The sequence below is a fragment of the Streptomyces sp. NPDC005808 genome (genome assembly GCF_042871385.1).
Classification (GTDB): Bacteria; Actinomycetota; Actinomycetes; order Streptomycetales; family Streptomycetaceae; genus Streptomyces.
This window is the reverse complement of record NZ_JBIAIK010000025.1, coordinates 1-52430: the sequence shown is the minus strand read 5'-3', so window position 1 is coordinate 52430 and position 52430 is coordinate 1. Positions and strand designations below refer to the sequence as shown.

Sequence of the window (52430 nt, the reverse complement as noted above, 5' to 3'; positions counted from 1 at the left end):
CTCGTGCGTCGTGGTTTCGGCCCGAAAAGTTTTGGGGGGGCGGCCCCCCCCCCCCCCCCCCCCCCCCCCCCCCGCGGCCCCCCCCCCCCCCCACCACCCCCCCCCCCCCCCCCCCCCCCCCCCCCCCCCCCCCCCGCCTCTGTGTGTCGGGCAGGTTTCGTCCCGCCCGTTCCTTTTGCCAAGGGTTAACCCCCGCCTCTTGACGACCTCATGACGGCGTTCTCACTATGTTCCTCATAGCGCAACCCATCGTGCACTGCGCAACAGCAGAGGAGCCCGTCGTGCCACACGAGGTTCGTGCCGTAGTCGCCGCCAAGAAGGGCGCACCCGTCGAGGTGCAGACGATCCTCGTCCCCGATCCCGGCCCGGGCGAGGTACTCGTCGCCGTACAGGCATGCGGGGTCTGCCACACGGATCTGCACTACCGGGAGGGTGCGATCACCGACGACTTCCCCTTCCTGTTGGGCCACGAGGCGGCCGGCACGATCGAGTCGGTCGGCGAGGGTGTCACCGACCTGGTCCCCGGCGACTACGTGGTCCTCGCCTGGCGCGCGCCCTGCGGAAGCTGTCGCTCCTGTCGCCGCGGGCGCCCCTGGTACTGCTTCGACTCCCGCAACGCCACCCAGCCGATGACGCTCCTCGACGGCACCCCGCTCAGCAACGCGCTCGGCATCGGCGCGTTCGCCGAGAAGACCCTGGTCGCCGCCGGACAGGCGGTGAAGATCGACCCGGCCGCCCGTCCCGAGGCTGCGGGCCTCATCGGCTGCGGGGTGATGGCCGGGTACGGCGCCGCCGTCAACACCGGCAACGTCGGCCGGGGTGACACGGTCGCCGTCATCGGCTGCGGCGGTGTCGGCAACGCGGCGATCGCGGGCGCCTGCCTCAACGGCGCCATGAAGGTCATCGCCGTCGACATCGACGACAAGAAACTCGACCAGGCCGAGAAGTTCGGCGCGACGCACACGGTCAACTCCCGCGGCACGGATCCCGTGGAAGCCGTACGCGCACTCACCGACGGTTTCGGGGTCGACATCGCCATCGACGCGGTGGGCCGGCCGGAGACGTACAAACAGGCCTTCTACATGCGCGACCACGCCGGCGTACTCGTCCAGGTCGGCGTCCCGGACCCCGAGATGAAGATCGAGATCCCGCTGATCGACCTGTTCTCGCGCGGCGGCGCCCTGAAGTCGTCCTGGTACGGCGACTGCCTGCCGAGCCGTGACTTCCCCTTCCTCATTGACCAGTACCTCTACGGCCTGCTGGACCTCAACGCCTTCGTCAGCGAGACCATCTCGCTCGATCAGGTCGAGGAGGCGTTCGCGAAGATGCACAGGGGCGAGGTGCTGCGTTCGGTGGTGGTCCTGTGACCACGGCCGGCAGCCGGCGAAGCCGCGGCGACACGGCCACCGACCTCACCGACACGACCGGCGGCTCGTATTCCGACCGGCCCACCGTCGAGACCTCCGTCCACAACCGGCTGCTCACCCTCCCCGGCAACACGGCCGTCCCCACCGGGCACGGCGAAGAGCGGCCCGACGTCCCCACGCCCTGAGCGCGTTCGCTCCCCACCCCGGCAAGGAGGGGCATGTCCAGTACGCCCGAAACCCATCCCCGCGTCGTCATCGTGGGCGCCGGCATCGTCGGCTGTTCACTCGCCGACGAACTGACCGCCCGCGGCTGGACCGACGTCACCGTTCTCGAACAGGGGCCGCTGCCCGCCCCGGGCGGCTCCACCTCGCACGCGCCAGGACTGGTGTTCCAGACGAGTCCGTCCAAGACGCTCACGGCGTTCGCCCGCTACACCGTCGAGAAGTTCAGCTCCCTCCAGGTGGACGGAGTTTCCTGCTTCAACCAGGTCGGTGGTCTGGAACTCGCGACCACTCCGGAGCGCCTGGCCGACCTGCACCGCAAGGCCGGTTACGCCGCCGCCTGGGGCGTGCGCGGCGAGGTCGTCAGCGCGACCCGTTGCAAGGAACTCTGGCCGCTCATCGACGAGTCGATCGTCCTCGGCGGCTTTCACACACCTGACGACGGCCTGGCCCGCGCCGTACTCGCGTCCCGTGCCCAGATGGCACGCGCCACCGAAAGAGGCGCCCGCTTCCTGGACCGCCACACGGTCACCGGCATCGAGCAGGAGGACGGCCACGTCACCGCCGTCGTCACCGACCGCGGCACCTTCCCCGCCGACCATGTCGTCTCCGCCGCAGGTTTCTGGGGCCCGGTCATCGGCCGTATGGCCGGAGTCGAGGTCCCACTGCAACCGCTCGCCCACCAGTACGCGAAGACGAGGCAACTCCCCGAACTGGCCGGCGCGGAGGCGGAAGCCTCCAGGCCCATCCTCCGTTTCCAGGACCGCGACCTCTACTTCCGGGAGCACAAGGACCGTATCGGCATCGGCAGTTACGCCCACAAGCCGCTCCCCGTCGACCCGTTCGCGATCCTCCCGTACGACGAGGCCCGCGCGAACGACATGGAGATGCCGTCGTCGTTCCCCTTCACCGAGGAGGACTGGGCGCCGAGTTGGGACGACTGCCGCCAACTGATGCCCGCCCTGCGCGAGACGGAGATCGAGGAGGGCTTCAACGGCGTCTTCTCCTTCACGCCCGACGGCATGCCCGTCCTCGGAGAGTCGCGAAAACTGCGCGGCTTCTGGCTGGCCGAGGCCGTCTGGGTCACCCACTCCGCGGGGGTGGCGAAGGCGGTCGCCGAGTGGATGGTCGACGGACGCGCCTCCGTCGACCTGCACGAGTGCGACCTCACGCGTTTCGAGGACGCCCAGCGTTCACCGTCGTACATCCGAGAGCGCGGCTCCCAGCAGTTCGTCGAGGTGTACGACGTCCTGCACCCCCTCCAGCCGATGGAGCAGCCCCGCCCACTGCGCGTCAGCCCCTTCTACGCCCGGCAGCAGGAACTCGGCGCCCACTTCCTGGAGGGCGGCGGCTGGGAACGGCCGCACTGGTACGAGGCGAACGCCCCGCTCGTCGACGCACTCGGGCCCCTCCCCGAGCGCGACGCCTGGTCGGCCCGCTACTGGTCGCCGATCGCGGCTGCCGAGGCGAGGGCGACCCGCGAGAAGGTCGCGCTGTACGACATGACCCCGCTGCGCCGTCTCGAAGTCACCGGCCCCGGCGCCCTCGGCTTCCTCCAGCGCATGACCACCAACAACCTCCGTAAGAAGCCCGGCGCGGTCACCTACTCCCTGCTCCTGGACGAGACAGGCGGCGTACGCTCCGACCTCACTGTCGCGCGCCTCGCCGTCGACCGCTTCCAGGTGGGCGCCAACTCCCCCACCGACCTGGACTGGTTGACCCGCCACGCGCCCGCCGACGTACACATCCGCGACATCACCTCCGGCACCTGCTGCATCGGCGTCTGGGGTCCGCTCGCCCGCGACCTCGTCCAGCCGCTGACCCACGACGACTTCTCGCACGAGGGCTTCGGCTACTTCCGCGCGAAGGAGACGCACCTCGGGCATGTCCCGGTGACGGCAATGCGCCTGTCGTATGTCGGCGAGCTGGGCTGGGAGTTGTACACCAGCGCCGACCTCGGGCTCAGGCTCTGGGACACGCTGTGGGAGGCGGGCCGCGAGTACGGCGTCGTCGCGGCCGGGCGCTCGGCCTTCAACTCACTTCGACTGGAGAAGGGTTACCGCGCCTGGGGCGTCGACATGACCGACGAGCACAACCCGTACGAGGCGGGCGTCGGTTTCGCCGTCCGCATGGACAAGGACGCCTTCGTCGGCCAGGAGGCGCTGCAAGGACTCGCACAGACCGAGCCGGCGCGCAGGCTCACACCGCTCCTCCTCGACGACCCGGCCACCGTCGTCCTCGGCAAGGAACCGGTGTATGTCGACGGCAGCCCGGCCGGCTATGTGACCAGCGCGTCGTACGGCTACACGCTGGGCCGCTGCGTCGCATACGCCTGGCTGCCGGCGCTCCCGAGCGGCACGGGTGTGCACATCGAGTACTTCGGCGAGAAGGTCCCCGCGACCGTCGCCGACGAGCCGCTCTTCGACCCGAAGATGACCCGCATCCGGCGCTGACGCACCTGCCGTTGACACACCCTCAGGAGGCTTACTGTGTCCCCGACTTACGACGTGATCGTGATCGGTCTCGGTGGGATGGGCAGCGCCGCCGCCCACCACCTCTCCGCGCGCGGCGCCCGTGTGCTCGGCCTGGAGAAGTTCGGCCCGGTCCACAACCGCGGTTCCAGTCACGGCGGTTCGCGGATCACGCGCCAGTCCTACTTCGAGGACCCGGCGTACGTCCCCCTGCTGCTGCGCGCGTACGAGCTGTACGACGAGGTGGAGCGGGCCACCGGCCGGGACATCGCGACGCTCTGCGGCGGAGTGATGATCGGCCCGCCCGACTCGCTGACCTTCTCCGGCTCGCTGCGCTCAGCCAAGGAGTGGGACCTGCCGCACGAGATCCTGGACGCGGCCGAGATCCGCCGCCGCTTCCCGACCCTCAACCCGCACGACGACGAGGTCGCGCTCTACGAAGCCCGCGCCGGGTTCGTCCGCCCGGAGAACACCGTCGCCGCGCACCTCCAGCTCGCCACCCGTCAGGGCGCCGACCTGCACTTCGAGGAGCCGATGACGCGCTGGGAGCCGTACAAGGGCGGTGTACGGGTTCACACGGCCGAAAATACGTACACGGCAGGCCAGTTGGTGATCTGTCCGGGGGCGTGGGCGCCGCAGCTGCTCACCGATCTGGGGGTGCCGTTCACGATCGAGCGGCAGGTCATGTACTGGTTCCAGCCGAAGACCGGCGTCCAGCCGTTCCTCCCCGCCGACCATCCCATCTACATCTGGGAGGACGCGGCCGGAGTACAGGTCTACGGCTTCCCCTCGATCGACGGGCCGGATCTCGGCGCCAAGGTCGCCTTCTTCCGCAAGGGCGTCGAGTGCACCCCCGAGAACATCGACCGGACCGTGCACGAGGACGAGATCCGGGCCATGGCGGACCACATGTCCCGCTGCATCCCCGATCTCCCCGACGCCTTCCTCAAGGCCGCCACCTGCATGTACTCCAACACCCCCGACGAGCACTTCGTCATCGCACGGCACCCCGCGCACCCGGAGTCCGTCACCGTGGCCTGCGGGTTCTCCGGCCACGGCTTCAAGTTCGTGCCGGTCGTCGGCGAGATTCTCGCCGATCTGGCCCTGAACGGCAGCACCGAACACCCGATCGACCTCTTCGACCCCCACCGCCTCGCCGCCGCGCCCGCCTGAGGAGTACGCACGTGACGACGACCCCCCTCTCCCCCAGCCTGATCGCCACCCTCCCCGGGAAGTACTACACCGATCCCGAGATCTTCCGCGCGGAACAGGAGCGACTCTTCGAGTCGATGTGGTTCTGTGCCGTCCGCTCCGCCGATCTCGCAAAGCCCGGCGCCTTCCGCACGGTCCAGGTCGGCCGCGAGAGTGTGCTGATCACCCGTTCGCGCACCGGTGAGCTGCGCGCGTTCCTCAACATCTGCCGCCACCGCGGGGCCCGGCTGTGCACGGAGGAGGCGGGCGAGGTCCGTCGCAATCTCCAGTGCCCGTACCACGCCTGGACGTACGACCTCGACGGAAAGCTGATCGCCGCGCCGAATCTGATCAAGATGCCGGACGTCGACCGCGTGGAATACGGCCTGGTCAAGGTCGCCCTGCGGGAATGGCTCGGTTACGCCTGGGTATGCGTGGCCGAAGAGCCGCCTTCCTTCGAGGAGACGGTGATGGGCGCGGCCGTGGAGCGGCTCGGCAACGCGGCGGCCATCGAGCACTACGGAACGGAGAACCTCGCCCTCGGCAAACGCATCACCTACGACGTGAAGGCGAACTGGAAGCTGATCGTCGAGAACTTCATGGAGTGCTACCACTGCGCCACGATCCACCCCGAGCTCACCGACGTACTGCCGGAGTTCGCGGAGGGATATGCCGCGCAGTACTACGTCGGGCACGGCGCCGAGTTCGGCGAGGAGATCAAGGGATTCACGGTCGACGGCAGCGAGGGATTCGCCAAGCTACCCGCGGTAGCGGAGGAACAGGACCGTCGTTACTATGCGATAACTGTCAAACCGACCGTATTCATCAATCTCGTACCGGACCATGTCATCCTGCACCGCATGTTCCCCCTCGCCGAGGACCGCACGGTCGTGGAGTGCGACTGGCTCTACGCTCCAGAGGTGGTCGCGTCGGGCGCCGACGTGTCGAAGTCCGTGGAACTCTTCCACCGGGTCAACGCCCAGGACTTCGAGGCCTGCGAACGTACGCAGCCAGCGATGGCGTCCCGCGCCTACCGGCGGGGTGGGGTACTGGTGCCCACCGAGCACCACATCGGGATCTTCCACGAGTGGCTCATAGGCATGCTGGGAGGCATGGATGGCTGATCTTTATATCGACGGCACATGGACGAGTGCCCGGGAGAAACGGACCCGCGAGATCCGTTGTCCGGCGGACGGCTCGCTGGTGGCCGAGGTGGACGAGGCGGGCGGCCAGGACACGGTCGACGCGATCGCGGCCGCACGCCGCGCCTTCGACGAGGGCCCCTGGCCCCACACGTCCGCGAACGAGCGCGGCGACCTGCTGCTGCGGGTCGCCGACCTCCTCGTACGCGACAAGGACGTACTCGCCCGCGCGGAGTCGCTCGACACCGGCAAACGCCTGGTGGAGAGCGAGTACGACATCGACGACATCGTGAACTGCTTCCGCTACTTCGGGAAGCTCGTGGCGAGCGAGTCCGGCCGGGTCGTGGAGACGGGTTCGGCGGGTGTCGACAGCCGGGTCGTATACGAACCGGTCGGTGTCTGCGCGCTGATCACCCCGTGGAACTATCCGCTGCTCCAGACGGCGTGGAAGGTCGCCCCGGCGATCGCGGCGGGCAACACCTTCGTCCTCAAGCCGAGCGAACTGACCCCGCACACCGCGATCCATCTGATGCGCCTCTTGGAGGAGGCCGGGCTGCCCGCCGGTGCGGGGAATCTGATCCTCGGCGCGGGGCCCGAGGCCGGCGCTCCGCTGGGCGAGCATCCGGACGTGGACCTGGTGTCCTTCACCGGTGGTCTCCAGACCGGCCGCAGGCTGATGGCCGCGGCGGCCGGGACGGTGAAGAAGGTCGCGCTCGAACTCGGCGGCAAGAACCCGAACATCGTCTTCGCGGACGCGGACTTCGACACGGCCGTCGACATGGCGCTGACCGCGGTCTTCCTGCACTCCGGGCAGGTGTGTTCGGCGGGCGCCCGGCTGCTGGTCGAGGACTCGCTGCACGACCGCTTCGTCGACGAGGTCGTACGCCGGGCCCAACTGATCAGGCTGGGTGGGCCGTTCGACGAGCGGGCACAGACCGGGCCACTGATCTCGGCGGCGCACCGGGCGAAGGTCGAGGCGTATGTCGCCAAGGGCCTGGCGGAGGGCGCGGTACTGCGCTGCGGCGGGCAGCGGCCGGCCGACCCTCCGCACCCGGAGGGCTTCTACTATCCGCCGACCGTGCTGGACGAGTGCTCCGCCGGGATGTCCGTCGTCCAGGAGGAGTCCTTCGGCCCCGTACTGACGGTGGAGCGGTTCACCGACGAGGCGGAGGCCGTGCGGCTGGCCAACGCCACCATCTACGGTCTCGCGGGCGGGATCTTCACCTCCGACGAGGCGAAGGCCCAGCGGGTCGCGTCCGCGCTGCGCATCGGCACCGTGTGGATCAACGACTACCACCCCTACGTCCCGCAGGCCGAGTGGGGCGGTTACAAGCAGTCCGGGTTCGGGCGGGAGCTCGGGCCTGCCGGCCTCGCCGAATACCGGGAGACGAAACACATCTGGCGTACGACGAATCCGAGCCCGCAGGGCTGGTTCGACTGATTCGGCCAGTCCTGCCCATCAGAGCTCCGACCGATTCGACCAGTTCTGCCCACCACGCCTCCGACCGATTCGTCCAGCTCTGCCATCGGAGCCGTGCATGCCGGCAGCCACTGATCCGCCGTAGAACCCGGCAACCACTGATCCGCAACAGCATCCGGCGGCCGCAGATCAGTCCTATGATCCAGCACCCGCACACACCTACGACCCCGCACGAGCCGCACTCCCCTCCCGCCCGGGAGAACTTCCCTCTTTCCAGGAGGCCGCTCATGACCACCACGACTCAACCACCCGAGAAACACAGTCACGACGACTCGGAACTGGCCGAATTCGGGTACAAGCCCGAACTCAAGCGCACGCTCGGCAACTTCCACACCTTCGCCGCCGGCATCAGCTACATCTCCATCCTCACCGGTACCTTCCAGCTCTTCTATTTCGGCTACGGCAGCGGCGGACCCGCCTACTGGTGGTCGTGGCCGATGGTCTTCGTCGGCCAGTTCATGGTCGCGCTGTGCTTCGCCGAACTCGCGGCCCGCTATCCCGTGGCCGGCTCCGTCTACAACTGGTCGAAGAAGGTGGGTAATCCGCACGTTGGCTGGCTCGCGGGCTGGACGATGCTGCTCGCCTCGATCGTGTCGATCGCGGCCGTGGCCCTTGCGTATCAGCTGACGCTTCCTCAGATCTCTTCCGTGTTCCAGTTCGTGGGCGACGGCACGGGCAAGTACGACGTCGCCACCAATGCAGTGCTACTGGCCTCCGTACTCATTGTCTTCACCACCCTGGTCAATGCCCTCGGCGTGAAGCTGATGGCCAGGATCAACACCGCGGGCGTCTTCATCGAGTTGATCGCGACCGTCGTACTGATCGTCCTGTTCGCGGTGCACATCACGCGCGGTCCACAGGTCGTCCTCGAGACGAACGGCACGGGAGCGGGCATGCCCGGCGGCTACCTCGGCGCTTTCCTGATCGCATCGCTCGCGTCCGCGTACGTGATGTACGGCTTCGACACGGCCGCGTCGCTCGGTGAGGAGTCCCTGGACCCCTCACGCAACGCGCCGCGCGCCATTCTCCGTGCCATCGTCGCCTCGTTCATCCTCGGCGGGCTCATCCTGATCCTCGCGCTGATGAGCGTGTCCAGCCTGAAGGGCGAGCAGCTGTCCACGGACGGCCTGCAGTACGTCGTTCTCAACGTGCTCGGTGAGGATGCGGGCAAGGCCATGCTGTGGTGCGTGTTCATCGCGGTCACGGTGTGTGCCCTGGCCGTGCACACAGCGGCCATCCGGCTGGCCTTCGCGATGGCCCGCGACACCAACCTGCCCGCCGCGTCCAGGCTGGCCAAGGTCAACCCGCGGTTCCAGACCCCGGTCCTGCCCGCGGTCATCATCGGCATCCTGGCGCTGGCGATCCTGGTGGTCAACATCCGCCAGCCGCAGATCTTCACCGTGGTCACCAGCATCGGCATCATCATGATCTACCTTGCGTATCTGCTGGTCACCGGCCCCATGCTGGTCGCCAGGCTGCGCGGCAAGTGGCAGCCGGCGGGCGACGGAAAGTTCTCGCTCGGCCGCTGGGGCCTTCCCGTCAACATCGTCGCCGTGCTGTGGGGCACCGCCATGACGATCAACCTGCTCTGGCCGCGTGAGGCGGTCTACAACGCAACAGCCCCCTTCCACTGGTATCTGCGCTGGGGTGCCGTCCTCTTCGTCGGCATCGTGATGGGAGGCGGCTTCGCCTACTACTGGTTCGTGCAACGGCACCGGACCGGGGTGCTCGCCGAGCACCAGTTCCAGGAGGCCCCGTCCGTCCCGGCCGAGGTCGCGACGGCGGCCGAGTAAGCGCCCAGCAGTCAACAGCGACCGAGTAAGCGTCTGACTCAAGGAGGTCAACTCCCCATGAACGCAGATGAGTTCGACTATGTGGTGGTCGGTGGCGGCACCGCCGGCAATGTGGTCGCGGCCAGGCTCTCCGAGGACCCGTCCGTCACGGTGTGCGTGCTGGAGGCGGGGCCCAGCGACGTCGGCGACGACGCCGTCATGAAGCTGGAGCGCTGGATGGGCCTCCTTGAGTCCGGCTACGACTGGGACTATCCGATCGAGCCACAGGCCAGCGGCAACAGCTTCATGCGGCACGCCCGCGCCCGGGTGCTGGGCGGCTGTTCCTCGCACAACTCCTGTATCGCCTTCTGGTCACCCGCCGAGGACCTGGACGACTGGGCCACGGCGGGCTGTACGGGGTGGAGCTCGGCCGAACTCTTCCCGCTCTACCGACGGTTGGAGTCGAACGACGCTCCCGGCGACCACCACGGCCGCACCGGCCCGGTGAAGCTGCGCACGCTGAAGGGCGAAGACCCTTGCGGCACCGCCCTGTTGGAGGCGTGCGCGCAGGCGGGCATTCCCACCACCCCTTTCAATTCCGGCCAGACCGTGGTCCGCGGCGCCAACTGGTTCCAGATCAACTCCGACGAGAACAACATCCGCCAGTCCTCATCAGTGGCGTACCTGCACCCGATCATCGGGAAACGGCCCAACCTGGAGGTACGCACCGGGGTCCGGGCCAAGAAGCTCCTCCTCGACGGCCGTCGCTGCGTCGGCGCCGAGTACCTGGACCCGGACCTGATCCGCACCCGGACGGTACGCGCCCGCCGCGAGGTCATCGTGTCCTGCGGGTCCATCGACACGCCCAAGCTGCTGATGCTCTCGGGCATCGGGCCCGCCGAACAGTTGCGCGAGGTCGGGGTCGAGGTGGTGGTGGACTCGGCGGGCGTCGGTGAGAACCTTCAGGACCACCCCGAGGGCGTCATCATGTGGGAGGCCAAGCAGCCGATGACCACCACCTCCAGCCAGTGGTGGGAGGCGGGCATCTTCTACGACACCGAACCGGGCCTGGACCGACCGGACCTGATGTTCCACTACGGCTCGGTGCCGTTCGACATGAACACCCTGCGCTGGGGCTATCCGACGTCGGAAAACGCCTTCTGCCTCACTCCGAACGTGACCCGCGCCAAGTCGCGCGGCACCGTGCGGCTCCGTACCCGCGACTACCGCGACAAGCCCGTGGTCGACCCGCGCTACTTCACGCACGAGCATGACGTGCGCGTGATGACGTACGGCCTGAAGCTGGCGCGGAAGATCGCGTCACAGCCCGCGCTGAGCGGCTGGGCGGGCGCGGAGCTGGCTCCCGGACCCGATGTCCGCACGGACGACGAGCTGCTCGACTACATCCACAAGACCCACAACACCGTCTACCACCCGTCCTGCACGGTGAAGATGGGAGCCGACGACGACACCTCGGCCCCGCTCGACGCCCGTCTGCGGGTCAAGGGGATCGAAGGTCTGCGGGTCGCCGACGGATCGGTGATGCCGGACCTGATCTCCGTCAATCCGTGCATCACGACGATGATGATCGGCGAGAAGTGCGCGGACATGCTGAAGGAGGACCGCTAGTCGCGCACGAGGACCGCTTGTCACGCGCGAGGACCAATGGTCATGCGCAAGGACCACTGGTCACACGCCCTGCGGTGAAGGCCGCTTGAACATCCGCGTCGCCGTGATCTCGCTGTGCACCGCCTCCCCCTCACCGGCCGGAGTCTGCTGAGGCAGACCCGGCCGGAGGTGTTCCTCCACGCTGATGTACTTCAGCCCCGCGCGCAGGTCGGCGTCGTTGCGCAACCGGATGACCAGCGGGAACTCGGCGAGCGCGGTCGTGTCGAACAGGCCCGTCGTGTAGAGGAGTTGGACGCCGAGCGCGTCCGACACGGCACGCTGGAGCTCCAGCAGATACGTCGCGTTGGCGCGCCCGATGGGGTTGTCCAGGAACAGCGTGCCCGCGTGCCGGTGCTTGTCGCGGCCTCGGTCGTTGCTGCGCAGCGCCGCCATCGTGCAGTACAGGGCGATGGCGGCGGTGAGCAGCTGGCCGCCCGAGAACACGTCGCCCATCTGCCCGACGGGGACCCGCTCGGCGCGCAGTACCGCGTCCGGCTTGAGGATCTCGACGGCGACGCCCTTCGGCTGGAGCGCGGCGCCGACCCCGCGCAGCAGCAGCGACATGCCGTCGCGGCGCATGTCCGAGTTCTTCTTGACGGCCGCCCGGGTGGCCTCGTCGACAACCTCGCCGAGCCGCTCGGCGAGCGTGGCCTGATCGGGCTCCTCGAACCGGATGCGCAGGAACTCCTGCCCGGACCACTCGCCGAGCCCCTCCGGCAGTTGTGACAGCCGCTGCGCGGACCGCAGGGTGGCGAGCGCCGACTCGACGAGCCCGCGCAGCCGGTCCACGATCGAGTCCCGGTTGCGCTCCAACTGCTCCAACTCGTCCGTCAGGACCCGCAGTCGGGGTGCGAAGGCGCCCGCCCACTTCTGGGCGTGCTCCGGCAGCGCGGACGCGGGCAGTTCGCGGATCTGCTGCCGCGCCGGAGTGCGCACCTGCTCGAACCGAGTGGAGTTGGCATGCCGTACGAGGATGTCGGACGCCTCGCGCACAGCGGCCTCGGCGGCGGAGAGGTCGGCGGCGCAGCCGCGCAGCGAGCGGCGGGCCTCGGTGGCCGAGTGCCGTGCCTCTTCGAGGCTGCCGGGGAAGGGCTCGGTCTCCTCGTGCTCCTCGTCGGAGTGTTCACGCAGCAGGTCTCTGAGCAGGGCGGCTGTCTCGTCGAAGCCCCCGCCCGCGTCCTCGGCGGCCCGGTGGGCGTCGAGCAGTTCGGCGTGGGCTTCGCGCGCCCTGCTCAACGCCTCGGTACGGGAGGCGAGTTCGCCGGTTGCCGTGCGCAGCAGCAGCTGTGCGTGCTCGGCGTCACGCGGGACCAGCTCCTGCGACAACTCGGTGTGGGCCTCACCGTCCTCGGGCGCGTGCCGCTCGGCCTCACCGCGCAGTCGCCCGAGCTGCTCGCTGGCAGTCGACATCCGGGTCTCCAGGAGCTGCACGAGCTCCTCGGCGCGGGCGGCCGCGGCCTGCCGGGACGGGCCGTCGGAACCGTCCGGCGATTCCAGGAGCTGCCCCGCGCGCGTACGCACCTTGTTGCTGAGCCGGTCCCATTCGGCCAGCGCCGCGCTCTCCTCGCTCTCGGCCCGCGCCTGCTCGGCCCGCAGGTCGGCGCCGACGCCGACCTTCTCGTACAGCTGCGATGCCGCCCGGTATGCCTCGCGGAGGGCGGGCAGGGACGACTTCGCGGCCGTCGGCTCGTCTTCCGGCACGTCTTCGGGGGTGCCCGCGATCTCCGCTCGCTCGGCGCGCAGCGCGCGGGCTGTGCGGCGCGCGTCGTCGGCGGCGCGCTGGGTGGCGCGGCGGTCCTCGTCGGCGGCGCGGGCACGCTCCAGACAGACCTGGGCGCGGGCCTCCGACTCCGTTGCCTCGTCGGCGAGTTCGCGCAGCTTCACCTGCCAGCCGGCCCGCTCGCGCAACCGGAACGCGAGCCCTGCGAGGGCGTCGGCGGCGCGCCGGGCGCGTTGGGCGGCCTCCTGCCGCTCGTCCCGTACCAGAGCGGCCTCGGCAGCGGCCTCGTCGGCTTCGGCCCGCACAGTGCGCGCCTCGACCAGTTCGGCCTCGGCCTCCTCGGCGAACGCGCGCGCGTCCCGGGCGGTCGCGGCGAGGTCGACGAGCCGCCCCGCCGGGCACCCGGTGCGCCAGGACGCGAGCCGCGCCGCCAGCTCACGGTCCTTGGCGAGCCGCCCTGCCAGCTCGCGGATCTCCACGTCCCGCCGTGTCGCACGCGTGCGCAGCGCCTGGCGCTCCTCGTCGGCGGCATGCTCGTCGTGCATGGCCGGGTTCGGCGGTACGAGGAAGACGTCACCGTCGCCCGCGTCTGGCGCCGGAGTCGGGGCGAGCAGTGCGGCGGCGGTACCGACCGCCACGGCGGACCTCGGCAGCAGGGCGGCGTCGCTCAGCGCCTCGCGGGCCCGGGCGTGGGTGGCCGGGTCCGTGATGATCACGCCGTCGACCAGCTCGGGCCGGGCAGCCAGGACGCGCGCGTGGTCGACGGGGTCGACGGCCTGGGCGAGGTAGCGCCACCCGGGCAGCGCGGGGATCCCGTGCTCTCCGAGGAACTCGACGGTGGCGAGCACGTCCGGGCCGGGCGGCAGCAGTCCCCCTTCGCCGAGCGCCCCGAGGATCCGCGCGTCGTCGGCCGCGGCGGTGCGCAGGTCGAAGAGCTGGCGCTCGGCGGAGGCGACACCGTCGTCGAGCAGCTCACGCAGTTCGTCGGCGTAGTGATCCAACTGCTCGGGGGCGAGGGCGCGTTCTTGCGTCGGCCAGGCCTCGGTGAGGACCTTGCCCGCTCCCCGGGCCGCGCGACCGGAGCGGGAGCGGGCAGCCGCCGCGCCACCGTCCCCGGCGTGGGTGTCAGAAGCGCCCTGTACCCCGAGCGCGGAACCGCTGTCACCCGGGCCGGGGCGCTTGCGCGCCGTACCGCCCCGCGGGTCGCCGCCGACGAGGTCGGAGGCGCCGGCCGCCGCCCCCGGTCCCGCGGAACCGTCCGCTGCGGCCCGGGGCACCGGCACCCCACCGCGCCCTGCGCCGGAGGCACCCGGCAGGCTCAGCAACTCCGCGAGCCGCTCCTCCCCCGCCAGCCCCTCCGCGGTCCCCCGCTCGGCCTCGTACGACCGCTCGGCCGCCGTCGCCGCGTCCGCCGCGCGGGCTGCCGTCAGCTCCGCGCGGGACGCCGCGGAAGCCGCCTCGCGAGCGTGCTCCGAGGCCTGTCGCGAGGCCTCCCGGGCGGTGTCCCAGGCGGCGACGGCCGTCTTCTCGGCGTCGCTGGCGGCGAGCGCGGCCCGCGCCGGGTCGGCGTCCGGAGCGCTGTCGTCGAGCCATCCGGCCCGCACTGCCTCGGCCGTCTCCTGCTCGACCTCGCTCAGGCGCTGCCGCAGATGCCCGACCTCACTACGGGCACGCTGTGCGGCGGTGGCAGCCGCGGTCGCGTCCGCGTGGGCCGTCTCGCCGACCTCCTGGAGCCCGGCGGACCGCTCCTCCTCCTCGTTGGCGAGCGCCTCTGCACCGTCGGCGGCGCGGTGCAGGGCCCGTACGAGGTCGACGGCGGCCTTGGCCCGCGCCGCGAGCGCCGGCGCTGCATCCCGCTCGGCCTCGCGGATCGCGGCGGCCACGCGCGCGGAGCGGTCGGCGGCCGAGCGATGGCGCAGCACGGCCTCGGCGGCCTGCCAGGCGGAATGCAGCGTGCGCGCGTCGGCCAGCTCACGCTTCTGCGCGGCCGCGGCCTTCTCGGCCCCGGCGAGTGCCAACGAAGCGTGCCGGTAGGCCAGTTCCGCCGAGATCAGCGCACTCGTCGAGCGGGCGCCCTCGGCCTCGGTGACGGTGTGCGCGGCGCCGGTGACCCGTTGCGCCAGTTCACCGGCCCGGCCCCGCTCCCGCACAGCACGCGCGGACAGCCGCCTGGCCAGTGTCCTCGTACGGCGCTCGGCGCCCGCGTGGATGTCACGCGCGCGTGCTCGCGCCTCGGCGGCTTCGACGATCCGCCCGAGCAGATCCACGGACCCGGCCGTGAAATCCCGCTCGGCGATGAGTTCGGCGCGCCGCCCCAGCTTGTTGCCGAAACCGCCGACCAGGTCGGCGAGTCCGTCCGTGTCCCGGGTGTCGGTGACCGCGCGCAGCAGCAGGTCGGTGAAGTCGGAGTCCTTCTTGACCGCGAAGAGACCGGCTGCCTCACCCTCGTCGGCGTTCATCTCCCGCTGGTAGCGGAAGAGTTCGGGGTCCAGGCCCAGGTCTCCGAGGTGTTCGTTCCAGCGGTCGTGGATCTCCTCCCAGTGCACTTCGAGGTGCGGATACGCCTTGCCCGCCTCGGTGATCGCGTCCCGGAAACCCTTCATGGTGCGCCGCCGCCCCTGCGCCCCGGACGCGCCCTCCACGGGCGGCCGTACGGCGGTGGCCTCGGCGACCGGCAGATTGTCCAGGCTCAGCCCCGGACCGGGCCGGAACGAGTACCAGGCCTCGGCGAACTTCCGCGGGTCATTGGAGACCTGCCGCCCCCGCCACTCACTGACCTTGCCGACGACCACGCACTCACCGGTCAGCGTGTGCTGCCACTCGAGCGCCACGTGCCCGCAGTCGTCGGCGAGCAGGAACTTGCGCAGCACACCGGAGCTGGCGCCGCCCAGCGTGTTCCGGTGCCCCGGCAGCATCACCGAGAAGATCAGCTTGAGCAGCACCGACTTCCCGCCGCCGTTCTCCAGGAAGAGCACCCCCGCGGGGGCCGGGCGGCGCGGCGGCCCAACGGGCTCCTCCTCGAAGAACTCCGCCTGGGTGGGCGCGGGGTCGGGCACCGGCTGACCCACTCCTCGCAGGTCAAGCACGGTGTCGGCGTAGCGCGCACCGGCAGGCCCGATGGAGTAGAGGCGGACCCGGGACAGCTCGTACATGGCGGCGGACTCTCGTAGTCGTAAAGGGAGTTGTGGCGGTCGGTACTGACGTGGTCGGTTGTCGAGCGGCTCGGTCAGGAGTGGAAAGGCAGTCCCGCGCCGACCGCCAGCTCCACGTCGTCGGTGTCCTCGGCGGGCAACAGACTCGCCGTGCCGTCGGTCACCGGGACGATGCCCAGCTCAAGGAGCTCGGCCATGGCGGCGCTGCCGGCCATGTCACGGACCTGGAGCTGATAACGAGCCGTCGTCCGGTAGGTGCCTCCGGAGTCGTCCCCGGTGCGCTGCAGAAACCCTGAGTCGGTGAGGAACGCGACGGCCTTGCCGATGATTCCGGTGGTGGAACCGGCCAGTCTTCGCGCGTCCTTGGTGGCCCCGGTGGAGCTGCGCCGCGTCCAGATCCGCCAGGCCGCTTCCAGTCCCGGCGCGTCCGTCGCCGGATCGCTGTTCTGTCCCTGCTCCTCGGCACGCTCCTCCAGCCGGCGGCAGGCCTGCCGTACGAACGCGTCGACTCCGTTGACCGAGACCCGGCCGATGTACCCGTCGTCGGCGAGGTCCTCGGGGCGGGGGAAGGACATGGCGGCGACAGCGAGATGAGCGAGCCCGTGCAGGAACCGGTCTCCTGAATCGGTCGACGCCCGGCGCGCGTAGTCACCCATGCGGACGGCGAACACGGAGTCCTCGGCGGCGGTCACCGCCATCCCCGCGCGTGGGGACACCTCCAGGACGACCAGCCCCAGCCCGGCCGCCACGGCGTCCGCCAGCCGCGCGAAGGGCGGGTCCTCGCGGTACCGCCGCAGCAGCTCGGCGTACTCCTGGTCGCGCGCAGGCTGCAGCTTGGGCTGCAGCCCGAAGGCGACGAGCCGCGCGGCATCGGCGGCGTCGGCCGGGGTGACGGCGGCAGTCGCCGGCGCGGCGGTAGCCTCCGGCTCACTCCACTCGACGTGCTCAGTCACAGGTGAGACTCCTTGGTCCGATGAACGAGGGCGACGGCAGCTGAGTAAGGGGCGCAGGGCGTGACATCAAGCGGCTCCGCGGCCTGGGCACGACCAGCCACGGGCGTTCCGCTGCCGAACGACGGACCGACCACCACCGCGCCGCGTCCGAGCGGCTCCACCGCGTCAGTGCGACCAGCCACGGCCGGCCCGCTGCCGAACGACGACCCGAACACCATCACGCCGCCTCCGACCTGCCGGCGGCCATCCCCACCGCATCCAGCAAGGCCATGCCAACGATGAGGTCGGCCCCACCGAACTCCGGGTCGTCCAGCTCCGTCCCGTCGTCCACGGCGAACAACAGCTTCTGCTCCCCCTGCCGGTAAGCCGTCCCGACCGGCGGGCTGGCCGCGTGCACCGCCAACAGAGCGACGAGGTAGGGCAGTTCAGGGTCCCGCCGCCGGGCGTCCGCAAGCAGCCCGGACAACCGCCGCGGCGCATCCGCAGGCAGGTCGAGCAACTCCATGGCACCGGCGAGCTGTTCCTCACTGAACCGGCTGTCGTCGGGCGTGGCGATCAGATCCGGCTCCGGCATCTCCGCACCCAGATGCTCCCGCTCCATGGGAGGCGTCAGCAGTATGTCCACGAGGTCCCCGACCCGCACCGACACCGGCGTCCGCAGCCCCGTCCCGCGGGCGAAGAACGCGTCCGTCACCCTCAGTGCCTGCTCGACCGGCAACGGCAGCAAGGGCGCTACGAGATGACCGTAGAGATCAATCCCCGAGGTCGTCATGGGCGTGGCGAAGGCCTGCCGGTCCTGCTCGGCACGGAACAGCGGCCCGGCCTCCAGGAGCCGGGACTGCAACTGCGTATGCCTGCGGATGCAGTCCTTGACGATGTCGACGAGCTCGGCGGCACGCCGCTTCTGTTCGGGGTCCTCGGACTCGTCGCGGGCCTTGCGGATGTTGGTGAGGATCGCGTTCTCATGGCGGTACCGGTCGGCGACGTGGTCGAGGGCCTCCGCGATCATGTCGGGGACGGTCTGCAGCCAGTCAACGGCCCGCACATTGCGCCGGGTCGCGTCCAGCGCCCTGCGGAGGGTCTCCGAGAACTGCACGGTCCGGTATCTGGCCTGTTCGGCGGCGAGTTGGGCGTCGGCGAGCCGGCCGCGGCTGATCAGCACCTCCAGCTTGACCTCTGCGGCGATCTGCGCACTGGTGACGTCGGTGTCGAGGGCGCCGACGAGCACGTTGACCGCTTCATCCGTCGTACGGAGATACACACTTCCGCCGTATCCGGGGACCTCCTCGATCAGCTTGAAGTCGTAGTCCCGGCGTACATAGGAGCCGTCGGGTGCGAACGTGCCGTACACGGCCCGGAAGCCGCGGTCGACGCTGCCGACGTTGATCAGGTTCTCCAGGACCCAGCGGGCGACGCGCTCGTGCTCGGCGACGGGCCGCCTCGGGGCCTGTGCGGCGATGCGCGGGATGAGCCTGGCCACTATCTGGTCGTGGTCGGCGCCCGTGTCGAAGTCCATGTTCAGTGTCACGAGGTCGATGGCGGCGAGAGCCACCTCCGCCATCCCGTAGACCGAGTACTCACCGGCGAGATTCGCTTTGCGTACGTCGAGGTCGTGCAACGGCGCGGTGCAGGCGAGCGCGCGCAGCCGCCGCGCCAGACCCTCGTCGGCGGCCGGGCCCGGGGCCGGGCGCGGCCCCGCGCTGAGCTGGGGCGGAACACTGTCCGTCGATGCAGGCGAAGTCACGCTGCACAGACTAGATCCTCGGTCTGACAACGGTCGAAACGACGCAGAAGCGACCGCCAGCTCAACAGCCATAACCACACAAAGGCAACTGCCGCCCCACCGGCCGCAACCACGCAGAAGCAACCGCCGTCACAGCAGCTCTGGCGAGGCGGGGAGGACCACCGACCCAAGCTCTGGCGAGGCGCGGAAGACCACCGACCCAACGACCGAGGCCGCACTGCCGACCTCGCCACCCTCAGCCGGCCCCCTGCGCCCCGTCCGCCGCCCTCAGCCGGTCCCCTGCGCCCCGTCGGCCGCCCTCAGCCGGTCCCCTGCGCCCCGTCGGCCACCCGCCGCCCGTACACCGCGACGAGCCCCTCGCGCGAGTCGTCGAGATAGACCGCGAGCAGCCGCTCGGCCTCGTCCCGGTCGCCCTTCTGAAGGGTCTGGAGGATCTCGCGGTTGCGCACGAGATACGGCTCGTGCAGCCGTCGCGGGTCGTCCACCACGTGGAACGCGAGGCGCAGTTCGGCGAAGACGCTGCGCATCAGCTCGTCGGTGCGGGCGCTCCCGGCGAGCGCGACGAGCTCCCGGTGGAAGTGGATGTTGGCCGTCGAGACGCCCGTCCACTCGCCTTCGCGCGCCGCCCGCTGCCCGTTCGCCACGGCTGTCGCGAGGCCGTCCACGGCGTACGGCGGCTCACCGAGACCCCGGACGACGGCACACTCGACGAGCGTGCGGGTGCGGTAGATGTCCTCGACATCCTCGACAGTCAGGACCCGTACGAACACCCCGCGGTTGAGCTCGTGGACGAGCAGCCGCTCGTGCGTGAGCAGCCGGAACGCCTCGCGCAGGGTGTTGCGCGAGACGCCGAGTGCTCCGCCGATGCTGTCCTCGGACAGCCGGGTGCCGGGCGGGAAGTACCCCTCGGCGATGCGACTCCTGAGGATGTCCGCGACTCGCTCGGCGGTGCTGGTGCGGCCCAGCAGGGCCCGGTCGTCGGCCAGTCCGGTCAGCTCTGCCATGACCGGAATTCAATCGCAGATACAAGAACGAAACAACATAGGTATTGAGGGATCGTTCAACGATCCTCTACCTTATCGGTCAGGCGTCGGTCGCATGGCCGCGAAATCGCGGCGCCTACGCGCTTCCCGCACGGCACGGCTCAGTCCAAGCACCCTCCGTCCCTCATTGCGAGGTGCCCATGAGCACGACCCCTCCGCCCCAGGCCCTGACCGCCGAAGACCGCTCCGAGGCGGCTGAACCCACCACCCAGGACGGCCCGTTCGCCTGGCTGCACGCTCTCGGCCCGCGTGGCCGCCGTGCCTTCGCGGGCGCCTTCGGCGGCTACGGCCTCGACTCGTACGACTACTTCACACTGCCGCTGAGCATGGTCGCGCTGGCGGCGTACTTCGGCCTGGACAGCGGCCAGACCGGCCTGTTCACCACTGTCACGCTGGTCGTCTCGGCGGTCGGTGGCGCCATCGCGGGCGTGGTCGCGGACCGGATCGGGCGCGTCAAGGCCCTGATGATCACCGTGATCACGTACGCGGTGTTCACCGTCGCCTGCGGTTTCGCGCCCAACTACGAGACGCTGCTGGTTTTCCGCGCCCTTCAGGGGCTCGGTTTCGGCGGCGAGTGGGCGGTCGGCGCGATCCTGGTCGCCGAGTACGCGAGTCCCAAGCACCGGGGCCGTACGCTCGGCGCGATCCAGAGTTCCTGGGCCGTCGGCTGGGGTCTGGCAGTGATCGTCTACACGATGGTCTTCCAGTTCCTCGACGACGATCTCGCCTGGCGCGTGATGTTCTGGACCGGCGCGCTGCCCGCGCTGCTCGTCGTCTGGGTGCGCCGCCGGGTGGAGGACGCTCCGAAAGCGGCCGCCGTGCGTGAGAAGAGCGCCAAGAAGGGCTCGTTCACGGCGATCTTCAAGCCCGCCACGGCCGACGGCCCCGGCCTCCTGCGCACCACATTCTTCGCGGTACTGCTGTCGACGGGTGTCCAGGGCGGCTACTACACGCTGGCCACCTGGGTGCCCACCTATCTCAAGACGGAGCGCGGGCTGTCCGTCGTCGGCACCGGCGGCTACCTCACGTTCCTGATCTCCGGGGCCTTCATCGGCTACCTCACCGGCGGCTATCTCACCGACAGACTGGGCCGCAAGCGCAACATCCTGCTCTTCGCGATCCTCTCGGCGGTGTGCATCCTGGCGTACGCCAACATCCCGAGCGGCGCCAACACCCTTGTCCTGGTGCTCGGTTTCCCGCTCGGCTTCTGTATGTCGGCCATCTTCAGCGGCTTCGGCTCCTTCCTCAGCGAGCTGTACCCGACGGCGGTGCGCGGCACGGGGCAGGGCTTCACGTACAACACCGGGCGGGCCGTGGGCGCCGTCTTCCCCACCACGGTCGGCTTCCTGGCCGACAGCTGGGGCGTGGGCGGAGCGCTGGTCTTCGGCGCCATCGGATACGCCCTCGCGGCGCTGGCGCTGATCGGGCTCCCCGAGACGCGTGGAAAGGAACTCCTGTGACCTCTCTGACCCCTGTCAGTCCAGCCGGCCGTGCCACCCAGGACCGCCCGTTGAGCGTCCTCGACAGCCACGCACACGCGTGGACCCCCAAGAAGGCGCGCGCCAGGTTCCGTTCGGGCGTGTCGGGTCCCACCGCCGGAGTCGCCGCGGGCCACACCCAGGCGAACCTGATCTCGGTGCCCGCCGACTGGGCGTACGACATGCTGCTGTTCTGCCAGCGCAATCCGAAGCCCTGCCCGGTCCTGGACGTCACCGACGCCGGCTCCTGGACCACTCCGCTCGCCGAGGGCGCGGACCTGCGCACCGACCTGCCGCGCTACCGGGTGTGGGAACACGGCGAGTTGGTGGCCGAGCCCACGGACGTGGTCGGTCACTGGCGCGGCGACCTCGTCTCGTTCCTCATCGGGTGCAGCTTCACCTTCGAGTGGGCGCTGAGCGAGGCGGGTGTCCCGATGCGCCACATCGAGCAGGGCCGCAACGTCTCCATGTACGTGACGGGACGCCAGTGCCGTCCGGCCGGGCGGCTGCACGGCCCCATGGTGGTCTCGATGCGCCCGGTCCCGCCCGAGCACCTGGCCGCGGCCATCCGGGAGAGCAGTCTGCTGCCCGCCGTGCACGGAAGTCCGGTGCACTGCGGCGAGCCGTCCGGGCTGGGTATCGAGGATCTCGCGCACCCCGACTTTGGCGACCATGTGGACGCCGAGCCGGGCGACATCCCGGTGTTCTGGGCGTGCGGCGTGACGCCCCAAGCGGCTGTGATGGCGTCCCGCCCGCCTTTCGCCATCACCCACGCACCCGGCCAGATGTTCGTCACGGACACTCGTGACGAGCAGTACCGCGTGGCCTGAACAGGAGAGACAGCGCCTTATGACACCGATCGATCTCAACGCCGACCTGGGCGAGGGCTTCGGCCGCTGGCACCTGACCGACGACGAACAGCTGCTGTCGGTCGTCACCAGCGCCAATGTGGCCTGCGGTTTCCACGCCGGGGACGCGACCACCATGCGGCGGGTGTGCGAGCTGGCGGCCGAGCGCGGTGTACGGATCGGCGCCCAGGTCTCCTACCGCGACCTGGCGGGTTTCGGGCGGCGCGCGATGGATGTGCCGCCCGAGGAACTGACGGCCGAAGTGGCTTACCAGATCGGCGCCCTGCAGGTCTTCGCGCGTGCGGCGGGGTCACGCGTGTCGTACGTGAAGCCGCACGGCGCGCTCTACAACCGCGTCGTGCACGACGAGGAGCAGGCGGGGGCGGTCGTCGACGGCGTACTGCTCGCGGACGCCTCCCTGCCCGTCCTCGGTCTCCCGTCCTCCCGTTTCCTGAAGCTGGCCGAGCGGGCGGGACTGCCCACTGTCACCGAGGCGTTCGCGGACCGCGCGTACACCGAGGAGGGCACCCTGGTGCCGCGCGCCCAGGACGGCGCGGTGATCACGGACCCTGACACCGTCCTCGAACGCTCGCTGGGCCTGGCCCGATTCGGCGTCGTGACCTCGCACTCCGGGGAGCGCGTCCCGGTCCGCGCCCGCTCCCTGTGCCTGCACGGGGACACCCCGGGCGCGGTGGACATGGCCCGCCGGGTCCGCGCCGGGCTCGAGTCCTCGGGCGTCCGCGTGGAGGCGTTCGCATGAGGGCACTGCCGGTCGGCGACCGCGCCCTGCTCGTCGAGGTCTCCTCGGGTGACGAGGCCCAGGCTCTGCACTCGGAACTGCTGCGCCGCCGTGCGGACGGCTCCCTCTCGGTCACGGAGATCGTGCCGGCGGCCCGCACGGTCCTCCTGGACGGCCTGGACGACCCCGTGCGCCTGGCGGCCCGCCTCGCCTCCTGGGACATCCCGGCACTGCCCGCGCGAGCGGACCAGGCGATCGAGATCCCGGTACGGTACGACGGCCCCGACCTGGCGGACGTCGCGGCCCTGTGGGGCGTGCCGGAGCACCGGGTGCCGGAGATCCACGCGGCGGCCGAGTTCCGCGTCGCCTTCTGCGGGTTCGCGCCCGGCTTCGGATACCTCACGGGCCTGCCGTCCGAGTACGACGTTCCCCGTCGGGCCACTCCGCGTACGACGGTTCCGGCGGGTTCCGTGGCGCTCGCGGGCCCGTACACCGGTGTGTACCCGCGCTCCTCGCCGGGCGGCTGGCAGCTGATCGGGACGACGGACGCGGTGCTGTGGGACCACGCGCGCGTGCCGGCCGCGCTGCTGGCTCCGGGCACGCGGGTCCGTTTCGTGCCGACGGGGCGCTCATGACGGACCGGGCCCTCTCCGTCGTGCGTGCCGGGGCCCTGACCACGGTCCAGGACCACGGGCGCCCCGGCCACGCCCACCTCGGCGTTCCGCGCTCCGGCGCGCTCGACCGGCCGGCCGCGGCGCTGGCCAACCGGCTCGTCGGGAACGCCTGCGAAGCGGCCGTCCTGGAGACGACGCTCAACGGGTGTGCTCTGCGCCCGCGTTCGCCGATCACCGTGGCGGTGGCGGGCGCGCCCTGCCCGGTCACCGTGGACGGCCGTCCCGCGCCCTGGGGAGCGGCCCTGCGTGTACCCGCAGGCGCGCTGCTGGACGTCGGTCCCGCGCGCGCGGGACTGCGCAGCTATGTGGCCGTCTCCGGAGGGCTCGCCGTGGATCCCGTCCTCGGCAGCCGCTCGACGGACCTCCTGTCGGGCCTTGGCCCCCCGCCCCTGACGGACGGCACGGTGCTGCCCCTTGGCCGCCCCGAAGCCGTCTACACGCGCGTGGACGTGGTCCCGCACCCCGCGCCGCCGTCCGAACTGGTCCTGCGGGTGACGCCGGGCCCGCGCGACGACTGGTTCACCGCGTCGGCCCTGCGCACCCTGACCACCCGGGTCTACCGGGTGTCGTCGGCGAGCAACCGCATCGGCCTGCGTACGGAAGGGCCCTCACTGGAGAGGGCCGTTTCCGGCGAACTGCCCAGTGAGGGCATGGTCCTGGGTGCCGTCCAGGTACCGCCCGACGGCAGGCCGGTGGTCTTCCTGGCCGACCACCCGACCACCGGCGGGTATCCGGTGATCGCTGTCGTCCGCCCGGCCGACCTCCCGGCAGCTGCTCAGGCCGTCCCCGGCACGCCGGTCCGCTTCGTGGCCGTACACCGGCGTTGAAGCTGTCCGGACACCGGCCGAACCGTCACGCCGGGTCCGGCTGGTGTTCGGTCACCGACAGGGCGGCCAGCGCGGCGGCCACGGCGTGCGAGGCGCTCAGGTCGAGGCGTGCGCTGGTACCGCGAGCCTTGTGGCGTACTTCGGCTGCGGCGAGGGTGAGCAGTTGCGGGAGCAGGTCCGTGCAGCGCCGCGCGACCCACCCGGTCCCGGCGGTGGCCAGCCACCAGAGGCTCGCCGACCGCGTGGGCGCGGGGAACTCGGGCTCGGCCGCGGGCTGGACACCGGCGGCGATGCCCTGCTCCGCGAGCAGCGCGTGGAACCGGAGCGCCAGCGCCCGGTGCCCCCGCTCCCCTGGGTGCAGTTTGTCCGCGCTCCACATCGCGCGGTCCTTCAGCCAGTCCTCCTCGGCGGCGTGCAGATGCAGCGCCCCGTGCCGCTCGGACAGGGCGTGCACGACCGCGTTGACAGCCCGCTGCCGCCGGGCCAGCGGCCGCGCCAGCGCGCCCGGCAGCCCGAGCATGTAGCCGGGATCGGGGAGGCAGGCCGTCATCACCACCGCTCCCTGGGCCCGGAACGCCGCGTACACCTTGTCGAGCCGTGCGGCCACGGAGTGGATGTCGAAGGTGTACCGCAGGGTGTCGTTGACTCCTATGACGACGGAGACCACGTCAGGTCCGAGGGCCATTGCCTCGGGCGTCTGGCGCTCCAGCACATCCCGTGTCTGAGCGCCGCTGACCGCCAGGTTGATGAACTCCACGGGTGCGTCCGCCGGGGCGAGACCCCGGGCGAGCAGTGCGGCCCATCCCCGCCAGACCTCCCCGACGGGGTCGCCCACGCCTTCCGTCAGCGAGTCCCCGAGGGCGACGAAACGAAGCGGTCTCATCCCACGCCCTCCTGAAGGCGCGGCCGCGCCTCGACCACCGCGTCGTGCGCGGCGAGGAAGCCCTCGACGGCGGTGCTCCAGCCGAAACACTCCGCACGCGCGCGTGCCGCTTCCCTGCGCTGCCCCTCGGGACGCCCAAGGAGCAGCCGCACCGCGTCCGCGAAGGAGTCCCCGTTGTCCGCGGCGGTGGCCCCGGCGGACCCGATGACCTCCGGCAGGGCGGACAGGGAGCTCGCCACCACCGGCGTACCGCAGGCCATCGCCTCCAGGGCGGCGAGCCCGAACGTCTCGGCGGGCCCGGGGGCCAGGCAGACGTCGGCGGAGGCCTGGAGCGCGCCGAGCGCGGCGCGGTCCGCGAGGTGTCCGAGGAAGGTGACGGGCAGCCTGCGCTCCCGGGCTCGCTGTTCGAGCCGGGTCCGCAGCGGTCCGTCGCCGGCGACGACGAGGACCGCGCGCTGTCCGCGCCGCAGCAGCGCCTCCAGCCCGTCCAGCGCCGTACCCGGACGCTTCTCGACGGACAGTCTGGAGCACATCACGAGCAGAGCCTGGTCCACGCGCGCGTAGCGGGCCCGCACTGCGGGATCCCGCAGTGCGGGGTCCCGTCCCACCAGATCGACGCCCAGCGGGGCGCGTACGACGTTGCGGGCGCCGATCCGGACGAACTCGCGCTCGGCGAATTCCGTGGTGCACACCACACGTGAGTAGGTGTGCGCCGTCCGCACGTTGAGGGCGTCCGCGGTGCGCCGGGCCAACCCCTCGGGGAGCCCCCAGGTCCGCAGCACGCCGTCGGCGGTCTCGTGGGAGACCATCACGGCGGGCACCCGGGCCCGCCGCGCCCACACGCCGGTCCAGCGCAGGGTGGTGCGGTCGGAGACCTCCAGGCGGTCGGGAGCGAGCGACTCCAGGAGCCGGGCGACCCGCCGCTTGTCCGTGAGCACGCGATAGCCGCCGGTACCGGGCAGCACCGGCCCGGGAAGCGTGATGACGCGCCCCTGCTCGGTCTCACGGTCGGTGGCGCGCTCGCCGGGGACGATGAGCACCGGCTCATGTCCCGCGGCCAGGTAGCCCGTGCCCAGCTCCCGCAGCGCGGTGCGCAGGCCCCCGGAGGCGGGGGCGACGAAGTTGGCGAGCCGTACGATGCGCAGGCTCACGCCGCCACCGCCGTCCGCGCGGAGAGCACGTCGCTGTAGTGCCCGATGAGCTGATCGCCGACGGCGGCCCAGGTTCTGCCCTCGACCATGTCCCGGGCCGCGGCACCGTAGGCGGCCCGGAGCGCCGGATCGGCGGCCAGGGCCCACACCGCGTCGCGAACGGCGGCCGCGTCGCGCGGCGGCACCAGGAACCCGGTACGCCCGTGGGCCACCAGGTCGAGCGGTCCGCCCGCGGCCGGCGCGACGACGGGCACCCCGCTGGCCATGGCCTCCTGCACGGTCTGGCAGAAGGTCTCGAACGGGCCGGTGTGTGCGAAGACGTCCAGCGAGGCGAAGATCCGGGCGAGTTCGTCGCCCGTGCGACGCCCGAGGAAGACCGCTCCGGGCAGCTGCTCGGTGAGGCTGTCCTGACTCGGTCCGTCGCCCACGATCACGAGACGCACGCCGTCCAGGCCGCATACCCCGGAGAGCAGTTCGACCTGCTTCTCGGGAGCGAGCCTGCCGACGTAACCGACGATCAGCTCACCGTTCGGCGCCAGCTCGCGGCGCATCGCCTCGTCCCGGCGGTCGGGACGGAAGCGCTCTGTGTCCACGCCACGCGCCCACAGCTTCACCCGCGGCACTCCGTGTGCCTCCAGGTCGTGCAGGGCCACGCTGGACGGAGCGAGCGTCCGGTCCGCGGCGGCGTGCACGGAGCGAATGCGCCGCCACGCGGTGGCCTCGCCGGCGCCCACGTACGTACGGGCGTATCCGGCGAGGTCGGTCTGGTAGACGGCGACGGCGGGGATGCCGAGGCGGGTGGCCGCGGCCATACCGCGGACGCCGAGGATGAAGGGGCTGGCCAGGTGAACGATGTCCGCGCGGTGTTCGGTGATCGCCGCGGCGACGCGTCGGCTGGGGAGGGCGACGCGGACCTGGGGGTAGCCCGGGAGCGGAATGGAGGGGATTCGGACGACAGGGCACGGCGCGGTGGCGTCGGGCCCGCTCCCGGCGGCGGTGGCCGGGGCGACGACGAGGGGAACGTGACCGCGATCGACGAGGTGCCGGGCGGTCTGAAGCGCGCAGTGGGCCACGCCGTTCACATCGGGGGGAAAGGATTCGGTCACGATGACGACTCGCATACCCGTGTTCTCGCCCGGCTGGACGTGGCGGTGTCAACGTGGATCTTTCCGTACGGGGAACGTCCCATGAGCGTTGGACTCCGCACCCGTCCAGGTCAGTCCGTGTCCACGACTTCCTGACTCCTGAGTCACCGAACGTTCATACGGCGGGCATGTCCGGACCGATTCTGCTCCGTACCGCTGTCTGCACCTCGGCCTCCTCGGCCGGATCCGCCGCCAGCCTGCGCAGCTGATCCACCACACGTGCGTCAGCGGTCTCCGCATGCCGCGCGGCGACCTCGCGGGTGGTCTCCTCGCAGTCCCACAGGCACTCGACGGCGAAGCCGGCGGGGAAGGACGGATCGGTGGCGGCGAGTGCGCGGGCGGCGCGCCCGCGCAGATGGGACGAGGCGGTCTCGCGGTAGACATGCCGCAGGACGGGTGCGGCGCAGAGGATGCCGAGCCGACCGGCCCCGTCGACGAGGGTCCACAGTGTGGGGGCGTCGGGGCCCTCGCCCCGTACGGCCTCGCGCAGTGCGCCCAGCACCAGGTCGCTGTCCTGCGTACCGCCCCGGCAGGCGAGCATCCGGCCCGCGGCGGCTCCCAGGGGATCGGGCCGGTGGGCCCAGCTCCGCGCCCGCTCGACGGCGCCGATACTACACATTCGTTCGAATGCCTCGACGGCGGCCTCGACCACCGCCGTCGAACCGGTGGCCGCTGCGCCCTCGATCAGGTCGAGAGCGTCCGGGTCATTGCTGTCGGCGAGATAGCGCAAGGCGGTGCAGCGGGCTCCGTCGCCGCCGCCTCGGGCGGCCTCGACGATGTCGGGCCGGTCCTCGGGGCCTGCGACGGCGCTGAGGCAGCGGGCTGCCGGGACATGGAGTGCGGCTCCGCGTTCGATGCCCTGCTCGGCCCACTCGAAGACGGCCTGCACGCTCCACCCCGGGCGGGGCCCGGCCGGTCGCATCTGGCGCTGCCAACGGTCGAAGGAGCCCCGTTCCTGGGCGGCACGCACACGCGTGCCGATGGATTCGCGTGGATCGTCGGCCCACAGCCGCCAGGGCCGTGGCTCGAACGCGTCGCGCACGGTGGCGGCCAGCGCGGCCTCACCCTCGGCGTCGGCCGGGAAGCGGGCGAGCACGGGTGCCGCGAGCGCCCGCAGACCCGCGTCGTCGTCGCGCAGGGCAAGCTCGTCCAGGGCCCAGGCCCAGTTGGTGCCGGAGGCGGCGTACCGGCGCAGCAGTTCGAGCGCGTCCCGCCTGCCGTACGAGGCGAGGTGCCCGAGGACCGCCAGCGCGAGCCCGGTGCGCGACTCGCAGTCGTCGAGCACGTCCTCGGTGTCGAAGAGGTGCCGCTCGATCTCGTCGAGCTCACCGCTCACGTCGAGGTAGAGACGGGCGTAGTAGAGGGAGCGGTTCTCCACCTGCCAGTCGTGGCGGGGATCGCGGAGCACACACTGGTTCAGCGCCGCGAGCGCCTCGGCGCGCGGTGCGGTGAGCGCGTGCAGCGTGCCGTCGCCGCGACCCCTCTGGAGCAGGCCGAGCAGCGTACCGCTGGGCGCTATGACCGGATCGAACATGGGAAACAGCCTCACATCAAGCGTCGACGCAACCGGGATCCTGCATTACCTGGCCACGTGACAACACGTCGGAGAGCCCGCCGTCTCTTGCTTGCTGTAGACCATCTTCCTCTGCCTCTCGTCGGTGGGCCCATGCGGGCCGCATCACGGCCCGCGCGGTGCGGCAACACCTGCCCAGCCGTCACGTCCGTGAATCACGACGTCATGATGACCCAGCGGTTCTTCCCGCCGCGACCGCATTTCCGGCGGCCCCGCTCCGCCTCCCCCATTTTCTTCGTTTCGCCTGTTCAGGGCGTTGAAGTCAGCGTGTACCGAACAATTCGAGCAGCTCGGTCTTGCCGAACATGCGCGCCGTGTCGACAGCCGAGGGCGTCCCCGCGGCCGGATCGGCACCGCCGTCCAGGAGTGCCCGGATCACGGCCTCCTCGCCCTTGAAGACGGCCCCCGCGAGCGGCGTCTGCCCCCGGTCGTTGATGCGGTCGGCCTCGGCGCCGCGCTCCAGCAGGGCTCGTACGGCGTCGGCATGGCCGTGGTAGGCGGCGAGCATCACGAGCGAGTCGCCGCGGTCGTTGGTGAGGTTGGCCGGAACGCCCGCGTCGACGTATGCGACGAGCGCCTCGGTCTCGCCACGGCGCGCCAGATCGAAGATCTTGGTCGCCAGCTCCACGACCTCCGGGTCGGGGGCTTCACTCATCGCCGGACCGCCTCTCACTGCAACCGTTCGGGTGAATCGCCAGCGTACTGGCTCGGGCGGCACATGACCGGCACCGTCTTCGGCAAAGATCACAACGGATTTCTGGCGTGCAGCGGACCTTCTCCAGCGGCCCGATCGACTCCGCCATACGGGTGCATTTCTGGGAATTTCACCCCATTGCACCTTTTGTCGTATGGATACATGCTGTGATCCTGGAAGAACTCATGGTGACTGTCCCCACGAACCAGGAGAGCTCAAATGATTCTGTCCATCTCAGGCGTCGTCCTCCTCGGCATCATCGTCTTCCTCTTCTTCAAGAAGGACGGGCTCAAAGGGTCGCACGCCTTTGTGGCCGCGCTGTTCGGGTTCTACCTGGCAAGCACGGCCATCGCTCCGAGCATCAAGGCCGGCGGGGAGAGCCTTGCCGGCCTCCTCGGCGGGATCAAGTTCTGACGTCCCTCCCTCTCGTACGCAGCATCAGGAGACAGCAGTGGCCCGGCGCCCTCTTCCCCGCATTCTGAGCAACGGCAGCGCACAGATCGCCCGAAGCCGGGATCTGGCCCGGACGGCAGCCGACAACGCCACCGACGTCCTCCACCCGCTGATCACGATCACTCGTGGACTGCGCCGGCTGGCGGCCGCCGGACGGCGCAAGTGGGCCGATACGCCCAAGGACCGGCGCGGGCCACTGCTGTTCCTGGTGGCCTCGGTGGTCCTGGTCGTGGCACTGGTGCCGTACGGACCGCTGCTCGCCGTCATCACCCTGATGGCGGCGGCAGCCTGGGCGGGCCGCGAACGCGCCGCGCCGGCGCCGACGGGCCCCGACGAGCCGCAGACCCAGCGCCTCCAGTCGCTGTACGAAGCCCTGGTCCCCTACTTCTCCACGGCCGAGGATCCCGCTCCCCTCTATGCCCACGGCGGCGACTGGGAGAAGGCCTTCTCGTCCTACGACTTCGACGACGACGGACGGGTGTCCCAGCTCCACCTCCGCTACCCGGCCTACTTCACCGACTCGGAGGCGAGCTCGCGCACGCGGATCGAGCAGCTCCTGCACGCCAAGTCCGGCCGTGGCCGTGAGTACCACTTCGAGTGGGACGAGGAGGGCAACGAGCTGAGGGTCACGGTCCTCCCGCCCCTCCCCACCGACATCGCCGCCCAGCGGTTCGTGACCGCGCCGGGCGAGACGGTCCTCGGCTTCACCGACCCCGCCGACGTCCAGCGCACGCTCCCCCTCACCTACGGTGCGGAACAGCGTGACGTTCCCCCGGTCGTCTGGCGTACCGGGCCCCGCTCCACGGAGCCGCATCTCCTTGTCGCGGGCGAACCGGGCAGCGGCACCACCACACTCCTGCGCTCGATCGCCCTGCAGTGTCTCCAGTACGGCGATGTCGTGATGGTCGAAGGCGCGGGCACCGGCGAGTACGCGTGCCTGACGGGCCGCCAGGGTGTCCTGGCCGTCGAGTGCGGGCTCGCCGGGGCGCTCGCGAGCCTGGAGTGGGCCGCCCACGAGACGGAGCGGCGCCTCATCGCCGCGAACCGCGCCCGGCAGGCGGGCCAGCCCGCGCCGGACGACACCAAGCACCCGTTGTGGATCCTGCTGGACCGCCCGAGCGCCTTGGGGCACTTCGCCGCGGTCGACGGCCGCAACGACCCCCAGTCACTCCTCCAGGTCCCGCTGCGCCATGGCCGTGCGGCCGGTGTCACGGTCGTCGTCGCCGAGCACTTCGAGAGCCTCGACTCGCTCAGCGACGCCGTCCGCCAGCACACCCGCGCGCGCGTGGTGCTCGGTCCCGCGTCCCCCGCCCAGCTGGAGGCGGTGCTCGGCGCACCCCCGCACACCACTCCCACCCGCGACGTACCCCCGGGACGCGGGTACGCCCGCCTCGGCACCGGACCCGTTCTGCGCCTCCAGGTCCCGGCGACCCCGGACCCCTACGACGACGCGACCAGCGAGACCCACCGCAGGGCGGTCCTGGACCTCCTCCCGGAGCGCACGACTCCGGCGGAGGCACAGATCAGCCCGTCCGGCGTCTGATGACGAGGCCGTTCAGACCGACAGCCGGGGGCTCCAGCCCCAGCTACGGAGGGAGTGAAAGCCCACCCCTAAGCCACGAACGTCCGAGGCGCCTCACTCCCTGAGGCACCGGTCTCCACCAACCGCGCCGCCGCCGCCAGCCGTACCGCCGCCTCCTCCGCCACCGCGCCCCCGACCGTGAACGGCAGCCGCACATACCCCTCGAAGGCACCGTCCACCCCGAAACGCGGCCCGGACGGCACCCGGACCCCCACCCGCTCCCCGACCTCGGCGAGCCGTGAGCCGGACAGCCCACCGGTCCGCACCCACAACGTGAGCCCGCCCCGCGGCACCGAGAACTCCCACTCGGGCAGCTCGCGCCGTACGGCGGCGACGAGCGCGTCCCGGTTCTCCCGGGCCTGCGTCCGCCGGATCTCCACCGCCTGCTCCCAGCCTCCGGTGCTGAGCAGCCAGTTGACGGCCAGTTGCTCCAGTACGGGTGTGCCCAGGTCGGCGTACGCGCGCGCGGCGACCAGGCTGCGGATCACATCAGGAGCGGCCCGCACCCACCCGATCCGCATCCCGGCCCAGAAGGCCTTGCTGGCGGACCCGACCGTGATGACCGTGGACCCGGCGGGGTCGAAACTGCACACCGGACGGGGCATGGCCGGCCCGTCGTCGTCCAGGTTGAGTTCACTCATCGTCTCGTCCACGACGAGCACGGTCCCCGCGGACCGGGCCGCGTCCACCAGCACGCGCCGGCGGTCCTCGTCGGCAAGGGCGCCCGTCGGGTTGTGGAAGTCGGCGACGACGTACGCGAGCCGGGGGGCCGAGTCCCGCAGGACCTGCCGCCAGCGGTCCATGTCCCACCCGGCGAGCCCCTCGGCCATCGCGACCGGCACAAGCCGGGCCCCGGCCTCGCGCATCAGCTGAAGGATGTTGGCGTACGAAGGCGACTCGACGGCGATCCGCTCGCCGCGCCCGGCGAAGAGATGACAGATCGCGTCGATCGCGCCCATCGCCCCGGTGGTCACCATGATCTGTTCGGGCATGGTCGGAATGCCGCGCGCGGTGTACCGCTCGGCGAGCATCGAGCGCAGCGCGGGCAGTCCGGCCGGATAGTCGCCGTGGGTGTGCGCGTACGGCGGCAGTTCCTCCAGAGCGCCCTGCACGGCCCGGGTGAGCCATGGCTCGGGTGCGGGCAGCGCCGCGCAGCCGAGGTCGATCATGGATCCGAGGGCCTCGGGCGGCAGCGGCTCAAGTCCGCGCGCGGGCAGCGGATTGCCCGCGGGCACGGCGGTCCAGCTGCCCGCTCCGCGGCGGGACTCCAGGAACCCTTCGGACCGCAGCGCCTCGTAGGCAGCGGCGACCGTCGTGCGGCTGACGGACAGGGACACCGCGAGCTCCCGCTCTGCGGGCAGCCGCGCGGCGACCGGCACCCGGCCTTCGAGTACCAGGAGCCGGATCCCGTCGGCGAGCGCGCGATAGGCGGGCGGACGACGGGAGCCGGGCCCCGCGGGGCGTTCCTGCTGGGAGCTGAGCAACCGGGCGAGCTGGGCGGCACCCACCGCCGAAGTCCACTGAGTCATGACTCCCAGTCCACCTTCCCGAAATTGGCCATGGATGCAATGACTTCTCAAGCCACAGAGTGTCACGTGCCAGGCCACGACCACACCGCAGGGGGCTTCTCTTGTCCACGCGCACGTCTCGCCCGGAGGCCGAAATGCCCGCCTCCCGACGACTCCCGCGCCGGCTCGTCCAGCTGTACGCCGGCCTGGCGCTGTACGGCGCGAGCTCGGCCCTGCTCGTGGAGGCCGGCCTCGGCCTGGAGCCCTGGAACGTGCTGCACCAGGGTCTCGCCGAGCTGACCGGCCTGACGATCGGTGTGGTGTCGATCTTCGTGGGCGCGGCGGTGCTGCTCCTGTGGATCCCGCTCCGCCAGCGCCCGGGCCTGGGCACGGTCTCCAACGTCTTCGTGGTCGGCATCGCCATGGACGGCACCCTCGCCCTCCTGCCCGACGCACACACCCTCGCCGTACGGATTCCCCTTCTCGTGGCGGGCATCGTGCTGAACGGCGCGGCGACCGGCCTCTACATCAGCGCGCGCTGGGGCCCGGGGCCGCGCGACGGCCTGATGACGGGCCTGCACCGGCGCACCGGCCGCTCGATCCGGCTGATGCGCACCTTCGTCGAAGTGGCGGTCGTGGCGACCGGTTTCGCCCTCGGCGGGACGGTCGGTGTCGGTACCGTCCTTTATGCGGTCGCCATCGGCTCGCTCGCCCAGTTCTTCCTGCGCGTGTTCGCCGTCCGCCCGGCACCGGGAGGCAGCACGGTGGTTGCCGCGGGTCAACCGGAGCCCGCCATACTTCCCGGGTGAGCACGCGCATACGTCACCCGTATCTCGACCATCCCGGCCCGATCGCCTTCGCACACCGGGGCGGCGCGGCGGACGGTCTGGAGAACACCCTGGCCCAGTTCCGGCGGGCGGTGGAGGCGGGCTACCGCTACATCGAGACGGACGTGCACGCGACGGCGGACGGCAAGCTCGTCGCCTTCCACGACTCGACCCTGGACCGGGTGACGGACGGGGCGGGCCGGATCGCGGACCTGCCGTGGGAGGACGTGCGCCAGGCGCGCGTGGCCGGCAAGGAACCGGTGCCCCTCTTCGAGGAACTGCTCGAAACCTTCCCCGAGGTGCGCTGGAACGTCGACATCAAGGCCGAACCCGCCCTGCACCCCCTGCTCAACCTGATCGGCCGCACCGGCGCCTGGGACCGCGTCTGCGTCGGCTCGTTCTCCGAGGCGCGTGTCTTGCGCGCCCAGCGCCTGGCCGGACCGCGCCTGGCCACCTCGTACGGCACCCGGGGGGTCCTGGGGCTGCGATTGCGCTCGTACGGCATACCGGCCGCGGTGCGCGGCTCGGCGATCGCCGCGCAGGTGCCCGTGTCCCAGTCGGGCGTGCCCGTGGTCGACCGGCGCTTCCTGAGTGCGGCCCACGCGCGCGGGCTGCAGGTGCACGTGTGGACGGTGAACGACGCGGATCGGATGCACCGGCTCCTGGACCTGGGAGTCGATGGCATCATGACCGATCACATCGACACGCTGCGCAGCGTCCTGGAGGACCGGGGCACTTGGGTCTGAGCCCCGCCGCGCGGTCCGTTCACGGGGAAGCGAGGAGCACGGGTGGGCACTGACACCGTGCGTGCAGAGGCGGCGGACTCAGCAGGCGGAGACGCCGGGCGACGGCGCGAGCAACATGGCTGGTACATGTACGACTGGGCGTGCTCCGTCTACTCGACGAGCGTGCTCACCGTGTTCCTCGGCCCCTATCTGACGTCGATCGCCGAAGCGGCGGCGGACCCGGACGGTTTCGTGCATCCCCTGGGGATCCCGATCCGCGCCGGTTCCTTCTTCGCATACGCGGTCTCGGCGTCCGTCATCCTGTCGATCTTCGTGATGCCGATGGCGGGCGCGGCCGCCGACCGCACCGGCCGCAAGAAGCCGCTGCTCGCGGCCGCCGCCTATGTGGGGGCCGCGGCCACCACCGGCATGTTCTTCCTGGACGGCGACCGCTATCTGCTGGGCGGCTTCCTGCTGATCGTCGCCAACGCCTCGGTGGCCGTGTCGATGGTGGTCTACAACTCCTACCTGCCGCAGATCGCGCCGCCCGCGGAGCGTGACGCGGTGTCGTCCAGGGGCTGGGCCTTCGGCTACGCGGCGGGCTCACTCGTCCTGGTCGCGAACCTGATCCTGTACACGGCCCACGACAGCTTCGGCCTCTCGGAGTCGATGGCGGTGCGCGTCTGTCTCGCCTCGGCGGGCGTCTGGTGGGGCGCCTTCACCCTCGTACCGCTCAAGCGGCTGCGCGAGCGCCGTACAGCTCCCGCCGGGACGGCGTCCGTGCACGGATGGCGTCAACTGGCGGCCACCGTGCGCGACATGCGCGGCAAACCGCTCACCCTCTCCTTCCTGCTCGCCTACCTCATCTACAACGACGGCATCCAGACGGTCATCTCACAGGCCTCGGTCTACGGCTCGGAGGAGCTGGGCCTCGGCCAGTCGACACTGATCGTCGCCATTCTGCTGGTCCAGGTGCTGGCCGTCGGGGGCGCCCTGGGCATGGGCCGTCTGGCGCGCAGGTACGGCGCGAAACGTACGATCCTCGGCTCGCTCGTCGCCTGGACCGTGACGCTCTGCGCCGGGTACTTCCTGCCGGCCGGCGCGCCCGTCGGGTTCTTCGTCCTGGCCGCCGGCATCGGTCTCGTCCTGGGTGGCAGCCAGGCACTTTCGCGCTCCCTTTTCTCGCACCTCGTGCCCAGCGGCAAGGAGGCCGAGTACTTCTCCGCGTACGAGATGAGCGACCGCGGCATGAGCTGGCTGGGCCCACTTCTGTTCGGGCTCACCTACCAGCTGACCGGAAGTTATCGGGACGCGATCATCTCGCTGGTGGCCTTCTTCGTCATCGGGTTCGTGCTGCTCGCGAGGGTGCCGGTGCGGCAGGCGATACGCGACGCGGGGAATCCCGTACCCGACAGGATTTAGCGCCGGAGGCCAAAGGCCGGTAGTGTACGCGTTTGGCCTGCCAGGCGTACCGTTACTGCGCGTCAAGATACTGAAACGCCGGGTTATATCTGCTCGCAGATGTGACAAAGCGGGCGCAGGTGGGTACAACAAGGGGCGGCTACGACGGCGACGCATGACCCCGGAACGGGAATCTTTACCGCCGACCGGACGTTGACCGGATGACGACGACAGCGACACCTGTCCTGTGGGCGACAAGCCCGGGAGGCACGATTCATGAGTGAGCGAGCTCTTCGCGGCACGCGCCTCGTGGTGACAAGCTACGAGACGGACCGCGGCATCGACCTGGCCCCGCGCCAGGCCGTGGAGTACGCATGCGAGAAGGGACATCGTTTTGAGATGCCCTTCTCGGTCGAGGCGGAGATCCCGTCCGAGTGGGAGTGCAAGGTCTGCGGGGCCCAGGCACTCCTGGTGGACGGCGACGGCCCTGAGGAAAAGAAGGCCAAGCCCGCGCGTACACATTGGGACATGCTGATGGAGCGACGCACCCGAGAGGAACTCGAAGAGGTCCTTGAGGAGCGTCTGGCGGTTCTGCGCTCCGGCGCGATGAACATCGCGGTACATCCGCGGGACAGCCGCAAGTCCGCGTAACCCCCGCCGGGGTTGGGTGGCATACACGAACGCACGCAGCCGCGGGCGCCGTACCTGACGGGTGCGGGGTCTGCGGCTTTGTGCGTCTCGGGGGCGGCCAGAAGGGCGGGCCCTGGGGCTGTGCGGCGGGCCGCGGGGCTGCTATGCCCTGCGGCGGGCCGCGGGGCTGTGCCCCAGGGTGAACGACTCAGCTCTTCGGCGGCCTCTTCGGCGGCAGGGTGAACGACTCAGCCGTTCAGCGGCGGGCGCGGGCCCGAGTCCTGCTGCCGGCTCGCGTCGTCCCTGATGACCTCGCCCTGGACGACCTTGCCGTCGGGACGCCGCATCCGCGCCTGCTGGAAGGCGTCGCCCAGCGTGCCGGGGGAAGCCGCCGCGATCTTGCGCTCCAACGTCCGCTCGGCGTAGCGGCCGAGGGCCTTCTGGACCGGCGGGATCAGGAGAAGGAGGCCGACGGCGTCGGAGATCAGGCCGGGGATCATCAGGAGGAGGCCGCCGAGCATCATCAGGCCGTTGCCTTCGCCCTTGCCGGTCCCCATCGTGGGCACCGCACCGCTCTGCTGCTGTTGCAGCGTCTCGCTGAGGTTGCGAAAGGCGCGGCGGCCGGCGCGCTTGATGACCACGGAGCCGAGGACGAAAGCCGCGACCAGCAGCAGGAGCACCGTGAAGCCGCTCGCCGCCCCCGCGACCACGGTCAGCAGCCAGATCTCCAGCACCAGCCACACGGCGATACCGAGGGGCAGGAAGGTGCGCAGCCGCGAGCGCCGCGGGCGGGCGGGGTACGTGGGAGTCGGAGCGCCAGTCGTCATGTTCCCAGTGTGCCTGGGTGCGGCTCAGTACGGGATAAGGGGCTGATCAACAGCACCTGTGAACCGCGGCGGCGGAATTCGTGAGAGCCCGGGCAGGCACAGGAAGCCGTACGCCGGTCGATGCGAAAGCCGCGGCGGCACACGGAGCCGTACGCCGGTCGGATCGCCTCAGAGCTCAGAGGGACTTGCGCCCCGTGATGCGCCCGACCCGCTCCCCCACGCCCCACGTGGTGACCCGCCACAGGGCCTCCACCAAAATGTCGCGGCTCATCTTGGAGTCGCCGAGCTCCCGCTCGACGAAGGTGATCGGGACCTCGACGACGTGGTAGCCGGCCTTGACGGCGCGCCGGGCCAGGTCGACCTGGAAGCAGTACCCCTGCGAGGCGACCTCGGTGAGGCCGAGGCCTTCCAGGGTCTCGCGGCGGAAGGCCCGATAGCCGCCGGTGACGTCGCGGATCGGCACGTCGAGCAGGACGCGGGAGTACAGGCTGCCGCCGCGCGAGATGAACTCGCGGGACTTGGGCCAGTTCACGACCCGCCCTCCCGGCACCCAGCGAGAGCCGAGGACGAGGTCGGCGCCCTTGAGGGCGGTCAGCAGACGGGGCAGCTCCTCGGGCTGGTGGGAGCCGTCGGCGTCCATCTCTACGAGTACGCCGTAGCCGTGCTCCATGCCCCATCGGAAGCCCGCGAGGTAGGCGGCGCCGAGGCCTTCCTTGCCCTTGCGGTGCAGTACCTGGACCTGCTCGTCCCCGGCCGCCAGCTCGTCGGCGAGTTTCCCCGTGCCGTCGGGGCTGTTGTCGTCCGCCACGAGAACATGCGCCTCGGGCACGGCGGTGCGCACCCGGCCGACGATCTTCTTGATGTTCTCGGCCTCGTTGTAGGTCGGAATGATCACCAAGGCCGTACCGAGCGGGCCGAACTGTCTCCCCTGGGCTTCCGCCGCCAGGGTCCCGTCGCCGTCGTTCACTGCTGCCCCTTCGAGTACGTACGCAGAGGTCCACCATAGTGGCCGCAACCTGCGCTGCCACGCCGTGGCGGTGGTACGGGGATGTCGATTCACCAAGAGGCGGGCAGGACGTGAACCCGCCCGGCGCAGCACACCCGCTGCGGATCGGGGCCCGGCGCCCTTCGGGCCGACCAGGGACCCGCTGGCTGCGGGTCGACCGAAAGCCGTTGTCTACTGAACGTCCGGGCCCCACCCGGGTCGCACCTGCCGACTTGTCGGAACGTTCCCTCGCCTCTCGCTGCGTGGGTGCTGGGCCTGGCTCCCAGTGGTGGTGCGCCGGTGCGGCACACCGCCCTGACCCAGCGGCGCTTCGAGGCCGCGCGGAGGTTCCCCGGTCGGACGTCCGGTGGTGGACCCGGCCGAACCTACCCGCCACCGGCGGCCAACTGTCAACAGTCGCTTGACCTGCACTTTCTCCCTCAAATGCCTGGTCAGTGCGGAGGATGCGCAGGTCGCGCGACGGGGCGGCGGGCGGTGATCCGAGACGCGCCACCCCGGGACATCACTCGTTAGGCCGTACGAATACCGTCCGACCGCCCACTACGGTGCGCAGGCAGACGGGCAGGTCGTTCCCGGGGGTCAGATCCGGCAGCCCGGGGGTGCCGGAGCGAGGATCGGTGGACCAGCGCGCGACCCGGTCGTCGGGGGCCTGCACGACAAGGTCCCCGGTGCGCCAGACGGCGTAGTCCGCGGGCGCGCCCGGCACCAGGACACCCGCGTCGTCCCGTCCGACGGCCCGCCATCCACCACGCGTATGCGCCGTGAACGCGGCGCGCACGGACACCCGGTGCTCAGGCGTGCGGTGGAAGGCCGCGGCGCGGACGGTCCCCCAGGGGGCGAGCGGTGTGACGGGGCTGTCGGAACCGAAGGCGAGCGGCACGCCGGCGCGCAGCAGGGCCGCGAACGGGTTGAGCGTGCGGGCCCGCTCGACGCCCAGGCGCTGGGCGTACATGCCGTCGTCGCCGCCCCAGAGCGCGTCGAAGACGGGCTGCACGGAGGCGGTGAGCCCGAGTTCGGCGAAGCCCGCGATGGTCTCGGGGGTGAACATCTCGGCGTGCTCGACACGGTGCCGGGCGGCGCGCACGCGGGTGAGGCCGACCTTCTCGGCGGCGGAACGCACACCTTCGACCACGGACGCCACGGCGGCGTCCCCGATGGCGTGGAAGCCCGCCTGCAGACCCGCCTCGGTGCACGCGACGACATGGGCGGCGACGGCCGCCGCGTCCAGGTAGGCGGTGCCGCTGTGGTCGGCGTCGACGTACGGCTGCTGCAGACAGGCGGTGTACGAACCGAGGGAGCCGTCCACGAAGAGGTCACCCGCAGCGCCGACCGCGCCCAGGGCACGCACCTTGTCGACATCCTGCTCGGCCCAGTAACCCACCACCCGCGGACCGGCCTCCTCGGCGGCGAGCCGCAGCAGCCCGGTGAAGTCGTCCTCGGAGGAGATGTCCGGGCCCGCGCACTCGTGGACGGAGCCGATTCCGAGCGACGCGGCACGGGCGAGCGCGGCGCGCTGGGCCCGGGTGCGCTGCTCCCCGGTGATGGCGCCGAGGGCGGCCCCCCTGACGGCGTGGTGGGCGTCCCGGGTCAGCGGTCCGTCCTGGTACCCGGCGCGTTCGGTGACCCCCGGCACGAGGTCCAGGAGAGCGGTGGTGACCACGGCGGAGTGCACGTCGATGCGGGAGAGGTACAGCGGGCGTCTGCCGGTCGCCTCGTCGAGCTCGGTACGCGTCGGAGGGCGTCCACCGGGCCAACGGGCCGCGTCCCAGCCGTGTCCGAGCAGGACCCGGTCGGTGGGGCGGGCGGCGGCGAAGTCCCGTACGAGGGCGAGTGCCGCGTCCAGCGAGGGGGCGTCGGACAGGTCCAGGCCGGTGAGTGCGAGGCCGGTGGAGGTGGTGTGCACGTGTGCGTCGGTGAACGCCGGGGTCACCAGGGCGCCTTCGAGGTCCACGACCTCGTCGACCCCCTCGGCGAAGGCGTCGGCCGCGCCTTCCGAGCCGACCCAGGCGATCTGGCCGCGTTCGACGACCATCGCGGTGGCGAAGGGATCGGCGGGACTGTGGACTTCTCCACCGCGCAGCAGCACGGTGTCCGACGAGGCGGTGCGCTCACTCATGGGAACCAGTCTCGCCCCTGGCGGCACGCGCGCTGTGCCGGGGTCCGTCAGATCCGGGGCGGCCGCGCCTCGTACGGAGTCGACAACACCACCGTCGTCCGTGTCGACACCCCCGCCAGACCGCGCAGCCGCGCGAGGAGCTCCTCCAGTTCGTGCGGGGTCGAGACCCGCACCTTGAGGATGTAGTTCTCGTCGCCCGCGACGCTGTGGCAGGCCTCGATCTCGGGCACGCCGGCGAGGCGTTCGGCGATGTCGTCGGGGGCGCTGGGGTCGAACGGCTTCACCGAGATGAAGGCGGTCAGAGGCAGTCCGACCGACTCCGGGTCCACGACCGCCGCATAGCCGCGGATGACACCGCGCTGCTCCAGTCGGCGCACCCGCTGGTGCACGGCAGACGTGGAAAGGCCCGTGGCCTTGCCCAAGTCGGTGTAACTCATCCGCCCGTCCGCGACGAGCAGCTGCACGATCTGTCGGTCCAGCTCCTCCATGGCGCAGAACCTACAGGGCCCTTGATCTCCTCGGATACCTGAGCGGCGCAGGTCATACCCGGTTTGTGATGTGGCAGAGTGCGACCGGTGAGTCGGCCGGGGGAGGAACCCGCCGGGCCGGGCACCTGCGGGCGGCATGTGACGAACGCCACATAGGCGGAACCGGGTCCGTGATGTTCTCGTGATTACCGCAGAGACGGGGCGGGAAGTGCTTGCTGTGGTCGAGGTCGCAGCGCCTTGTCGGCCCACCCAAGGGGGAGAAGCCCATGCAGAGTCTTAAGCGCCCTGGTCGTACCGCACCCAAGCGGCAGCAGCCGGTCGTCGACCCCGAGCCGGAGGGCGTCGAATCGGACGCCCTGGACGGTGAGGAGTTCGACGCGTACGACACCTTCGAGATGTACCGGGTGATCTGCCCGGACTGCGCGCAGCCCATCGCGCTTCTGGCGGACGAGGAAACCCTGCCGGAGCACGCGCTGTGTGCCTCTCCGTGGAATCCGTTCGGGCTCACGGTCTGCACCGGCACGGGCCGGGCCGCGGACGACGCACAGCCTGCGGACGAGACCACGGAACTGCAGGAGCAGGACACCGCCCTGCTGTTGACGCTCCCTCAGGGCCTCGACTGGCGGACCCAGCCGTTCTCGCACGTCGGCGGCCCCAGCTCACGCCCGATGCGGGTCCCCGACATGCGGCGCCTGGCCGCCTGACCGTCTCGCGCGCACATCGCAGCTGACGCCCGGTCAACTCCCGTAGCTGCCCTGCACCATGGCCGCATGCTGCCGTGGTGCAGGATCAGTGTGTCCGGATCCCGGGAGAGGCGACCTCACCGAAGTGCGCCTGGCGACAGGCGATGCGCACCATCACGATCGCGTGGCGCAGGGCTGTGTGCAGCGTGCAGATGTCCATGTCCCGCGGTGTGTGGCCGGCGAGTTCGGCGTAGCGCCGCTCTGCCCGGTCCCGGCGCAGGAAGTCGGGCGGTTCCGCAGGCCGAAACCCACGGTGAGGTCCTGGAAGAGGCGCTGCAGACAGACGGTCCGCACGAGGTCGACCTCGAGCGGGGCCGGTGCCGTCGTCTGCCGGTCGAGGTCGGCGAGGGGTTCGAAGCCGTCGTGGATGACGTTCCCGATGCGCGCGTCACGCCGGGACGAGGACCTCGTGCGGGCCCCTCGCGAACGCACGGGCGATTCCAGGGGCCGGTGACCTGCCCGCCCGCCTACGCGTTGCCCCGTTATGACCCCCACATATTCAGCGACCGGGCGTCGACGCAGGACCGTCGTAGCGGCGACCGCAGAATCGGTTCAGCGGCCGGTTCCGCAGGCGCCCCCGCTCCCGGATCCCCCCATCTACCGCGCCCTCATCCGCACCTGGGCCGATCGTGGCCGCACGCTGCCGGGGCGCCACGACCCTGAGTGGGTACGACTGGTGTCGCCGTCGGTGATGTACGGCCATGGGCAGTTCAGCGCGACTCGGGACCTGCGAGGTGACGGGCGATGACCATCCGCTGGATCTGATTGGTGCCCTCGACGATCTGGAGGACCTTGGCCTCTCGCATATAGCGCTCGACGGCGAAGTCGGCGGTGTAGCCGTACCCGCCGAGGACCTGGACTGCGTCCGTGGTGACCTTCATCGCGGTGTCCGTGCACAGCAGTTTGGCCATGGCCGCCTGCTTCGAGAACGGCCGTCCGGCGTCGCGCAGGCGTGCGGCTGCGACGTAGAGCGCCCGGCCCGCCTCGATCTGCGTCGCCATGTCCGCGAGCATGAAGCGCAGCCCCTGGAAGTCCGAGATCGGCCGCCCGAACTGCTGCCGGCCGGTGGCATAGGCCAGAGCCTCGTCAAGGGCCGCCTGGGCCACGCCGATCGCACAGGCCGCGATGCCGAGCCGCCCTGAGTCGAGCGCGGACAAGGCGATCGCGAAGCCCTGACCCTCGTCGCCGATCCGCCGGTCGTCGGACACCCGTACGCCGTCGAAGTGGACCTGCGCGGTGGGCGAGCCCTTCATGCCCATCTTCTTCTCGGGCGCGGCGGCGCTCAGTCCCTCGGTGCCGCCAGGCACCAGGAAGGCCGTGATGCCGCGGGCGCCCTCGCCGCCGCTGCGCGCGAGCACGGTGTAGAAGTCGGCGACTCCGCCGTGAGTGATCCAGGCCTTGGTGCCCGTGATCACCCAACTGTCGCCATCCCGAACAGCCTTCGTACGGAGTGACGCGGCGTCCGAGCCCGAGGACGGTTCGGAGAGGCAGTACGCGCCGAGGAGGCCGCCGGCGAGCATCGCGGGCAGGTGCTCGGCCTGCTGTTCCTTGCTGCCGTAGTTCGCGAGGGCGTGGCAGGCGAGGGAGTGCACGCTGACGCCGAGGCCGATGGTGAGGCGGGCCGCGGCGAGCTCTTCGAGGGCCTGGAGGTACACCTCGTACGGCTGGTCACCGCCGCCGAACTCGGAGTCGTACGGCAGTCCGAGCAGTCCCGACTCGGACAGCAGGCGGAAGACATCGCGCGGGAAGTGCCCAGCGTCCTCCTGCTCGGCCGCCTGCGGGACGATCTCGCGCTGCGCGATGTCCCGGACGAGCGAGATCAGATCCCGGGCCTCGTCCGTGGGCAGTTGACGGTCCACCGGCTGCGGGGCGCGGTCGGGCATGGCGACGCTCTCCTCCCTGTCGGGCACTGGCGGGCGCTCACCTGGGTGGGGTGACTCCCGCCGGGTCTCACTGGCCTCAGCCGATGCTGCCGTCCCGGGTTACGGAACCGGCTGGTCAGCGGCGGTGGCGCTGTGAGTATGCCCGATCGGAGGCATCGAGTCACCAGTTAACGACCGCTTACTAAAAGAAAGGGAAATTGGTCCGAACCATTGACCGCAGTGGTCTAGTCCTCCTAGGGTTCCTCCCACGTCACCGCGTTCATGCCAAACAGACATGTTCGCCTGACAGCGCTCAGCAGGCCCCAGCACTACGCCCCCACGCTCCCCTCCCCCACGAGGAGACATCGATGCGCAGACCGCATCTTCCCCGCGCGCCCTTCCGGGCGCTCCTGTCCGCCGCCTGTTGCGCCGTTCTCGGCGCGGGGCTCCTGGCAGGCGCGGGTACCGCGACCGCCACCACCGAGTCCGCCCCCGCCGCGGCCGACGCCCAGACCGGCACCGTCCAGGCCGCCGCGGCCGGCTCCAAGGTCGTCGGGTACTTCACCGAATGGGGCACCTACGACCGGAAGTACTACGTCAAGAACATCGAGACCTCCGGCTCGGCGGCCAAGCTCACCCACATCAACTACTCCTTCGGCAACGTCGTCGACGGCAAGTGCGCGATGGGCGACGCCTACGCCGCGACCGACCGGACGTACACCGCGGCGGAGTCCGTGGACGGCGTCGCCGACACCTGGGACCAGACGCTGCGCGGCAACTTCAACCAGCTCCGTGAGCTGAAGAAGCTGCACCCGAACCTCAAGGTCCTCTGGTCCTTCGGTGGTTGGACCTGGTCGGGCGGGTTCGGCGCGGCCGCCGCGAACCCGACCGCGTTCGCCCAGTCCTGCTACGACCTGGTCGAGAACTCCAAGTGGGCCGATGTCTTCGACGGCATCGACATCGACTGGGAGTACCCCAACTCCTGCGGCAACACCTGTGACACCAGTGGCAGGGAGGCGTACAAGAACCTGCTGGCCGCGCTGCGTGCGAAGTTCGGCACGAGCAACCTCGTCACCTCGGCGATCACGGCCGACGCCACCACCGGCGGCAAGATCGACGCGGCGAACTACGCGGGCGCCGCACAGTACGTCGACTGGTACAACCCGATGACGTACGACTTCTTCGGCGCCTGGGCCACCACGGGACCGACGGCCCCGCACTCGCCGCTGACCTCGTACACGGGCATCCCCACGGCCAACTACTACACCGACGCCACGATCGCGAAGCTCAAGGGCCTCGGCATTCCGGCCTCGAAGCTGCTGCTCGGCATCGGCTTCTACGGGCGAGGCTGGACCGGCGTCACCCAGTCGACACCGGGCGGCACGGCGACCGGCGCGGCGGCGGGCACGTACGAGGCGGGCATCGAGGACTACAAGGTGCTCAAGACGAAGTGCCCGGCCACGGGCACGGTCGCGGGCACGGCGTACGCCAAGTGCGGTAGCGACTGGTGGAGTTACGACACCCCGGCGACCATCGCGACCAAGATGACCTACAAGAACGCGCAGGGCCTGGGAGGCACCTTCTTCTGGGAGCTGAGCGGTGACACCACGAACGGCGAGCTGATCAAGTCGATCAACTAGCCCTACTGGTACGTCACTCGGGGCGGGAGTCCGGCGGCTCCCGCCCCTTCCTCATGTGTCCCGGCGTGCGGGCGCCGGGGCCACGTACGAGGGGTCCAGTTCCTCGACCGCCCGCATGGCACCGCCCAGCATCTTCACCAGCAGCTCACGCATGGTGTCGCGGGCCAGCACCTGGTCCTGGTGGCCGATCCAGTCGAGGGTCGCCCCCTCGACGCTGCAGAGCCAGCCGAGCAGGGCCATCCGCGGCAGCGGGGCGATCTTGCGCCGCCCGTACGCCCCTTCGGCGATGGTCTCGACGATGACCTCGCGTACGCCGTCCCGGATGGCGTGCACCTCGGCATCGAAGCCGACGCCGCCGCTGATGATCGTGCGGTACGCGGACTGGTTGTACTCGGCATAGCGCAGGTAGCCGTCGATGGTGCGGTGCACCCGTTGCGCCGGGGGGAGTTCGAGGCCGCCCGCCGCCCGGGAGACCAGCTCGGTGACCGAGTCCTCGATGATGGCGAGGTAGTAGCCGCGCTTGGACTTGAAGTAGTAGTAGATCAACCCTTTGGCGACATGCGCCTGTCGCGCGATGTCGTCCATCGACAGCGCGTCATAGGACGTGTCGGCGAACAACTTCCGTCCGATGGCGATCAGTTCGGCGCGGCGCGCCAGTGAGCGATCGGTACCGCGAGTCCGGGGGCGCTCGACACCGCGCTGTTGACTACTATTCAATTTCGGTCCTGGTCTCCGGCTGCCGGCGGAACATCCGCAGTATGGCAGACCGGCACCACCTGCTTGTTCGACTCTCATCGACCTCGCAGGCGTCCGCCGGGGCGCCGACCGGGTCAGCTCACAGCAGGCCCAGCTGAGTCACGAGCATGGCCAGAACCACCACGAAGGTCCAGCCGGCGACGTGCTCCAGGATCCTGGGCCCGTCGTCCTCGGGGCCGCCCGTTCGGGCGCGGACACGGGTGGTGGTGGCTGAGGTCGCGGTCATGGCATCTCGCAGACGTAGTGGTGCGGTGGACTCCCCCGCCTCCCGTCGGCTCCCCGCCGACTCGACCACTTTGCCACCGGAAACAGTTTTATTGGTGGAGACCTTGGTCACGTCCGCCGATCCGACACTTCGATCAGCTTCGAATACCTTCTGTTCCCACAACGGTGCAGGCGGGGCGTGCGTCTCCTCACACGCAACGGGTCCGCCGGCCGAAAGGTTCTCGATGCGCACGTTCCGGACGCCCCGCCGCAGTGCCCGCCTCGCGCTCGCGAGCGCGAACACCGTGGCTGCCGCCCTTACGGGTTCGGTCTCCCAAGCCGCCTCCGCCGGCTCCGGTGCCGCGTCGCCGGGTGCGGCGGGGCTCGGCGATCCGATCTTCCCGCTCGACGGCAACGGCGGTTACGAGGTGAGCCGAGCCGCTACACCCTCGACTTCGACTGGCAGGCGCCGAAGACACCCTTCGAGCCACCGCGACGACGCCATCGAGGACTACGGCTGGATCCCGACGCCGGACGGCACGGTGCTCTACCCGCAGCCCAACGGCGCCAAGATGATCTTCCCGTCGAACGACCACCCAGCCGACGGGGCCGATCACCTTCCACATCACCACCCCCGCCGGCCTGTCGGCCGTCGCCAACGGCAAGCTCACCGACCGCACCGAGCAGGCCGGCGGACGCGTGCGGTGGACGTACGACTCCGAACAGCCGATGGCCGCCCAACTCGCGCAGCTGGCCATCGGCAGGTTCACGTTCGAGGACAGCGCCGGCGCGCACGGAATCGACGCTCGTCCTGTACGCGCTGCGCGAGCACGTCGGCCAGGAGACGTTCGGGAAGATCGAGCGACGGGCGGCCCCTGCACGGGGGTGAGGGGCCGCCCGTCCCCTCAGCGGACGCCGACCGCCGCGAGCGCCGCGAGCTGCCGCGCCGACAGCTCGGCGGGGAAGTACAGGTAGCAGACGCCACCGCTGCCGGAGGAGACGCCCCCGGCGGCGTTGTACCGCTTCGTACGCAGCCAGATGTTCTCGAACTCGCGCCGCTTGTAGACGCGGCGCACCGCGCTGTCGCTGGGCGACGCAGGGTCGTTGGCGATCACGTCGCCGTCGGCGGTGAACCCGATGACGGTCATCAGGTGGCCGGAGGTCCCGTAACCCGCCCCCGTCAACTCGGACTTGAGGAACGACTGGGACGTTATGGCCGGGATACCGGCGGCGATCAGCGTCTCCAGCTCGGTGAGTGAGCCGAGCCGGGTCACCACCCCCTGGAGGTCCTTGTACGTCGCCGCGTAGGCGGCGTTGAAGGGCCAGTTGCCGCAGCCGGCGTACTGGTGGTCGTACGTGTAGCGGGCCGCGTGGCACACCTGCGGGTCGGTGAAGTCCGGGTCGACCCAGGCCAGTTGGTCCGCAGTCGGCCTGCGGCCCCAGTACTCGATGATCATCTGCGAGGAGGTGGGGCTGCACCAGGCCTCGCCGCCGTTGTCGTACTGGGGGTACTGGCCGGCGTGGGTCTCCTGCGAGTAGCGCGGGACCGTCAGCTCCTGCGCGAGCCCGGGCGTGGAGGCCGGGACGGTGAACCGGTCCGGAATGTCGGAGCCCATCGCGCCCAGGCGCCACACCGTGGGCGTGACCTTGGTGCCAGGGGTGCGGTACAGCGTCAGGCGCAGCCGGTACGAGACCAGGCGCAGGCCGGAGGCCGTGTCGTCGATGGAGAAGGTGTCGGTCCAGACACTGCTCCTCCCGTCGCTCTGGTCGTCGACGGAGGTCCGCTTGATGTCCTGGTCGCCGGCCGCCCACCGGCCCAGCACGTACCAGGGGGTGTCGGTGCCGTCCGAGTACGTGCCCGTCAGCTCGACCTGGAGCCAGGTCCCGGACGGGGTGTCCGCGTTCCAGGAGGCGACGGCCTCGCTGGCGGGGACGGCGAGCCTGTGCACAGGAGAGGTCCAGGTCGCGTACTCCCACAGGGCGGTCTTGTCGGTGTGCGGGTCGGTGTACGTCCTGGTGCCGGCCGGCGTCGCGATCATCACGCCTGGACGCACGCCGGGCACGGCACGCGTGCCCTTGGCCGTGCCTCCACGCCAGTCGGCGTACGAGGTCCAGGCGCGGTTGTCCACAAGGCCGGACGGTGCTTTCGACGGGAGTGTCGACAACGTTTTCGACCGGGCTTTCGCCGGGCCGTCCGGCGGTTCCGCGGCGGCCGCCGGGCTGACGGCACCCGCCGCGGCCGCGGCCACTGCAGCGGTCAGGACGGTTCTGCGGGACGGCTGTTCAGCTCTGGGCATGGGCAGGTGACCCCCGGGAGTCCGATCCGAAACGGGCGAGTCCAATGCGCGGGTGTGCGCCAACTATGAATGTCTCTCCAGGCTTCTGCCAGCACTTTTAGCCTCGCGGCGCCCACCAATATTGGTCCTGACCCTTGGCATGACCAGGAACGCGGGGGCCCGGAGGCGGGTAAGCCGCCAGGTATAGAGTTTTTTCTCAGGACTACTTGTTTCTCAGAAATACTTCCGACAAGACACCCGTCCCACGCCTCCCGGGAACTCCCATCCACGACCTCGTCTCACAGCTGCGCCGGCTGCCGCCCTCGTGCGGCCCGGTCCGCATGGTCGGCGTCGACGGGCACGCCGGCTCCGGAAAGACCACGTTCGCCGGGCGGCTGGCCGCGGAACTGGGCGGCGCGCCCGTTCTGCACCTCGACGACATCGCGACGCACGAAGAGTTCTTCGACTGGACCGGGCGACTGCTGGGCCAAGTGGTCGAACCGCTGCGGCACGGCGAGACGGCGCTCTACGCCCCGTACGACTGGACCGCCCGGGCCTTCGGACCGTTCCGTGAGCTGCCGCCGGCTCCCGTGGTCCTCCTGGAGGGCGTCGGCGCGGGCCGCCGGGCGCTGCGGCCGTATCTCGCGCGGCTGCTGTGGATGGAGTTGCCGAAGGAAGAGGCGTGGTCGCGGGGGCGGCGGCGGGACGGTGAGGCGCAGGGAGAGTTCTGGATCGACTGGGTCTCCGCCGAGCGCCGCCACTTCGCCGAGGACCCTTCAAGACCCTTCGCGGATCTGCTGGTGCGGCAGCGTTCCGAGGGCTACGAGGTGCTTCCGGGGCCCGCCGGGACCCCTGGACCGGACCAGGAAATCACTCACGGTGACGGACCATCCGCAGTGTGCTGAACTCGTGAAGGCCCTTGCCTGAGAACTTCCGTCAGTGCCTCAACTCGGCTTGACCGGGGGGCCGTACAGGTCTTACGTTCTGAATATGCGGCCGTTCGAGGCCGCCCCGCAGACGCGAAGCCCCCGGTTGTTCCCCCGTGATCGGGGGCTTCGTTCTGCCCCGGACATGTTTTCCGGACGCTGCGAGGTGTGATTCGCTCACCCTCGGTCACAAGCTGAGTGCGCCCCATCTGCTCCCACCTCGTGGAACGAGGGGTGCTGCACCCTTCGGCCCGGCACACCCTCGCAGGTACGATGCCTCTCGGTGCGATATTCGGACGGCAGCTCTGCGCACCGGTGCAACTCCCGTCCGCGGCACAGTGGTTCGACCTAGGCTGCCGACGGGCACCGGCCCGGCGGAGGACCATCGGGGGCACGGTTTGTGGGGGGACGGGATGGACTTCGGCACGCAGGGCCCGGAGGCGGCCCCGGCCGACCTCGCCTGGCTGCGGGGGGTGGATGCCTACACGATGGGCGCCTATCCGCAGGCGGAGGAGGAATTCCGGATAGCGGTGCGGATGGACCCGGGCATGGCGGACGGCTGGCTCGGACTCCACGCGCTGCGGGTGGACACGACGACCGCGCTGCTGAGGATGTTCCGGCACCGGGAGCGCTTCGGGGAGCAGCGCACCCGCCATCGCCGGACGCTCAACTCCTGGTACTGGCTGGGCTGGTGGGTGCAGCCGGTCCTGGAAAGCCCGCGCGATCTGCTGCTCGCGCACGCCTCCCACTGGCTGGACGGCCGCCATGTCCCCGAGCTGGACCGGGCGCTGGCGGGCCTGCCGCCGGTCGACACCGACCCGCAGGTGCGCTTCCTGCACGCCTGCCGCGCCTATCTGGTCAAGGACTGGGAGCAGTTGGTCCGGCACACGGATCCGCTGATCCACGATCCGATGCTGGGTATCGAGGCCGGTCTCTTCGGCGGCATGGCCCGGGTGCGTCTGGAGATGTTCGGACAGGCCGAGCCCCTCCTGTCCGCCGCGCTGATGCGCTGTCGCAGCGAGCAGCCGCAGCGCAAGGAGCTGCGGTACTGGCTGGCGCGGGCCCACGAGGGCACCGGGCGCTCCGCCGCCGCCCTGCCGTTGTACCGGGCAGTGCACCGGGTCGACCCCGCTTTCATGGACACCTCGGCGCGGCTCGCCGCGATCTCGGAGGGCGACGGGTATGACGAGGTGAGCGACCTCGCCGCGATCACTCTCGCCGGCGTCGGGCAGGACATGATGGAGGGGCCCGACGGTATCGATCCGCTGTTCGGCCCCGAGGGGCGGGACCTGAAGCTCTCGGAGCCCGGTTTCGTCACCCCGGGCGCGCTGCCGCCGGAGACGGACGCGGTGCGCGAGAAGGCCATGGTGCCGGTGCAGCCGCTGCCGCCGGGGCCGACCGACCCCGCCTTACTCGACGAGGCGCTCGCCGAACTGGAGCGCATGGTGGGCCTGGAGCCCGTGAAGCGCCAAGTGAAGGCGCTGTCCGCGCAGTTGAACATGGCGAGACTGCGGGCCGGGCAGGGCCTGCCGGTCCAGCCGCCCAAACGGCACTTCGTCTTCTCCGGCCCCTCCGGCACCGGGAAGACCACCGTGGCCCGCATTCTCGGCCGGGTCTTCTACGCGCTCGGGCTGCTCGGCGGCGACCATCTGGTGGAGGCGCAGCGGGCGGATCTGGTCGGCGAGTACCTCGGCCAGACGGCCGTGAAGGCCAACGAGTTGATCGACTCGGCCATCGGTGGCGTCCTCTTCGTGGACGAGGCCTACTCGCTCTCCAACTCCGGTTACGGCAAAGGGGACGCGTACGGCGACGAGGCCCTGCAGGTGCTCCTGAAGCGGGCCGAGGACAACCGCGACCACCTGGTCGTCATACTCGCCGGCTACCCCGAGGGCATGGACCGCCTGCTGACCGCCAACCCCGGCCTCTCCTCCCGCTTCACCACCCGCGTCGACTTTCCGTCCTACCGCCCGCTCGAACTCACCTCCATCGGCGAGGTGCTGGCTGCCGAGAACGGTGACTCCTGGGACGGCGAGGCGGTGGACGAGCTGCGCTCGATCGCCGGGCATGTCGTCGACCAGGGGTGGATCGACGAACTCGGCAACGGGCGGTTCCTTCGGACGCTGTACGAGAAGAGCTGCGCGTACCGCGATCTGCGGCTTTCCGGTTATCCGGGAGTCCTGTCGCGCGACGACTTGTCGACACTTCGGCTGCCGGATCTTATGCAGGCGTACGGGGAGGTCCTCTCGGGGAGAGGGCCACAGGATCCTTCGGCCCTGTGAGCGGGGGGGGCGGCGCCCGGCAGTTTTTCGCCCCCGCCGCCCCTACCCATTCCCGTCCTCTGGGGGCTGCGCCCCAGACCCCCCTGGGTTGTTTGTTCGCTGCGGGGCCGTGGGGGCTTGTCGCGGGGGGGGGGGGGGGGCGCCCCCGCCGCGGGGGGGGGGGGCCCCCCGCCGCCCCCCCCCCCCCCGCCCGCCCCCCCCCCCCCCCCCCCCCCCCCCCCCCCCCCCCCCCCCCCCCCCCCCC

General features: G+C 70.8%; 41 protein-coding genes and 1 pseudogene. 23 read left to right on the top strand and 19 right to left on the bottom strand.

The features are described from left to right. Positions 1–281 precede the first annotated feature (281 nt). From ACFYPC_RS35220 to ACFYPC_RS35185, 8 genes are all read left to right on the top strand, one after another. Positions 282–1367: an S-(hydroxymethyl)mycothiol dehydrogenase gene (locus ACFYPC_RS35220; RefSeq protein ID WP_391891369.1), complete on the top strand. Its 1086-nt coding sequence runs from the start codon at positions 282–284 to the stop codon at positions 1365–1367. After that, positions 1364–1552, top strand: coding sequence for a hypothetical protein (locus ACFYPC_RS35215; protein ID WP_391891367.1), 189 nt, complete (start codon positions 1364–1366; stop codon positions 1550–1552). The genes ACFYPC_RS35220 and ACFYPC_RS35215 overlap by 4 nt, the downstream gene beginning before the upstream one ends. A gap of 33 nt (positions 1553–1585) precedes the next feature. Beyond that, the gene (locus tag ACFYPC_RS35210) at positions 1586–4042 is read left to right on the top strand and encodes an FAD-dependent oxidoreductase (RefSeq protein WP_391891365.1); all 2457 of its coding nucleotides are present in this window, start codon (positions 1586–1588) and stop codon (positions 4040–4042) included. A 36-nt stretch (positions 4043–4078) separates the two neighbouring features. Then, on the top strand, positions 4079–5233 hold the full coding sequence (gene solA / locus ACFYPC_RS35205; RefSeq protein WP_391891363.1) for an N-methyl-L-tryptophan oxidase: 1155 nt from the start codon (positions 4079–4081) through the stop codon (positions 5231–5233). 11 nt (positions 5234–5244) lie between these two features. After that, positions 5245–6375 carry an aromatic ring-hydroxylating dioxygenase subunit alpha gene (locus ACFYPC_RS35200; protein ID WP_391891361.1) on the top strand — a complete coding sequence of 377 codons (1131 nt, stop codon included), beginning with the start codon at positions 5245–5247 and terminating at the stop codon, positions 6373–6375. Continuing rightward, positions 6368–7834, top strand: a complete 1467-nt coding sequence (locus ACFYPC_RS35195; RefSeq protein WP_391891359.1) for an aldehyde dehydrogenase family protein — start codon at positions 6368–6370, stop codon at positions 7832–7834. The genes ACFYPC_RS35200 and ACFYPC_RS35195 overlap by 8 nt, the downstream gene beginning before the upstream one ends. Positions 7835–8100: 266 nt before the next feature. Next, the gene (locus tag ACFYPC_RS35190) at positions 8101–9666 is read left to right on the top strand and encodes an APC family permease (RefSeq protein ID WP_391891357.1); all 1566 of its coding nucleotides are present in this window, start codon (positions 8101–8103) and stop codon (positions 9664–9666) included. A 57-nt stretch (positions 9667–9723) separates the two neighbouring features. Then, a complete protein-coding gene (locus tag ACFYPC_RS35185; protein WP_391891355.1) occupies positions 9724–11274 on the top strand; it encodes a GMC family oxidoreductase in 1551 nt (516 codons plus the stop codon). A 60-nt stretch (positions 11275–11334) separates the two neighbouring features. Here ACFYPC_RS35185 and ACFYPC_RS35180 read toward each other — a convergent pair whose 3' ends face one another. From ACFYPC_RS35180 to ACFYPC_RS35165, 4 genes are all read right to left on the bottom strand, one after another. Further along, complete coding sequence (locus tag ACFYPC_RS35180) at positions 11335–16185, bottom strand: hypothetical protein (protein ID WP_391891353.1); 4851 nt, start codon at positions 16183–16185, stop codon at positions 11335–11337. Between the two features lie 74 nt (positions 16186–16259). Further along, positions 16260–17138: a hypothetical protein gene (locus ACFYPC_RS35175; RefSeq protein ID WP_391891351.1), complete on the bottom strand. Its 879-nt coding sequence runs from the start codon at positions 17136–17138 to the stop codon at positions 16260–16262. Between the two features lie 217 nt (positions 17139–17355). Further along, the gene (locus ACFYPC_RS35170; RefSeq protein ID WP_391891349.1) at positions 17356–18882 is read right to left on the bottom strand and encodes a hypothetical protein; all 1527 of its coding nucleotides are present in this window, start codon (positions 18880–18882) and stop codon (positions 17356–17358) included. A 299-nt stretch (positions 18883–19181) separates the two neighbouring features. Further along, positions 19182–19886 carry a GntR family transcriptional regulator gene (locus tag ACFYPC_RS35165; protein WP_391891347.1) on the bottom strand — a complete coding sequence of 235 codons (705 nt, stop codon included), beginning with the start codon at positions 19884–19886 and terminating at the stop codon, positions 19182–19184. 179 nt (positions 19887–20065) lie between these two features. On the opposite strand from ACFYPC_RS35165, the gene ACFYPC_RS35160 reads away from it, so the two are divergent. From ACFYPC_RS35160 to ACFYPC_RS35140, 5 genes are read left to right on the top strand one after another with little or no spacing between them, the layout of a single operon-like run. Further along, positions 20066–21385: an MFS transporter gene (locus tag ACFYPC_RS35160; protein WP_391891345.1), complete on the top strand. Its 1320-nt coding sequence runs from the start codon at positions 20066–20068 to the stop codon at positions 21383–21385. Beyond that, positions 21382–22233, top strand: coding sequence for a putative hydro-lyase (locus ACFYPC_RS35155; RefSeq protein WP_391891343.1), 852 nt, complete (start codon positions 21382–21384; stop codon positions 22231–22233). The genes ACFYPC_RS35160 and ACFYPC_RS35155 overlap by 4 nt, the downstream gene beginning before the upstream one ends. 19 nt (positions 22234–22252) lie before the next feature. Beyond that, positions 22253–23011, top strand: coding sequence for a LamB/YcsF family protein (locus ACFYPC_RS35150; protein ID WP_391891341.1), 759 nt, complete (start codon positions 22253–22255; stop codon positions 23009–23011). Further along, on the top strand, positions 23008–23625 hold the full coding sequence (gene pxpB / locus ACFYPC_RS35145) for a 5-oxoprolinase subunit PxpB (protein WP_391891339.1): 618 nt from the start codon (positions 23008–23010) through the stop codon (positions 23623–23625). The genes ACFYPC_RS35150 and pxpB overlap by 4 nt, the downstream gene beginning before the upstream one ends. Next, positions 23622–24491, top strand: a complete 870-nt coding sequence (locus ACFYPC_RS35140; protein WP_391891337.1) for a biotin-dependent carboxyltransferase family protein — start codon at positions 23622–23624, stop codon at positions 24489–24491. The genes pxpB and ACFYPC_RS35140 overlap by 4 nt, the downstream gene beginning before the upstream one ends. Positions 24492–24516: 25 nt before the next feature. On the opposite strand, the gene ACFYPC_RS35135 is transcribed toward ACFYPC_RS35140, so the two are convergent. The 5 genes from ACFYPC_RS35135 to ACFYPC_RS35115 all read right to left on the bottom strand — a co-directional run bounded on the left by ACFYPC_RS35135 (position 24517) and on the right by ACFYPC_RS35115 (position 29898). Beyond that, positions 24517–25374 (bottom strand): SGNH/GDSL hydrolase family protein, encoded by an 858-nt coding sequence (locus ACFYPC_RS35135; RefSeq protein ID WP_391891335.1) that lies wholly within the window; start codon positions 25372–25374, stop codon positions 24517–24519. Next, complete coding sequence (locus ACFYPC_RS35130; protein WP_391891333.1) at positions 25371–26525, bottom strand: glycosyltransferase; 1155 nt, start codon at positions 26523–26525, stop codon at positions 25371–25373. The genes ACFYPC_RS35135 and ACFYPC_RS35130 overlap by 4 nt, the downstream gene beginning before the upstream one ends. After that, positions 26522–27646 (bottom strand): glycosyltransferase family 4 protein, encoded by a 1125-nt coding sequence (locus ACFYPC_RS35125; protein WP_391891331.1) that lies wholly within the window; start codon positions 27644–27646, stop codon positions 26522–26524. Before ACFYPC_RS35125 ends, ACFYPC_RS35130 begins: the two co-directional genes overlap by 4 nt. 139 nt (positions 27647–27785) lie before the next feature. Next, entirely contained in the window at positions 27786–29204 is a 1419-nt protein-coding gene (locus tag ACFYPC_RS35120; RefSeq protein WP_391891329.1) for a HEAT repeat domain-containing protein, read from the bottom strand. Positions 29205–29505: 301 nt separating this feature from the next. Beyond that, positions 29506–29898 carry an ankyrin repeat domain-containing protein gene (locus ACFYPC_RS35115; protein ID WP_391891327.1) on the bottom strand — a complete coding sequence of 131 codons (393 nt, stop codon included), beginning with the start codon at positions 29896–29898 and terminating at the stop codon, positions 29506–29508. Between the two features lie 258 nt (positions 29899–30156). On the opposite strand from ACFYPC_RS35115, the gene ACFYPC_RS35110 reads away from it, so the two are divergent. Continuing rightward, positions 30157–30351: a hypothetical protein gene (locus tag ACFYPC_RS35110; protein WP_266824614.1), complete on the top strand. Its 195-nt coding sequence runs from the start codon at positions 30157–30159 to the stop codon at positions 30349–30351. 37 nt (positions 30352–30388) lie between these two features. Continuing rightward, a complete protein-coding gene (locus ACFYPC_RS35105) occupies positions 30389–31933 on the top strand; it encodes a hypothetical protein (protein WP_391891325.1) in 1545 nt (514 codons plus the stop codon). A gap of 68 nt (positions 31934–32001) precedes the next feature. Here the strand turns inward: ACFYPC_RS35105 and ACFYPC_RS35100 are convergent, their stop codons facing one another. Continuing rightward, on the bottom strand, positions 32002–33501 hold the full coding sequence (locus ACFYPC_RS35100; RefSeq protein WP_391891323.1) for a PLP-dependent aminotransferase family protein: 1500 nt from the start codon (positions 33499–33501) through the stop codon (positions 32002–32004). Positions 33502–33635: 134 nt separating this feature from the next. Here ACFYPC_RS35100 and ACFYPC_RS35095 point away from each other — a divergent pair, with 134 nt between their 5' ends. The 4 genes from ACFYPC_RS35095 to ACFYPC_RS35080 all read left to right on the top strand — a co-directional run bounded on the left by ACFYPC_RS35095 (position 33636) and on the right by ACFYPC_RS35080 (position 37084). Continuing rightward, positions 33636–34289 (top strand): YitT family protein, encoded by a 654-nt coding sequence (locus ACFYPC_RS35095; RefSeq protein ID WP_391891321.1) that lies wholly within the window; start codon positions 33636–33638, stop codon positions 34287–34289. After that, positions 34286–35053 (top strand): glycerophosphodiester phosphodiesterase, encoded by a 768-nt coding sequence (locus ACFYPC_RS35090; RefSeq protein WP_391891319.1) that lies wholly within the window; start codon positions 34286–34288, stop codon positions 35051–35053. The genes ACFYPC_RS35095 and ACFYPC_RS35090 overlap by 4 nt, the downstream gene beginning before the upstream one ends. 42 nt (positions 35054–35095) lie before the next feature. Then, entirely contained in the window at positions 35096–36454 is a 1359-nt protein-coding gene (locus tag ACFYPC_RS35085; protein WP_391891317.1) for an MFS transporter, read from the top strand. Positions 36455–36709: 255 nt separating this feature from the next. Next, positions 36710–37084, top strand: coding sequence for an RNA polymerase-binding protein RbpA (locus ACFYPC_RS35080; RefSeq protein WP_164314920.1), 375 nt, complete (start codon positions 36710–36712; stop codon positions 37082–37084). 227 nt (positions 37085–37311) lie between these two features. Here ACFYPC_RS35080 and fxsA read toward each other — a convergent pair whose 3' ends face one another. The 4 genes from fxsA to ACFYPC_RS35060 all read right to left on the bottom strand — a co-directional run bounded on the left by fxsA (position 37312) and on the right by ACFYPC_RS35060 (position 41500). Further along, the gene (gene fxsA, locus ACFYPC_RS35075; protein WP_391891315.1) at positions 37312–37890 is read right to left on the bottom strand and encodes an FxsA family membrane protein; all 579 of its coding nucleotides are present in this window, start codon (positions 37888–37890) and stop codon (positions 37312–37314) included. A 175-nt stretch (positions 37891–38065) separates the two neighbouring features. After that, on the bottom strand, positions 38066–38857 hold the full coding sequence (locus ACFYPC_RS35070) for a polyprenol monophosphomannose synthase (RefSeq protein ID WP_391891313.1): 792 nt from the start codon (positions 38855–38857) through the stop codon (positions 38066–38068). Between the two features lie 541 nt (positions 38858–39398). Beyond that, on the bottom strand, positions 39399–41012 hold the full coding sequence (locus ACFYPC_RS35065) for an amidohydrolase (protein WP_391891311.1): 1614 nt from the start codon (positions 41010–41012) through the stop codon (positions 39399–39401). Positions 41013–41059: 47 nt separating this feature from the next. Next, positions 41060–41500, bottom strand: a complete 441-nt coding sequence (locus ACFYPC_RS35060; RefSeq protein ID WP_189188097.1) for an Lrp/AsnC family transcriptional regulator — start codon at positions 41498–41500, stop codon at positions 41060–41062. Positions 41501–41766: 266 nt separating this feature from the next. On the opposite strand from ACFYPC_RS35060, the gene ACFYPC_RS35055 reads away from it, so the two are divergent. Beyond that, entirely contained in the window at positions 41767–42204 is a 438-nt protein-coding gene (locus ACFYPC_RS35055; protein ID WP_391891310.1) for a hypothetical protein, read from the top strand. Between the two features lie 33 nt (positions 42205–42237). Here the strand turns inward: ACFYPC_RS35055 and ACFYPC_RS35050 are convergent. Both ACFYPC_RS35050 and ACFYPC_RS35045 read right to left on the bottom strand, forming a co-directional pair. Then, positions 42238–42633: pseudogene (locus ACFYPC_RS35050) on the bottom strand (phosphotransferase family protein); the annotation flags it as partial. 320 nt (positions 42634–42953) lie between these two features. After that, entirely contained in the window at positions 42954–44126 is a 1173-nt protein-coding gene (locus ACFYPC_RS35045) for an acyl-CoA dehydrogenase family protein (RefSeq protein ID WP_391891308.1), read from the bottom strand. Between the two features lie 347 nt (positions 44127–44473). On the opposite strand from ACFYPC_RS35045, the gene ACFYPC_RS35040 reads away from it, so the two are divergent. Next, positions 44474–45745, top strand: a complete 1272-nt coding sequence (locus ACFYPC_RS35040; protein WP_391891306.1) for a glycoside hydrolase family 18 protein — start codon at positions 44474–44476, stop codon at positions 45743–45745. Positions 45746–45796: 51 nt separating this feature from the next. Here ACFYPC_RS35040 and ACFYPC_RS35035 read toward each other — a convergent pair whose 3' ends face one another. The 3 genes from ACFYPC_RS35035 to ACFYPC_RS35025 form a co-directional block, all read right to left on the bottom strand. Then, a complete protein-coding gene (locus ACFYPC_RS35035) occupies positions 45797–46462 on the bottom strand; it encodes a TetR/AcrR family transcriptional regulator (protein WP_391891304.1) in 666 nt (221 codons plus the stop codon). Between the two features lie 118 nt (positions 46463–46580). After that, entirely contained in the window at positions 46581–46727 is a 147-nt protein-coding gene (locus ACFYPC_RS35030; RefSeq protein WP_391891302.1) for an SCO1431 family membrane protein, read from the bottom strand. 883 nt (positions 46728–47610) lie between these two features. Continuing rightward, positions 47611–49002, bottom strand: coding sequence for a peptidase C39 family protein (locus tag ACFYPC_RS35025; protein WP_391891300.1), 1392 nt, complete (start codon positions 49000–49002; stop codon positions 47611–47613). A 263-nt stretch (positions 49003–49265) separates the two neighbouring features. Here ACFYPC_RS35025 and ACFYPC_RS35020 point away from each other — a divergent pair, with 263 nt between their 5' ends. Continuing rightward, positions 49266–49886: a uridine kinase gene (locus tag ACFYPC_RS35020; RefSeq protein WP_391891405.1), complete on the top strand. Its 621-nt coding sequence runs from the start codon at positions 49266–49268 to the stop codon at positions 49884–49886. Between the two features lie 434 nt (positions 49887–50320). Next, positions 50321–52186 (top strand): AAA family ATPase, encoded by a 1866-nt coding sequence (locus tag ACFYPC_RS35015; protein WP_391891299.1) that lies wholly within the window; start codon positions 50321–50323, stop codon positions 52184–52186. Positions 52187–52430 lie beyond the last annotated feature (244 nt).

What these genes read in the sequence shown, in the direction of transcription:
- ACFYPC_RS35110 (WP_266824614.1), top strand. Translation starts at nt 30,157, where the DNA reads ATGATTCTGTCCATCTCAGGCGTCGTCCTCCTCGGCATCATCGTCTTC.
- ACFYPC_RS35190 (WP_391891357.1), top strand. Translation starts at nt 8,101, where the DNA reads ATGACCACCACGACTCAACCACCCGAGAAACACAGTCACGACGACTCG.
- ACFYPC_RS35150 (WP_391891341.1), top strand. Translation starts at nt 22,253, where the DNA reads ATGACACCGATCGATCTCAACGCCGACCTGGGCGAGGGCTTCGGCCGC.
- ACFYPC_RS35210 (WP_391891365.1), top strand. Translation starts at nt 1,586, where the DNA reads ATGTCCAGTACGCCCGAAACCCATCCCCGCGTCGTCATCGTGGGCGCC.
- ACFYPC_RS35080 (WP_164314920.1), top strand. Translation starts at nt 36,710, where the DNA reads ATGAGTGAGCGAGCTCTTCGCGGCACGCGCCTCGTGGTGACAAGCTAC.
- ACFYPC_RS35040 (WP_391891306.1), top strand. Translation starts at nt 44,474, where the DNA reads ATGCGCAGACCGCATCTTCCCCGCGCGCCCTTCCGGGCGCTCCTGTCC.
- ACFYPC_RS35015 (WP_391891299.1), top strand. Translation starts at nt 50,321, where the DNA reads ATGGACTTCGGCACGCAGGGCCCGGAGGCGGCCCCGGCCGACCTCGCC.
- ACFYPC_RS35125 (WP_391891331.1), bottom strand. Translation starts at nt 27,646, where the DNA reads ATGCGAGTCGTCATCGTGACCGAATCCTTTCCCCCCGATGTGAACGGC.
- ACFYPC_RS35060 (WP_189188097.1), bottom strand. Translation starts at nt 41,500, where the DNA reads ATGGAGGAGCTGGACCGACAGATCGTGCAGCTGCTCGTCGCGGACGGG.
- ACFYPC_RS35180 (WP_391891353.1), bottom strand. Translation starts at nt 16,185, where the DNA reads ATGTACGAGCTGTCCCGGGTCCGCCTCTACTCCATCGGGCCTGCCGGT.
- ACFYPC_RS35195 (WP_391891359.1), top strand. Translation starts at nt 6,368, where the DNA reads ATGGCTGATCTTTATATCGACGGCACATGGACGAGTGCCCGGGAGAAA.
- ACFYPC_RS35140 (WP_391891337.1), top strand. Translation starts at nt 23,622, where the DNA reads ATGACGGACCGGGCCCTCTCCGTCGTGCGTGCCGGGGCCCTGACCACG.
- ACFYPC_RS35120 (WP_391891329.1), bottom strand. Translation starts at nt 29,204, where the DNA reads ATGTTCGATCCGGTCATAGCGCCCAGCGGTACGCTGCTCGGCCTGCTC.
- ACFYPC_RS35160 (WP_391891345.1), top strand. Translation starts at nt 20,066, where the DNA reads ATGAGCACGACCCCTCCGCCCCAGGCCCTGACCGCCGAAGACCGCTCC.
- ACFYPC_RS35065 (WP_391891311.1), bottom strand. Translation starts at nt 41,012, where the DNA reads ATGAGTGAGCGCACCGCCTCGTCGGACACCGTGCTGCTGCGCGGTGGA.
- fxsA (WP_391891315.1), bottom strand. Translation starts at nt 37,890, where the DNA reads ATGACGACTGGCGCTCCGACTCCCACGTACCCCGCCCGCCCGCGGCGC.
- ACFYPC_RS35135 (WP_391891335.1), bottom strand. Translation starts at nt 25,374, where the DNA reads ATGAGACCGCTTCGTTTCGTCGCCCTCGGGGACTCGCTGACGGAAGGC.
- ACFYPC_RS35095 (WP_391891321.1), top strand. Translation starts at nt 33,636, where the DNA reads ATGCCCGCCTCCCGACGACTCCCGCGCCGGCTCGTCCAGCTGTACGCC.
- ACFYPC_RS35045 (WP_391891308.1), bottom strand. Translation starts at nt 44,126, where the DNA reads ATGCCCGACCGCGCCCCGCAGCCGGTGGACCGTCAACTGCCCACGGAC.
- ACFYPC_RS35030 (WP_391891302.1), bottom strand. Translation starts at nt 46,727, where the DNA reads ATGACCGCGACCTCAGCCACCACCACCCGTGTCCGCGCCCGAACGGGC.
- ACFYPC_RS35055 (WP_391891310.1), top strand. Translation starts at nt 41,767, where the DNA reads ATGCAGAGTCTTAAGCGCCCTGGTCGTACCGCACCCAAGCGGCAGCAG.
- ACFYPC_RS35100 (WP_391891323.1), bottom strand. Translation starts at nt 33,501, where the DNA reads ATGACTCAGTGGACTTCGGCGGTGGGTGCCGCCCAGCTCGCCCGGTTG.
- ACFYPC_RS35165 (WP_391891347.1), bottom strand. Translation starts at nt 19,886, where the DNA reads ATGGCAGAGCTGACCGGACTGGCCGACGACCGGGCCCTGCTGGGCCGC.
- ACFYPC_RS35115 (WP_391891327.1), bottom strand. Translation starts at nt 29,898, where the DNA reads ATGAGTGAAGCCCCCGACCCGGAGGTCGTGGAGCTGGCGACCAAGATC.
- pxpB (WP_391891339.1), top strand. Translation starts at nt 23,008, where the DNA reads ATGAGGGCACTGCCGGTCGGCGACCGCGCCCTGCTCGTCGAGGTCTCC.
- ACFYPC_RS35185 (WP_391891355.1), top strand. Translation starts at nt 9,724, where the DNA reads ATGAACGCAGATGAGTTCGACTATGTGGTGGTCGGTGGCGGCACCGCC.
- ACFYPC_RS35025 (WP_391891300.1), bottom strand. Translation starts at nt 49,002, where the DNA reads ATGCCCAGAGCTGAACAGCCGTCCCGCAGAACCGTCCTGACCGCTGCA.